Here is a 57,671-nt window from a genome sequence, read left to right as displayed (position 1 = left end):
GGTGACCTCGCTGAACCTGATCTTCTCGTCGCCCCGGGACGTGCCCTTGACGGACTTGCTCCACAGCAGCTTGCCGGCGCTGAGGTCGACGACGCCGACCTCGGTGCACGGCTGGTAGTTCTTCGGCGGGACCCGCTTGGTGGCCTCGAAGACGATCGCGGCCTTGTTGTCCTCGGACACATGGCGGGACGCCGCGCAGATCTGGCCCGGCAGCGCGAGGGTCCACAGCGGGGTGCCCTTGGCCGCGTCGTAGCCGACGAGGGAGTTCACGCCGGGCTTGACGTAGGCCTTGTCGGTGACCCAGGAGCCCTTGACGCTGGTGATGTCGGTGCGCGCGGGCTCCGGCAGCTGGAAGGCCACCTTGGAGTTGACGTTCGCGGGCGCCTTCTCCTTGCCGGGGCCGTCGGCGGCCTTGCCGCCGCTGTCGCCGCCGGTGGAGCCCGCGGGCCCGGCCGAGCTGTTCTTGCTCTCGTCCTTCTTGCCGCCGCCCCCGTCGTTGGAGGAGGCGTACCAGATGCCGCCGCCGACGATCAGCACCACGGCGAGGGACGCCGCGATGATGATCTGCATCTGCGTGCTGAGCTTCTTGCCGCCGCCGCTGCCGGGGCCGCCGGGCTGGGGCGGCATGTACTGCGGCTGCATGGGCTGGGTCGGGTAGCCGTAGCCCGGCTGGGCAGGCGGCGGACCCTGCGGGTAGCCGTAGTTGGGGGGCTGACCGGGCGCCTGGCCCGGCGGCTGAGCCGGTGCCTGACCGGGTGCCTGCGGGTAGCCGTAAGCGGGCTGTCCCGGCGGCGGGCCCTGCGGCGGCTGAGCGGGCGGCGGCGTCTGCGGATAGCCGTACGAAGGGTTCTGCGGGGGCGGAGGCGTGGGGGCTCCGAAGCCTGGCGTGGGGGCCCCCCCGGCGAAGCCAGGGGGAGGGTCCTGGGGTGACCCGAACCCTCCCTGCGGGGGCTGGTTCGGCGGCGGTGGCGGCTGCGTCATGGCGTGCTTACCTCGAAAGGATGCGTGGAGAAAGGAAGTGGGTCGGAAGGCTCAGGACGCGTCACTTGCCGAAGGCCATCATGGTCTTCGTCTCCTTCTCCTCCGCGTCGTTGCCGGCGCTGACCCGGCCGCTGGCGATGAAGAACCGGCCGTCCGAGTACACCAGCTTCGGGGAGTAGAAGGAGCTCTCGATCTGGGCGGTCGAGGCCGGGTGCTGCAACAGCACCTTCGGCGCGCCACCCGTCGGCGCGATCGTGGCGACCGCACCGCCCGCGTCGTACGACGCGTTCATGTAGACGAGAACGTTCCCGGCCTCCGTTCGCAGCGGCGTCATCTGGCGTTTGCCTTCGGCGGACGAACGCCAGGCGGCCTTGCCGGTGTTGAGGTTGAAGGCGACGACCTCGTTGGCGGTGCCGTACGCGGTCTCGGTCGCCATGTAGAAGTTCGTGGCGTCGGCGGCGACACCGGTGCAGCCCTCGAGGTTCTGGCCGAAGACCACGAACGCGCCGCCGCAGCGCGGCTGGAACTTGTCCTTGCCGCCGTCGATCTGCGAGCGCAGCGTGCCGTTGTCCTTGAGCGCGACGATCGACCACTTCTTCGGCTCACGCTGCGTCAGGGAGACGACGAGCGGGCTGGCGGAGTAGACCTTGTCGATCTCCCAGCCGACGGGGGCGTCGTACGTCCACTTGGCCTTGCCAGTGGTGGGATCGACCTCCGACAGCTGGTGCTTGGGCTTGTTGTAGTCCGACGTCGGGCAGCTGGCGGCGGCGAGCAGCTTGGGGCCGCCGGCGAAGGCGAACGGCTTGCAGCCCTCGGTGGGTCCCTTGAAGAGCTGCCGGCCGTCGGCGATCGAGAAGCCGTATGAGTTGCCGGTGCCTCCCGCAGCAAGGGTGTTGCCACTGATCGACAGGGTGAAGTCGGAGAGCGAGCTGAAGGCCCCGCTGGCCTTCGGTATCGGCTTCTTCCAGCCCGCCTTGCCGGTCTTGAGGTCGATCATCTGCAGATCGAGGCACTTGGACTTCTCGGTGAGGCCGTCCTTGATACCCACGACAATCTTGCCGTCGACCGTGGTCTGGCTCGGCGCGGAGCAGATCTCGGTGCCGAGCGGCAGGGTCCACTTCTTCTTGCCGTCGGTCGCCGAGTAGCCGACGACCTCCTTGTACATGCCCTTGACGACGGTGTCGCCGACCACCCACGGGCCGAACACCTCGGCGCCGTTGCGCGGCAGGTCGACGTCGTTCTTCGTGAGGAACATGACCTTCGCCTCGCCCGGCTTGCGCCCGGCGTTCAGGTCGTCGTTGGCCTCGCGGCCGTCGCCGCTGCCATCCCCCTGGTCGACGGACTCCGAGCCGGAGGGCTTGGGGTCGTCGCTCTTGCTGACGTTCTTGTCGTTCTTCTTGTCGTCACCGCCGCTGAGCGCGAACCAGGTGCCGCCGCCGATCACCAGCAGTCCGGCCACAGCCGCGGCGATGATGATGCCGGGCTTGCTCGTGAAGAAGTTGCCGCCGCCGCTGCCGCCGGGCGGGACGGGCGCGCCCGGGTACTGCGGCTGCGTCGGGTAGCCGGAGTAGGGACCCGGCTGCTGGTTGTACGGGCCGGGCTGCTGGTTGTACGGACCCGGCTGGCCCGGGGCCTGCTGCGGGTAGCCGTAAGCGGGCTGTCCGGGCGGCGTCTGCGGATAGCCGTAGCCGGGTGCCCCGGGGGGAGCCGCGGGCGGCGGCCCCTGCGGGGCGGGCGGCATCTGCGGCGGCTGCGCGGGCGGCTGAGGGGCTCCGTACGGCGAGTCCTGCGGAGCTCCGAAGCCTCCCTGCGGGGGCTGGTTCGGCGGCTGCGGCGGCTGGTTCGGCGGCTGGTTCGGCGGCTGTGTCATGGAGTGGTTACCTCTGGAAATGGGGAGATGAGAGAAGGAGTTGGGATGTCCGAATGACTCGGATGGCTCAGAACGCGGTCACTTGCCGAAGGCCATCAATGTTTTCGTCTCCCTCTCCTCCGCGTCGTTGAGGCCGTTGATACGGGTGGTGGCGAGGAAGAAGCGGCCGTCCGCATACACCGTCCGCGGCTCCATGAAGCCGGACTCGGTCTCGACGGCGGACAGTTGGTGCTTCAGCACGACCTTCCGCGCACCGCCCGCCGGGGCGATGGTCGCGACCGCGCCGGCCACGCTGTAGGTCGGGGCGATGTAGACCACGACGCTGCCGTCCTGAACGGTCACCGGCATCATCGTGCGGCCCGGTCCCGCCGGTGAACGCCACTTGGGCTTGCCGGTGTCCAGGTTGAACGCAACGACGTCGTTGGTGTCGGTCGGCTTCGTGGCCAGGTAGAGGGTGGACGCGTCGGCGGCGACACCGGTGCACCACCCTTGGATGTCCCCGCGGTAGGCGATGGACGAACTGCTGCAGCGCGGCTCGAACTTGTCCTTGCCGAACTGGAGCTGCGAGCGCAGCTTTCCGCTGTCCGTGAGGGCGATGATCCGCCGTTTGGTGTTCTCGTCGGAGTCATCGACCTGCAGCTTGATGGAGACGACAGCCGGGTTGACGGCGTAGACCTTGTCGACTTCCCAGTCGGCGGGGAGCGCGTACGTCCATGTGGCCTTGCCGGTGGCCGGGTCGACGTTCTGGATCTCCTGCTTGAAGTTCTCGGCCTCGCTGGTGGGACAGTTCGCGGCAGCGATCAGCCGGGTGCCGCCCGCGAAGCCGTAGGGCCGGCAGCCGGACGACGGCTTGCCGAAGAGCTGCTTGCCGTCGTTCAGGCCGAATCCGTAGGAGGTGTCCAGGCCTGCCGCGGTGACCGTGTTCCCGCTGAGGACAACGGTGAAGTCGGAGAAACCGATCAGCCCCTTGGGCTTGGGGATGGACGTCTTCCAGCCCGCTTTGCCGGTCTTCGCATCGATCATCTGGAGATCGCTGCAGTCCGACTTCCCCGTGAGACCGTTCTTGACACCGATGACGATCTTTCCCTCGGCCGAAGCCTGGGGGGCGGCCAGGCACGCATCGGCGCCAAGCTTCACGCTCCACTTCTTCCTGCCGTCGGTCACCGAGTAGCCGTCGACCTCCTTGGACATGGCCTTGACAATCGTGTCGCCCACGACCCAGGGGCCGAAGATCTCGGCGCCGTTGCCCGGCACGTCGATGTCGTTCTTCGCCAGCAACACAATCCTCGCCTCGCCCGGCCTGCGCCCGGCGTTGAGGTCGCCCTCGCCGCCGACGGTCCCTTTGCCCTGGTCGACGGAGGCCGAGTCGGACGGCTTGGGATCGTCAATGCTCTTGCTGACGCTGGGCTTGTCGTCCTTACCGTCGCCGCTGAGGGCGAACCAGGTACCGCCGCCGATCACCAACAGGCCTGCGATCGCCGCGCCGATGACGGCGCCGGGCTTGCCCTTGAGGAAGCCGCCACCGCCGGGCGGGGTTGGCGCGCCGGGGTACTGCGGCTGGGGCTGGGGCTGGTAGCCGCCGTAGGGTCCGGGCTGCTGCCCGTAGGGTCCGGGCTGCTGCCCGTAGGGCCCCGGCTGCCGGCCGTACGGCCCGGGCTGGGGGTACGGCGGCTGCGTGGGCGGCGTCTGCGGCGGCTGGGCCGGCGGCTGCGGGAACCCCTGCTGCGCACCCTGGGAAACGCCAAAGCCCCCCTGCGGCTGCTGCTGGCCGGGCGGCTGAGTCATGTGGCGCTTCCCCCTTGCTGTGGTCTCACTGCCCGAGCCGGTCTCCCCCGCTGTTCCGGCGAGCGTCTGCTCCGCAAGGGAGCGCTTCGGACACGGATTCCGCTGTCTTGAATTGGTCGAGCGGAGCTTCTTTCTATCACTCGGCGGGTGTCGAACAAGGGGCCGGTCCGCCCCTGTTCCCAAGGGAGGACCGGCCCGTGATGCCCTCGTTACTAGACCTGCACGCCGCCTCTACGCATCCTCGGCCAGCTCCAGCCAGCGCATCTCCAACTCGTCGCGCTCGCCGATGAGCTCACGCAGTTCCGTGTCGAGTTTCGCCACCTTCTCGAAGTCGGTGGCGTTGTCCGCGATCTGGGCGTGCAGGCTGGTCTCCCGGTCGGAGATCTTGTTCAACTGCCGCTCGATCCTCTGCAGTTCCTTCTTCGTGGCGCGCACGTCCGACGCGGACTTCTCGGTCGTCGGGGCGGCGGGCGCGGCGGCCGGCGCCGGGGCGGCGGCCTCGATCATCTTCTGCCTGCGCTCCAGGTACTCGTCGATGCCACGCGGCAGCATCCGCAAAGTGGCGTCGCCCAGCAGCGCGTACGTCTTGTCCGTCGTCCGCTCGATGAAGAACCGGTCGTGGGAGATGACGACCATCGAACCCGGCCAGCCGTCGAGCAGGTCCTCAAGCTGGGTGAGGGTCTCGATGTCGAGGTCGTTGGTGGGCTCGTCGAGGAAAAGGACGTTCGGCTCGTCCATCAGCAGCCGCAGGATCTGGAGCCGGCGGCGCTCACCTCCGGACAGATCGCCGACGGGCGTCCACTGCTTCTCCTTGGTGAAGCCGAACTGCTCGCACAGCTGGCCCGCGGTCATCTCCCGGCCCTTGCCGAGGTCGACGCGGTCCCGTACCTGCTGTACGGCCTCCAGCACCCGCAGGGCGGGGTTGAGTTCGCCGACCTCCTGCGAGAGGTAGGCCAGCTTCACCGTCTTGCCGACGACGATCCGCCCGGCCGCGGGCTGCACATCGCCGCCGCTGCGGGCGGCCTCGGTGAGCGCGCGCAGCAGCGAGGTCTTGCCCGCGCCGTTGACGCCGACCAGACCGATGCGGTCGCCGGGGCCGAGCTGCCAGGTCAGATGCTTCAGCAGCAGCTTCGGCCCGGCCTGGACGGTCACGTCCTCCAGGTCGAAGACGGTCTTGCCGAGGCGGGCGTTGGCGAACTTCATCAGTTCGCTGGTGTCCCGGGGCGGCGGCACATCGGCGATCAGCTCGTTGGCGGCCTCGATGCGGTAGCGCGGCTTGGACGTACGGGCCGGGGCGCCGCGCCGCAGCCAGGCCAGCTCCTTGCGCATCAGGTTCTGCCGCTTGACCTCTTCGGTGGCGGCGATGCGCTCGCGCTCGGCGCGCGCGAAGACGTAGTCGCTGTAGCCGCCCTCGTACTCGAAGACCGAGCCGCGCTGGACGTCCCACATCCGCGTGCAGACCTGGTCGAGGAACCAGCGGTCGTGGGTGACGCAGACGAGCGCCGAGCGGCGCGTCCGCAGATGCTTCGCCAGCCAGGCGATGCCCTCCACGTCGAGGTGGTTGGTGGGCTCGTCGAGGACGATCAGGTCCTGCTCGGCGATGAGGAGCTTGGCGAGCGCGATACGGCGGCGCTCGCCGCCGGAGAGCGGGCCGATGACCGTGTCGAGCCCCTGCTCGAAGCCCGGCAGGTGCAGATCGCCGAAGAGCCCGGTGAGGATGTCGCGGATCCGAGCGTTGCCGGCCCACTCGTGGTCGGCCATGTCGCCGATGACCTCGTGCCGGACGGTGGCCGCCGGGTCGAGGGAATCGTGCTGCGTGAGCACCCCGAGCCGCAGCCCGCCGCTCTGAGTGACCCGTCCGGTGTCGGGCCCCTCCAGTTTGGCAAGCAACCGGATGAGGGTGGTCTTGCCGTCGCCGTTGCGGCCGACGACGCCGATGCGGTCGCCCTCGGACACGCCGAGGGAGACCCCGTCGAGCAGGGCACGTGTTCCGTACACCTTGCTGACTGCCTCGACATTGACCAGGTTGACGGCCATTAACACTCCAGATGAGGGGATCGATCGGCCTCCCAGCGTAATCGCCGCGGGCGGGACTCAGGAGCGGCGGCCTCGCCCCGCCCGTTCGACGAGCAGCCAGCCGATCAGCGCCATGGCGACCGCGGCGGGCGCGCTGACGCGTACGGCGACGAGCATCGCGGTCTTTCCCTCCAGCATTCCGCCGAAGCCGACCATCGACAGGCCGAGCACTCCGAACAGGCAGAGAGTGATGCCGAGGGCGGCGACCGGGCCCGAACCGGTGGCCGGGGTGGTCTGCACCGGGCGTTCGAAAGCGCGGAAGGCGGCGACCAGCAGCGCGGTCAGGGCGGCGGCCACGGCGATACGGAGCGGTACCTGGGCCCACCAGGCGGCGCTCGCGGGCTCCGGCAGCGGGACGTCGAGGGCGAGCAGCGCGCCGTACACGCCGAGCATCGCGGTCAGGTGCCACAGGAACGCGGTCATCGCGATGCCATTGGCGGCGACGACGGCCCGCCAGACCCCGGCGCGCCGGACCAGGCGGGTGCCGGGCGTACGGAGCAACTCCACCGCGCCGACAAGCCACAGGCCGTGGCAGAGGAGGGCGAGGGTGGGCGGGGCCATGTTGGAGACCTTCTCGCCGGGCATCCCGACCATGCTCAGGGGGTACGGGCCGACGGCGACGAGCCCGGCGGCGGCCACCAGTCCGGTCGCAGCGAGCAGCGAAGGCATGCGGATCCGGCCGTCGGCGCGGAGGAAGCCGAGCTGGTGGACGGCGAGCCAGACGAAGGCGAAGTTCAGGAACTCCACAAAGGGCACGTGGGCGACGAACCGCAGCCCGTCGACGAGGACGGCGCCCGCGACGAGCGCGCCGAAGGCTCCCCAGCCGTATCGCTCGTGCAGCTTCAGCAGCGGCGGGGTGAAGGCGACCATCGCCAGGTAGATCCCGATGAACCAGAGCGGCTGGGCGACGAGGCGCAGGGCCACTGCGGTCAATCCGCCTTCCCCGCCGAGGAGTTGAACGATCAGCGCGATGGCGCCCCAGACGAGAATGAACACCATGGTGGGCCGCAGCAGCCGCTGGAGGCGGGCCCGCAGAAAGGCGGAGTAGACCGATCCGCCGGGCTGCCTGCGGCGCAGGGAGCGGTAGGAGAGGGCGTGCGAGAAACCGCCGACGAAGAAGAAGACGGGCATGATCTGCAGGGCCCAGGTGAGCAGCTGCAGCTCGGGCACGACGGCGAGGAGATTCCCGACGCCGTCGCCGGTGACGACGGCCATGAGCCAGTGCCCGAGCACGACGGTCCCCAGCGAGGCGACCCGCAACAGGTCGATGTACCGATCGCGCGTACCGGGCGTGGCGGCGACGAGCTCACGAACGCTTGATCCCATGGGGGTACGGTGCCGGGGGGTGGGCGGGTGAGGGAGGGCGGTTGTACTCAAGTTGGAGGTGAGTACGGGTGCGTGGGGGTGTGGCGGGGGGAAGTTCCCCTACCCTCCCCCTACGCCCTGGCGGGCGTGGGGGGACCTCCACTTCCCGAACTGGGGCGGCGTTTGAGGCGCGGGGCCCGGGGCGGAGCCCCGAAAATCAGCCCCGCCGGCGTTTGAGGCGCGGGGTCTGGGGCGGAGCCCCGGTTGCGGGAACGGGCGGGGTGGGGAAAAGCCAACCGCCCTACACCAGCACCGCACCCACCGCCGGCGCCCCCGCCACCCTCGCCGCCCGGCACGTGCCCGAGCGCAGCAACGCCTCCGCCACCGCCCCCGCCGACTCCTCGTCCTTCGTCAGGAACGCCGTCGTCGGGCCCGAGCCGGAGACCAGGGCCGCCAGCGCACCCGCCGACGTGCCCGCCGTCAGGGTGTCGGCCAGGGACGGGCGCAGGGAGAGGGCCGCGGGCTGTAGATCGTTCGCAAGGGCCGCCGCCAGGGCCGCCGCGTCGCCGGTGCGGAGGGCTTCGAGCAGGGGCCCGGACGCGGCCGGAGCGGGGACCGCGACGCCCTCGTTGAGGCGGTCGAACTCGGCGTACACCGCCGGCGTCGACAGGCCGCCGTCCGCCACCGCGAACACCCAGTGGAACTCTCCGCCGACCTCGAGCTCGGTCAGTTGCTCGCCGCGGCCCGTGCCAAGCGCCGCACCGCCCACCAGACTGAACGGCACGTCGCTGCCCAACTCGGCACAGATGGCGAGGAGTTCGGAGCGCGGCGAGTCAAGACCCCACAGCGCGTCGCACGCGAGCAGCGCGCCCGCGCCGTCCGCGCTGCCGCCCGCCATGCCGCCCGCGACCGGGATGTCCTTCGCGATGTGGATGTGGACGGAGGGATCGATGCCGTGGCGGGCGGCGAGGAGTTCCGCCGCGCGGGCCGCCAGGTTCGTACGGTCCAGCGGGACCTGCGACGCGTCCGGGCCGGAGCACGTGATCGTCAGCGACTCGGCCGGTGTCACCGTGACCTCGTCGTACAGGCCGACGGCCAGAAAGACATTGGCGAGGTCGTGGAAGCCGTCGGGGCGCGCCGCGCCGACGGCCAGCTGGACATTGACCTTCGCCGGCACTCGTACCGTCACACTCACGCCTTGGCCTCCGCGATCCGTGCGAACTCATCCACCGTCAGGGACTCGCCGCGCGCCTGCGGTGAGATCCCCGCCGCGACCAGCGCGGTCTCCGCGGCGGCGGGCGACCCCGCCCAGCCCGCAAGCGCCGCCCGCAGCGTCTTGCGCCGTTGCGCGAACGCGGCGTCGACCACCGCGAAGACCTCCGCCTTCGTGGCCGTTGTCTTCGGCGGCTCGCGGCGCACCAGCGAGACCAGACCCGAGTCGACATTGGGCGCTGGCCAGAAGACATTGCGCCCGATCGAGCCCGCGCGCTTCACGTCCGCGTACCAGTTGGCCTTGACCGACGGGACCCCGTAGACCTTGTTCCCGGGCTGCGCCGCGAGCCGGTCCGCGACCTCCGCCTGGACCATCACCAGCGTGCGCTCGATCGTCGGGAAGCGGTCCAGCATGGTGAGGAGGACCGGCACGGCGACGTTGTACGGAAGGTTGGCGACCAGTGCGGTCGGCGGCGGTCCTGGCAGCTCCTCGACGAGCATCGCGTCGGAGTGCACCAGCGAGAAGCGCGCGGCCCGCTGCGGCATACGGGCCAGGATCGTCGACGGCAGCGCGCCCGCAAGCACATCGTCGATCTCGACGGCGACGACCCGGTCAGCCGCCTCCAGCAGGGCGAGGGTCAGCGACCCGAGCCCGGGGCCGATCTCGACGACCACATCGTCCTCGCGCACCCCGGCCGTGCGGACGATCCTGCGGACCGTATTGGCGTCGATGACGAAGTTCTGGCCGCGCTGCTTGGTGGGGCGTACGCCCAGCGCTGCGGCCAGTTCACGGATGTCGGCGGGGCCGAGGAGTGCGTCGGGCTCAGTGGTGCTCACTGATACAGCCTACGGCCGCAGTGCGGCCACGGACTCGCCCCCCTTTGCACGTAGAGCTTCTTCGCCCGGTACGTCTGTTCCTCCGGGGACGCGTCCTGCGGCCGCCCGCTGCCGCCCAGCGACCGCCAGGTCCCGGTGTCGAACTGGTACAGCCCGCCGTACGTCCCCGACGGGTCGACCGCGCCCGCCCGCCCGCCGGACTCGCAGTGCGCGAGAGCGTCCCAGTTCAGCCGGTCCGCGCCCGCCACGGAGTTGGGCAGCGGTTCGGTGCCCACCTTCACCCGCTGGGCGACGGGCTCCCGCACCACCTCCTCGGCGACCTTCTGCGGCTTCTGTTTGACGCCGTTGACGGTGCGCAGCGTGTACGTGACCCGCCGCGCGCCCGGTCTGCCCTGCTGTACGACGACCTCCGTGCCGGAGAACAGCGAGGGGTCCTCCGCCTTCTCGACGTCGAAGTCGATGTGCTCCTCGCGCACCTCCCTGGTGCCGGTGATCCGCATGACGGTGACGGTCTGCCCGTCGCGCGGAAAGCTGTCGGGCGGCACGGACGTGGTGTCCTCGCCGCGCAGCGCGATCCCGGCCTGGTCCAGAGCCTCACGCACGCTCGCCGCGTTCGTACGGATGGTGTGCTCGCGCCCGTCGGCCATGAAGGTCAGGGTCCGCTCGGTCCGCACATCGAGGGCAAGACCATCGCGGGAGATCGGCATGGAGCGCGAGACGGACAGATACGCGCCCTGCGCGCGGACCCCGAGCTGGCGCAGTGCGCCGTCGACCGTGCGGGCGGTGGTCCATACGCGTTGGCGCTGCCCGTCCAGGGTGAGGGTGACGGGCCGGCCGTAGCGGACGACGATCTCGTCGCCGCTGGCAAGGGCCGCGGCGGGGGCGGGGGCCACGATGTCGTGCCCGCTGACGTCGAGCCCCTCGTCGTCGAGGAGCTCCTGCACATCGTCGGCGAAGGTGTGCATGGTGCGCGGTACGCCGTCGACGGTGAGCCGCACCGCCTTGTCGCTGGCGACGAATGCCGAGGTGCCGCCGGCCAGGAAGGCGACGACGAGGGCATGCGGGACGAGCCGGCGCAGGGTGTCGGGCGTCTCGCCCGCCTTGCGGCGGCGGGCGGCCCGGCGGGCTTCGGCGCGGCCGCCGGTCCCGGAGACTGCCGGGGCCGGGGCCGGGGCCAGGGCCGGGGCGGGGGCCAGGGCCGGGGCGGGGGCCAGGGCCGGGGCCGAGACCTGGCGCGGCAGCGTCGGCGCTGTGGGGACGTAGGGCGGCGGGTAGGTCTCGTACGACATGTCGTGCGCTTCGTACGCGTACGACGTCTCGGGCGCTTCGTACGCGTACGACGTCTCGGGCGCTTCGTACGGCTCTGCTGTCCCGGCGGCGGCGCTCAGACCGCCGCGTACGGCATGGTGACTGCCCTGCGAATTGCTCACGACGCTCCGTAAGGTCCGGTCCGCCTGATGGCGCTGCGGGCCGGGACACTAGCGGACCCCGGTCACTCTCCAAAGCAATTCGAATACGCAGCGTCGCGACGCTACCCTGTCCGCCCCTGCCCGTCAGTAACCAAACGCTTCCGCCGTATTGGCCGAGATCGCCGCGGCCAGCGTGTCCTCGTCGAGCCCCTTCACCGCCGCCATCGCGCGCAGCGTGACCGGAATGAGATACGGCGCATTGGGCCGTCCGCGGTACGGCGCCGGCGTGAGGAAGGGCGCGTCCGTTTCGACGAGTACGAGTTCGAGCGGGGCGGCGACGAGGGCGCCGCGCAACGGCTGGGCGTTCTTGAAGGTCACATTGCCGGCGAAGGACATGAAGTAGCCCGCGGCCGCGCACACTTCGGCCATTTCCGCGTCACCGGAATAGCAGTGGAAGACGGTCCGCTCGGGCGCGCCCTCCTCGGCGAGGATCCGCAGCACGTCGGCGTGCGCATCGCGGTCGTGGATGACGAGGGCCTTGTCGTGCCGTTTGGCGATCTCGATGTGCGCACGGAAGGAGCGCTCCTGGGCGGCGATGCCCTCGGGGCCCGTACGGAAGTAGTCCAGGCCCGTCTCGCCGACCGCGCGAACCTGCGGGAGGGCGGCCAGCCGGTCGATCTCGCCGAGCGCGTCGTCGAGGGCGCTGTCGCCACCGGCCTCGCGGGCCCGCGACCAGCCTCCCCCAGCCCCAGGGGGCTGGGAGGTGCCCCCATGGTCCCCCAGCACGATGCGCGGGGCCTCATTGGGGTGCAGGGGCCACCGCGGCGTGCACGCTGTCGTGGGCCGCGGCGGTCTGTGCGGCCCAGTGGGAGCCCTTGATGTCGCAGCCGACCTGGACGACGGTCGTCACCCCGACCGCGGCGGCCCGGGCGAGCGCCTCCTCGACAGTGCCCTCCTGCATGTCCAGGTGGGTGTGCGAATCGGCGACCGGCACGCTGAGCGGTTCGGGCAGCGGCGGCGGGGCGGACTTCGAACTCATGGGCGCGATCCTACGAGGCTCGCGCCCAAGGCCTCACTTGCGGTGGAAGGGGTGCAGAAGGTCGGAGAGCTGCCAGTGGTGAGGGGCTTCGGCCGACTCCGGCTGTCCGGCGGCCGGCTCCGGCTGCGCGGGCTGCTCGGGCTGCGCGGGCTGCTCGGGCTGCGCGGGCTGCTCGGGCTGCGCGGGCTGGGCGGACTTCGCGGGCTGATCGGCGCGCGCGGCGGGCCCCGGCCGGTCGGCGGCCTCCGGGGGCACCGCCCCGGCCTGCGACACGGTCTTGTTCTCAGGGCTCGGGTTGAACATGTTCATGATCGAGTCCCGGACCGAGGCGACCTGGCCCGCCCTCATGATCCGTACGACATGTCCGCCACAGGTGGGGCAGGTCGGGCTCGAAAGCGGGGACGGCACCCGCCGGCCGTCGGCCTTGTAGACAACGTATTCCTGGCCCGAGCCGTCGATGTGGTGCTCAATCTCGTAGGACTGCTCCCAGCCGTGCCCGCAGCGCATGCAGGCGAAGGCGTACGCCTCGTGGACCTTGGCGGGGCCTGTGATCTCACTCATGCCAGCTCCTCTCCACTGATTCAGTGGACGCCCATTCCGGCGGGAGCGCATCAGCGCCTGTCGATTATTGGTGTGGTCTTTGGCGTTCCCATGCCGGCAAGGCCCAGGACGCGGTCTGCGCTTTGCTTTTCACGATAGACCTTTACCGTCTGAGGGGGCCGGTCGATCCGCATTCTTTGCCGCGACGACGGCATCGAACACCTCGCGCTTGGGAAGCCCCGCTTCCGCGGCGACCGCCGCGATTGCTTCCTTGCGCCGCTCCCCCGCCTCCTCGCGCACCCGCACCCTGCGCACCAGTTCGGCCGCGTCGAGCTCGCCGGGTCCGGCCTCCGGCGCGCCCTCGACGACGACGGTGATCTCGCCGCGTACGCCGTCGGCGGCCCAGGCGGCCAGCTCACCGAGGCCGCCGCGCTTGACCTCCTCGTATGTCTTGGTCAGCTCGCGGCAGACGGCGGCCCTGCGCTCGGCGCCGAACACCTCGGCCATCGCGGCGAGCGTGTCGTCGAGCCGGTGCGGCGCCTCGAAATACACCAGGGTCCGCCGCTCCTGCGCGACCTCCCGCAGCCTCCCGAGACGCTCGCCCGCCTTGCGCGGCAGGAAGCCCTCGAAGCAGAAGCGGTCCACAGGCAGCCCGGACAGGGCGAGCGCGGTCAGTACGGCGGACGGTCCCGGCACCGCGGTGACCTTGATGTTCTTCTCGACGGCGGCGGCGACCAGCCGGTAGCCGGGGTCGGACACGGACGGCATTCCTGCGTCGGTGACAAGCACCACCCGGGCGCCGCCGGCCAGCGCCTCGACCAGCTCAGGAGTACGGGCGGACTCATTGCCCTCGAAGTACGACACGACCCGCCCCTGCGTGTGCACGCCGAGGGCCTGGGTGAGCCGGCGCAGCCGCCGGGTGTCCTCCGCGGCGACGATGTCGGCGCTCTCCAGCTCGGCGGCGAGCCGGGGCGGCGCGTCCGCGACATCGCCGATGGGGGTCCCTGCGAGTACCAGCGTTCCGTTCACGTACGCCATCCTCGCAGGACCGGACGTACGACTCGCACAGTCGCGTTCCCTACGATGGCGCGGTGACCAGTACCGCGCCACAGACCCTTCAGGGCAAGGACGCCGATCCACAGCCGCCCGGCTGGCAGCAGCGGCTGCGCAGATTCGGCTACGCGCCCCGGCCCGTGATCGGGCTGCGCGAACGCCTGGAGCCGCCGTACACGCGCCCCTCCGAGCGGGTGTGGCCGGTCTTCGGCATCCCGCCGACGGCGGTGAACCCGCTCCTTCGCATGGCGGCTTGGGGCGGGCCGCTGCTGGTCGCGCTCGTCGCGGGCGTGCTGCGGTTCTGGAATCTGGGCAAGCCCGATGCGGTGATATTCGACGAGACGTACTACGCCAAGGACGCGTGGGCGCTGATCAATCAGGGCTACGAGGCCAGCTGGCCGAAGGCCATCGACAAGGCGATCCTGGCCAACCCGGACAAGGTCACCATCCCGACCGACCCCGGCTATGTGGTGCATCCACCGGTCGGCAAATGGGTCATCGGCCTCGGCGAGCACTTCTTCGGCTTCACGCCGTTCGGCTGGCGCTTCATGGTCTTCGTGCTCGGCACGCTGTCGGTGCTGATGCTGTGCCGGATCGGCCGCCGGCTGTTCCGCTCGACGTTCCTGGGCTGCCTGGCCGGCGCGCTGCTCGCGGTGGACGGGCTGCACTTCGTGATGAGCCGCACCGCGCTGCTCGACCAGGTGCTGATGTTCTTCGTGCTGGCCGCTTTCGGCTGCCTGCTCATCGACCGGGACTGGGCGCGCAGACGCCTCGCCGCGGCGCTGCCGACGGACGAAGAGGGCGTACTGCGCCCGGACGCCACAGTCGCCGAGACCCTGCGGCTCGGCTGGCGCCCGTGGCGCCTGGCGGCGGGCGTGATGCTTGGCCTGGCCGCGGGCACCAAGTGGAACGGCCTCTATGTGATGGTGGCGTTCGGCCTGCTGACGGTGGCGTGGGACGTGGGCGCGCGCCGGACGGCGGGCGCGGTGCAGCCGTACAAGGCGGTGCTGAAGAAGGACGTCGTACCGGCCTTCGTCTCGACGGTGCCGGTCGCGATCGTCACGTACATCGCCTCCTGGACCGGCTGGATCGTCACCGACAAGGGCTATTACCGGAACTGGGCGCAGACGGACGGCAAGGGCGGCAGCTGGACCTGGCTGCCGGACTGGCTGCGAAGCCTGTGGCACTACGAGAACGAGGTCTACGAGTTCCACGTCAACCTCACCTCGGGCCACACCTACCAGTCGAACCCGTGGAGCTGGATCGTCCTGGGCCGCCCGGTCTCGTACTTCTACGAGGACCCGAAGGCGGGCGTGGACGGCTGCCCGTCGGACGCGGCGGACAAGTGCGCCCGCGAGGTCCTGGCGCTCGGCACGCCGCTGCTGTGGTGGGCGGCCTGTTTCGCGATCTGCTACATCCTGTGGCGCTGGCTGTTCCGCCGCGACTGGCGCGCGGGCGCGATCGCCTGCGCCGTCGCGGCGGGCTGGGTGCCCTGGTTCTTCTACCAGGAGCGCACGATCTTCCTGTTCTACGCGGTCGTGTTCGTGCCGTTCCTGTGCCTGGCGGTGGCGATGATGATCGGCGCGATGCTGGGCCCACCGGGCTCGGACGAACGACGGCGGGCGATCGGGGCGATCGGCGCGGGCGTGCTGGTGCTGCTGATCATCTGGAACTTCATCTACTTCTATCCGCTGTACACGGGCACGACGATCCCGCTGGAGGACTGGCGCAACCGGATGTGGCTGGACACCTGGGTCTAGCAGCAGGGACGGCGGGTGCGGCACCGGTTGGTGTCGTGCCCGCCGCAGTCGTTGTTGGCCCTTGCTGGTCGTCTGGGCCTGCGCCTCTCAGGTCAAGGAGAAGCTCAGGGAACGCTGGTTCGACCTGACGTTCAAGCCCGATCGCGCAGTGCACTTCTTCCTGGGAAACATCGCTGCTCACCCGAAGACATTCATGCTGCTGGGGGCTGCTCTACCCTCGCGCCGACGTCCTCACCGAACCGGTTCAGGAGGGCTTGTTCCTGCCCCTTCGCCAGCGGCCTCCACGGGAGCGACGAGGGAAAGCATCGACGGGTGCCCTAGGACTGTCAGTGCTGTCAGGTACGATTCGCCAGCCCGTGATCAGCTCACTCGCGGCAGTTGTGAAACTTGGGCTATGTGGACATTCCGTCACTCAAGCGCGTGTGCGACGCGTCACCGAAGGCATGTGATCCGCGACACATTCACGTGTTCACTAGCTGGGAGCGCCGCTCTGAGCAGCCGTGATGGAACCCAGCGCGTTGGGACGTGGGATTGCGCTGCGTGATCGAGAGTTCTTGCGTGTCGCGATGGACCTTGCGCTCAAGGCAAGATGGGACGGTCGCGTACGTTCAATGTGACGTGGACCACATTCTGACCGGTCGCTTTGTGAGCCCGGGCAGAAATGGAGAGAGCCCCATCTCCTGTCGCCGGGAAGCACTGAGAGATGAGGCCCTCAATCAACAACAGGTTGCAGGTAGGGGCCCCGATCTTAGGTCGGGGCCTTTCTACGTAGCCAGGAACTCCCTCACGATCTTGTAAATCGTGTAGATCGGCCCCAGCCAGCGCACCCGGTTGTATACCCGGTCCGCCTTGCCGCTCTGCTGCCCCTCTGGCTTGATCGCCATCGGGCCTGCTCCTTCCTGGAGCCCGCGGTCGCAGACCCCCGGGGGTATCCACGAAGTGCAGGCGCTCAAGGAGCAGTTGATAGCGCACCAGAGTACCGGCGTACGACGATAACCACGCCCTGTGACGGCCACCCCCTGGATTCCTCGTACGGCTGTCCGGTGGCACCCGATGTCAAATCTGACGTTGGATCAAGCCGCCCTACTGCGATCAATCCCCGACCTGCAACCTTGTCGGCGTGAAGGAGGGGACTGCGTGCCAGTTCCCTCCGGGTAAGTCGCGTAAATCACATAGCAACGGATGAACCAGGTCACATGCGGAATCCGTACATCCGAGCCGACGGGCCGATGTTGACGAGCGAACGGAAGGCGGAGCCCGTAGGCCCCCAGACGCAAAGCTGCAGTTGAACCAGCGTGCTCCGCTCGACACGAACGTTGTGGTGGGTGCAGGTCGACGGAGCTCGATGTGGCGCGACTGCGGATACCGAAGGACCCCGATACCCACGTCAGGTCGTGGTCTTGGCCCAGTAGTCCTCAAGCATTTCCGCGGGCCAACTGGGCTCCCGCACCTCGCCGCGGGGACCCATTTCCTTGAAGTACGGCGCCAGGTCGAAGACTGGCGAGCCGTCAATGGCGTCGAGGTCTGCGACGTGAAGGTCAAGGCCGTCGACCTTGAGCAGGCGGGGGAACGACTCGGCGAGCTGGTTCGGCCGGCGGTGGTTGCGGTGGACGAACGCGCCTGTGGCGGGCCACTTGGGGTTGTTCCGGGGGCTGCGCGCGTGCAGGGCAACGTCGTCGGGTGATGCCTTGTGGAAGTGCCAGACCACGAGGAGGTGCGAGAACTCCTCAAGTCCCTGGACTGCTTCGACGGGGTAGTCGGGGTTGAGGCGAATGATCGAGGTCTCGCCCCAGTGGTCATCTGTTGGCTCAACGCGCCCGCCCACCACGATGCCGATGGGCTTGATCTCCAGCGACTGCGTCATGAGCTTCCCCTCATCCCGTGGCGTGTCGCGATCAATCTACTTGGGTCAGATAGGCCGTTGCCCGGGCGTCCAATGCGGTGACGGCGGGGATGCCGCGGCGCCGGTAGGGGGAGAGCAGGTGTCGCATGTCAACGACTGCCTGGCGGGCTCGGCCGGAGTAGATCCCGTCCTCCATCGAGTCCAGAACGCTGCACCACGTTGCGCATGCCTCCTCGACGCTCCCGCCGGCGATTTGCGTCGCGCCGAGGTATCCGAGGGTTACCGCATGAGTGCGGCGGAATGCTGTGCCGCGCGTGCGGACGGAGTGCCGGAACTCGCGAATGGCCCTAGGACGGTCGCCCAAGTCCCGCAAGGTGCAGGCCGTCTCGTGTGCGAGCGATGCCTCGCCGAAGAAGAACGTGCGGTTCGGCTCGCGTATCCCTTCGCTCGCCAGCGACAGGTCGTCCTCTGCTCGCAGAGCGCCTTCGCCGCTGCCTGCTTCTTTCCGTTCGCGGCCAGTCCGCGTGCGTGGATCACGCCGAGCATGGCCCGCTCTCTGGGGGGCGGCTGCGTACCGTTCGCAGTGTACGGATGCCTCCGCGAGGTGGAGACCTTCGCGAGCGAAGCCGAGATCGATGGCCTGATGTGCCATGGCGCGCAGGATGTGCCCGGACAGAGGGGCGTCGTCGGCTCGCGCAGCGAGCTTCACGGCCAGAACGAAGTACTTCTGGGCTACGGCGTGCTCGCCGTTGTCGAATGCCATCCACCCGGACAGGTACGACAACTCGGCGGCGGCGGAGAACATCTCGCGCCTGACGCGCTCGTCGGGAAAGCGGCCGTGCAGGAAGTCTCGGACATCGGAGTGCAGGTACTGCACCAGGGCCTTGCGTCCGTGGCCGCCACCGCGGCTCTGGTCCATGCGTGAGAACGCCACGGTGAGTTCCTGCACTGTGGCCACATCGCCGCGGCCGACGCGTTGTTTCCCAACTGCCGGCTCGGCGGGTGGCTGCGCCATCGTCGCCCACCAGGCATCGTTCGGGAGCGCCAGGGCCGCGGTTGAGTACACCGCCTGAGTCAGCAGTCTGCGTCGGTCCGCGTCCAAGTCGGATCTCCCCTAGTCGGTCAGCGCGATCAGAGGATCGACGCGCCACTCCGGCGCCCCCTGCGCCGGCGAGGTGGGAACTGCGAACCCGATCTCTTGCGGTGTCACGACACGCTTCAAACGACGGGACAGCGCCTGGCTCAAGATTAGGGGTGAGGGCCCTGAGGGCTGGGTGCCGCCTACCCACATGCTGATGTGCGAGCGGCCGATCTGCGCCTGATCGCGCAGGTTGTTCTCCAACGCGACACGGTTGTACGCGCTCGCCGCCTGAGCCCGTGACCAGCCTGCTTCCCCTAACAGCGCGGCGAGACTCTCGTTTCGTTCGCGCGCCATGTTGCGCCCCCGATCGCTAAACGATCTTTGATCACTTTGACCTACCCGCGACTGTGGCATCCCCACATCCGTGCGGTGTTGACTCACGCTACGAGCAACACCGGGGGCAGATGTAAAAGTCTGACAGGGAGTCATTCGCGAGAGGAGTCTGCGAATGATCTTTGATCACTTTGACCACCCCCAGAGCCTTGACTCATACCCAGGGCATGCGTGATCGCGACCGCAACAGCGCTTCCTACCGGCTCAAACTCTTAGGTGTGCTGCTCGCTGCCGACGAGGTCGAGGAAGCGTGCGCGGAGATGGGTGCAGTCCTGGATACCTGCGGCGGCATCTCCTCCCCACGGTTGCTGGACAAAATGCGCGCCTTCCGGCAGGCAGCCGGGCGCCTCGACAGCGCAACCGCCCAGGAGTGCACAGCACGCATCCGCGAGACCGCATGAGGGAGCAGACATGACGCAGCGAGGAACGATCACCGTGGAGCGCCTGGACGGCCCCGCTGCAGCGCAGGCCGAGGACGCGTTCAGGCTGGTCTACGCCTTCGTATTCGGCGACGCGCCCTACAGCGAGACAGAGGAGGACGTCGAGGCGGCGTTCCGTCGCTTCCGCTCGCAGACCCGTAAACCGACCTTCCGTGGCGCCCTCGCCCGCGCCGAGGGCGGCGAGCCGGTCGGCATCGCCTACGGTTACCCGCTCCGGCCCAACACCGGCTGGTGGGACCAGCTCACGGCGCCCGTACCGGACGACACGCGTCGCGAGGACGGGCAACGGACGTTTGGCCTGATGGAGTTGGCCGTACGCCCGCCGTGGCGCGGACGCGGGATCGCCCGCAGCCTCCACGACGTCCTGCTCGAAGGCAGCGTTGCCGAACGCGTCATCCTCAACGTCCACCCGGACAGCAAGGCGGCACGGGCCGCGTACCGATCATGGGGATACCGCCAGGTCGCCGAGACACGGCCCGGGGAGCGGGCCGACCTCCACTACGTCATGCTGCTCGACCTCCACCACCGGACCCGGACCTGACCGTCGCGGTCCGATAACGACCACGCTCCTGTCACCCCTGTCCCGTAGAGTGCACGGGTTGCATGTCCTTGAACACGCTTTTCAATAGGCGCAGTCAAGGAGCTCCTGGGGAGGGGGACTGCACAGATGCGCAGTGGAGCGAAGGTCGCCGTCGTCGGCGGCGTATTCCTGGTGGTCGCCAGTGGCGTGGGCTACGGCGGCTACAACCTGTACAGCGGGCTGACCGGCGGGGACGGCGCGGACACCAAGTCCGCATCCGCGCCCAAGAAGACCGGGCCGCCGGACGCCGATGAGATCGACAAAACCGCGAAGGGCTTTCTGGCCGCGTGGGCGGGCGGCAACGCGGCGGACGCCGCGCAGTTGACCAACAACGCGGCGGAGGCCGAGCCGCTGATCGCCGGGTACCGCGAGCAGGCTCACGTCTCCGAGGCCGTGATCACGCCGGGGAAGGCGGTCGGCGCCAAGGTGCCGTTCACGGTCAAGGCGACAGTGACGTACGAGGGGCAGAGCAAGCCCTGGGCGTACTCCTCCGAGCTGACCGTGGTTCGCGGGCTGACCACCGGCAGGCCACTGGTCAACTGGGCGCCGACCGTCGTCCACCCGAAGCTGACGAAGGGCACCACCCTCAGGACGGACAGGGCTTCGGCCCCGCCGATCAAGGCCGTGGACCGCAAGGACCGGGAGCTGACGAAGGAGAAGTACCCGTCGCTCGGGCCGATTCTGGACTCGCTGCGCAAGAAGTACGGCGAGGACGCGGGCGGCACCGCCGGCGTCGAACTGGCCATCACGTCCACGAACGAGTCCACGCCCGACCAGACCCTGCTGACCCTGACCAAGGGCAAGGAGGGCACGCTCAAGACCACCCTGGACGCGGATGTGCAGGCGGCCGCCGAGACGGCGGTGAAGAAGTACAGCCACGCCTCGGTTGTCGCGATGAAGCCCAGCACGGGCGAGATCAGGGCCGTCGCCAACAGCCCGGCCGAGGGCTACAACACGGCCATGATGGGCGCGCAGGCGCCCGGTTCAACGATGAAGATCGTGACCGCGACGATGATGATGGACAACGGGATCGTCGGCGGCCCAGGGGCGAAGGTGGAGTGTCCGCCCACCGTCGCGTGGGAGGGGGTGACGTTCGAGAATCTCAAGAAGTTCGAGATCAAGGGCGGCACCTTCAAGGACAGCTTCCGGCGGTCGTGCAACACGGCCTTCATCAAGGCCATCAAGCCCCTCACCGAGAAGAACATCGCCGGTACGGCGCTGGGCGACACCGCCCGTAAGTACTTCGGCATCGGCCTCGACTGGCAGACGGGCATCGTCTCCGTCGACGGCACTGTGCCCGAGTCGGCCGGTGCGGAGACCGCCGCTTCGTACATCGGGCAGGGCAAGATCACGATGAACGCCCTCAACATGGCGTCCATCACCGCCACCGCGAAGAGCGGCGGCTTCTGCCAGCCGGTGATCGTCCCGCAGTCCCTCGACAACCGTGAGCTGGCCAAGGCAGAGCCGTTGCCCGGCTCCATCGCCCAGGCGCTGCGCGACATGATGCGCGCCACCGCGCAGTACGGAACAGGCCAGTCCGCGATGGCCGGCGTCGGCGGCGACAAGGGCGCGAAGACCGGCTCCGCGGAGGTCGACGGACAGGGCAAGTCCAACAGTTGGTTCACCGGGTACGCCGACGACCTGGCCGCGGCCGCGGTCGTGCAGTCCGGCGGGCATGGCGGCGACGCGGCAGGACCGGTGGTCGCCCAGGTGCTGAACGCTCGCTGACCGCCCACTGCGAATACGTTCGCCTGCTCGGCCTGCGGCGCCAAGGGCGGCCCCAAACCCCTGCACGTCCGCGTATGGACATGCAGGGCCTGCGGGACCGTTCTCGACCGGGACATCAACTGACCGCGCGGGTGCGCCGGCTCGGTTTCCCGTGAGTGGGTCAGCCGTGTGCGGCGACTGCGCAAGCGGTTCCTCGGCTGCGCGCTCCTGCGGCGGTTGCCCGTTCGTACTACGACAACTCAGCAGGTACGTGCACACGCGGCTAGGGTGACAAATGGTCCAAATCAGATCATCAGCAGCTAGTGGAGGAATCCATGCGTATCGCGCGCATATTCGGCGTCTGTGCACTGACGGCGGCGGCCCTGATGGGCACGAGCCTCACGGCCCACGCGCAGTCGGGCGGGGATGACGATCAGGGCGGCGGGTTGAAGTACGAGATCGTCCAGGAGAACTTCCCGGACTCGCCCAGCGGTGAAGAGCACACGGTCCTGTGCCCGTCCGGATCGAAGGTCTTCGGTGGTGGCGTCCGGGTGAACAGCCTCGATTCCGTCGTTGTCCGGAGCAGTTACCCCGCTGCGAGCGGTAGCGGTTGGGTGGGTGCCGCGCTTGACACCGCCGCCCCCGTCGACCTGACCGTCTACGCCATCTGCGTCAAGGTGAAGAACGGCTGACCCTGCTCCGACCGACCCACGTCGGTGCGGACGGAGAAGCAACCGGAACGCGGGCAGGTCTCCGCCGTGTTCCGGTTGTCCGCCTCTACGGCACCGTTTGCCGGCGGACAGCAACAGCACCGAAGGGCCACCAGCAGCAGCATCCTTGCCCATTGTGCGAGTTGGCCATTCAAGAACCTCAGCACGTTGTGCGGTCGTGGCGCACGCACGGGATCACTCGCGATGCACGGATCGCGGCGGCGGGGCTGATGGTGGTGGGCATCGGCCTGATGCTGCGCGCGAGCTGGCCCACCCGAACCGCAGGTCGATCCGCCGATCGAACCGCCGATCGAACCGCGGGACGTGCTCCGGGCGTCCTTCCCGCCATGGGGACGATCACGCACTGGACACGTCAGCTGCTCCGCTTCGGCCGGCTTCAGGCCCGCTGCTGCGCCTTCGCCTTCGCGCTGGTCGGCGGCATCGCGGTCTCCGGCCTGCTGCCCGAGCTGCCGATCGCGCGCTACGACCTGGTGCTGCTGTACGGAATCCTGCTCGCGGCGCTGGCAAGGAAGCTCGGCTGGGACAGCGCGCGCGACACCGCGGTGATCGCCGGATGCCATCTCATCGGGCTGCTCTTCGAGCTGGTCAAGGTGCGGATGGGGTCCTGGAGTTACCCGGAGGAGGCGCTGACGAAGGTCGCCGGCGTGCCGCTCTACGGCGGTTTTCTGTACGCGGCGGTGGGCAGTTACGTCTGCCGCGCCTGGCATCTGTTCGAGCTGCGCCTGGACGGATACCGGCCGCGGATCATGGCTGCGCTCGCCTGTGCGGTCTATCTGAACTTCTTCAGCCACCACTGGCTGCCCGACCTCCGCTGGGCGCTGGCCGCCGCGCTGCTGTGCGCGACCGCCGGGACCTGGGTGCGCTACCGCGTCGGGGCGCAGGAATACCGGATGCCGCTCGCCCTGTCGTTCGTGCTCATCGGCTTCTTCCTCTGGGTCGCGGAGAACATCGCCACGTACGCGGGCGCCTGGAGCTATCCGGACCAGCTCACCGGCTGGCAGCCGGTGTCCGTGGCGAAGTTCGGGGCGTGGGCGCTGCTGATCTCCGTCACGTTCGTGCTGGCGGCCGGGCAGCGCCGTGCAGAGGCTCGATTGTCATAGGCGGGCAGTACGGTCCAGTCATGGCAGCCAGAATCGATTTGACGCTCGACTGTACGGACGCGCAGCTGCTCGCGGAGTTCTGGAAGCTGGCGCTGGGGTATGTGGACGAGCCGCCGCCCCCGCCCTTTGCGACCCGCGAGGAGTGGCTCGCGCAGTTCGACCTGGACGACGACGAGGACGAGGACGACGGGGCGTGGCTCTGCGATCCCGACGGCGTCGGGCCCCGGCTGTGCATACTCAAGGTGCCCGAGCCGAAGACCGCGAAGAACCGGCTCCATATGGACATCCGGGTGCCTGGTCACGGCAGCCCCGAGGAACGGTGGGCGAGGATACGGGCCGAGTCCGAGCGGCTGGTGAAGGCCGGCGGGAGCGTCCTGGAGGAGTTCGACGGCCATCACATCGTGATGGCCGACCCGGAGGGCAATGAGTTCTGCGTGGCCGCCGGACCGGCGCAGTGAATGCGGTTCACTCCCCTGCCAGGGCCTGGCCGAACGCCGTGTTCACCGCGAGCAGTCCGCCGTCGACGCGCAGCGTCGTGCCCGTGATCCAGGCCGCGTCTCGCGAGGCCAGGAACGCCACCGCGGCCGCGATGTCCTCCGGCTCGCCGACCCGGCCCAGCGGATAGAGGCGGCTCACCGCGTCGAGCTGTGCCTCGCGCCCGGACCAGGAGGGCGTGCGGACCGTGCCCGGGTTGACCTGGTTGACGCGGACGCCGCGGGCTGCCGCGTCGCCCGCCAGGGTGCGGGTGAGCGAGGCGAGGCCGGCCTTGGCCGCGCTGTAGGCGTGGTTGCCGAAGTCCTGCTCGCCGTTGACGGAGCCGATGTTGACGATCGCGCCGCGGCCCGACGCGGCGAGGTGGGGCAGCGCGGCACGGGCGCACCGGAAGGCGCCGGTCAGGCTGATGTCCAGGTCCAGGTGCCAGGTGTCGTCCGGCTGGTCCTCGAACACCGGGGTGTCGAGGCTGCACGAAAAGGCGTTGTTGACCAGCACGTCCAGGGTGCCGAAGCGCTCTACGGCGTACGCGACGGCCGCTTCGACCGCCGTTCGGTCGGCGACGTCGCAGCCGAAGGACGCGGCCCCCGGGATGTCCCCGGCCGTCTTAGCTGCGCGCTCGGCGTCCACGTCGGTGACGAGGACCCGGGCTCCTTCTGAGGCGAGCCTGCGCGCGGTCGCCTCGCCGATGCCGCGCGCCGCGCCCGTGATCAGTACGCCGTGCCCCTCGAAACGTCCCATCTGGCTGCTCATCTGCTGCTCATCTGCTGCTCATCTGGCTGCTCATATCGCTGTACGTACCGCCCTGATCAGCGCCTGGGCCCGCGGATCCGCCGTAACTCCCTTGCGCATGCCGTTGGTTGCGTAGCCGAGCGCGATGCCCGACTCGGGGTCGGCGAAGCCGAGGGAGCCGCCGCGGCCGGGGTGGCCGAAGGAGCCGGGGCCGAGCAGCGGGGATGCGGGGCCGTGCAGCATGTAGCCGAGGCCGAAACGGGTGGGGACGACCAGGACGCGGTCGGGGCCCGCCGACTCCTCCGTGCGGGCGAGCGTGAGGGTGGCCGGGGCGAAGAGCCGCGGGCCGCCGTCGACCTCGCCGATGGTGGAGGCGTAGAAGCGGGCCAGCGCGCGGGCGGTGGAGACGCCGTTGGACGCGGGGAGTTCGGCGGCGCGGAACGCCTGGTCGTTCTCGTCCGGGGCCGGGTCGATCGCCCCGAAGGCGCGGCGGGTGAGGGACTCGGGGTTGCGGTAGGCCTCGGAGACGGCGGGCTTGGGGCGCAGCTTGAGGCCGCCGCCGTCGGCCGCGGCGGGCTCATCGACCGGACCGATGCGGCCCACCCGGCCCGCCTCGTCGTCGGGCAGCCCGATCCAGAAGTCGAGGCCGAGCGGGCGGGCGATCTCCTCGGCGACCCAGCGGCCGATGGTGCGGCCGGTGACGCGGCGGACCAGTTCACCGAGCAGCCAGCTGTACGTCTGCGCGTGGTATCCGTGGTCGGTGCCGGGCTCCCAGACGGGGCGCTGCGCGGCGATCCTCGCGGGGCCACTCACACCGTCCGCCGCCTCGGCGGGGGTGAGCGGGCGGTCGAGGACCGGCAGCCCGGCGCGGTGCGAGAGCAGCTGGCGTACGACGACCCGCTCCTTGCCGGCCGCCTTGAACTCCGGCCAGTAAGTGCCCACCGGGGCGTCCAGGTCGATCTGGCCGCGCTGGTGGAGCAGTAGCACGACGGCCGCGGCGAGGCCCTTGGTCGCGGAACGGACGACCTGCGCGGTGTCCACGGCCCACGGCTCGTGCCCGTCCGCATCCCGGCTGCCGGCCCACAGGTCGACGACCTTTCGCCCGTCCTGGTAGACGGCGACGGCAGCGCCGCGCTCGCCGCGCTGCCGGAAGTTGCGTACGAAGGCGTGCCGGACCGGCTCGAAGCCGGGTGCCACCGTGCCCTGGACATCCATACCGGCCACAACCTCCACGCCTGCGGTTCTCATCCCTCCATGGTGCGGGTGCGGTGCGCGGCGGGGCCGCGGGGGGGTGTGGAACTGGGGGCAAGCCCCCAGGCCCCCGTACGGCCTTCGGCCGTGTCCTCAATCTCCCCCAGACTTCGTCCGGGGGGACCCCCAACGGGCTTGAAGTTCCGCCCGTCCGGCGGAAACTCAAGGTCCGGCCGGACTTTCAAGCCCCGCCGGCGATTGAGGCGTGGGGTTCGGGGCGGAGCCCCGGTCAGACGGTTGCCCAGGGGTTGAAGCCGAACGGCAGCTCCAGGCGGTGCGCCCGCATCAGGTCCTCGTCTCCCAGCAGCTCCCGCGTAAGCCCGTCCGCCGCGATCACGCCCTCGCTGAGGACCACCGCCCTCGGGCACAGCTCCAGCGCGTACGGCAGGTCGTGCGTGACCATCAGCACGGTGACGTCCAACGACCGCAGGATCTCGGCCAGTTCGCGCCGCGACGCCGGGTCGAGGTTGGACGAGGGCTCGTCGAGTACGAGGATCTCCGGCTCCATTGCCAGAACCGTGGCGACCGCGACCCGGCGGCGCTGGCCGAAGGAGAGATGGTGCGGCGGCCGGTCCGCGTACTCCGCCATGCCCACCTGGGTCAGGGCCGATGCGACCCGCGCCTCCAGCTCCGCGCCGCGCAGGCCCGACGACGCCGGGCCGAAGGCCACGTCCTCCCGGACCGTCGGCATGAACAGCTGGTCGTCCGGGTCCTGGAAGACGATGCCGACGCGGCGGCGGATCTCGGCGAGATTCGCCTTGGCGACCGGCAGGCCCGCGACCGACACCGAGCCGACACCGCCCGCCAGGATGCCGTTGAGGTGCAGGACGAGCGTGGTCTTGCCCGCGCCGTTGGGCCCGAGCAGGGCGACCCGCTCCCCGCGCCCGACCGTCAGATCGACGCCGAAGAGCGCCTGATGGCCGTCAGGGTAGGCGTAGGCGAGGCCCCGCACTTCAAGAGACGCAGGCGACGCAAGAGACGCAGTCATAGGGTCCATCCCAGCAGACAGACGGCGAGCGCGGTCAGCGGGAGGGCCACGGCGTACGACCACTGGGCCCGGGAGGCGGTCACCTGGTCGATGACCGGCATGGTCCCCGCGTACCCCCTGCTCACCATCGCCAGATGGACGCGCTCGCCGCGCTCGTAGGAGCGGATGAAGAGCGCACCCGCGGACTTGGCGAGGACGCCCCAGTGGCGCACACCGCGCGCCTCGAAGCCGCGCGACCTGCGCGCGATCGACATCCGGCGCATCTCGTCGGTGATGACATCGCCGTAACGGATCATGAAGGACGCGATCTGGACCAGCATCGGCGGCAGTTTGAGCCGCTGCAGTCCGAGCAGCAGCGAACGCAGCTCGGTCGTCGAGGCCAGGATCACGGACGCGGCGACACCGAGCGTCCCCTTGGCGAGGATGTTCCACGCGCCCCACAGGCCGGGGACGCTCAGCGAGATGCCCAGTACGGAGACCTGCTCGCCCGGCACCACGAACGGCATCAGCAGCGCGAAGGCCACGAACGGGATCTCGATCAGCAGACGGCGCAGCAGGAATCCGGCGGGGATGCGGGCGACGGCCGCGACCGCGGCGAGCAGCGCCGCGTACAGGCCGAAAGCCCACACGGCCTCGCGCGGTGTGGAGACCACGACGAGCACGAAGCAGAAGACGGCCACGAGCTTGCAGTGCGGCGGCAGGGCGTGGACGGGCGAGTGCCCGTGCCGGAAGAGCTTGTGGGTGTGGCCGGCCCCCATGTCAGACGGTCTCGCGTACGGGGGCGGATGCGGGCTCGTCGGTACGGCGGCGGCGCACCACGTAGAAGACCCCGCTGCCCACCACGACCGTCGCGCCGACGCCGATGACGCCTGCGAGACCGCCGGAGATCCGGGCGTTCGAGACGTCCTTGACGCCGTAGTCGGCGAGCGGGGAGCCGGCGGCGGCATGCTCCTCGACGTTTCTGTCGATGCCCTGGTCGGTGGCGACCTTCTCCAGGCCGTCGGGGCTGGCGGAGGCGTAGAAGGAGCCGAAGCCCGCGAGCGCGAGGGCGGTGACCAGGCCGGCGGCCCAGACCTTCCTCGGCGAGCGCGCGGCGACCGGCGCGGGGACGGCGACCGGCGCAGGGGCGGAGGCGGGCTCGGGGGCGGCGGCGGGCTCGGGGGCGGCGGCGGGCTCGGGGGCGGCGGCGGGCTCGGGGGCGGCGGCGGGCTCGGCGTCGACCAGTTCGCCGCCGACGCGCAGCTTGAGCGGGGTGGACAGACCGCGCGCGCCGTAGACCAGGTCGGGCCGGACAGCGATGACGGCGCCGACGGTCAGCATGGTGATCACGGCCTCGCCGATGCCGATCAGGACATGGACGCCGACCATCGCGGTGAGGACCTTGCCGACGGGCACGTTCGTCGTCCCGCCGATGGCGTAGATCAGGGTGAAGGCGCCGGCCGCGGCCGGTACGGATGCGAGCGCGGCGACGAAGGACGCGACGGTGATCGAGCGGCGGGTCCGCGGCAGCACCTTGACCAGTCCGCGGAAGAGCGCGTACGCGACGACGACCGTGACAACACCCATGACGGTGATGTTCACGCCGAGCGCGGTGAGGCCGCCGTCCGCGAACAGGATGCCCTGCATCAGGAGGACGACGGCTATGCAGAGCACGCCGGTGTAAGGGCCGACGAGGATCGCGGCGAGCGCGCCGCCCAGCAGATGTCCGCTGGTGCCGGCCGCCACAGGAAAGTTCAGCATCTGTACGGCGAAGATGAACGCCGCGACCAGCCCGGCCAGCGGCGCGGTCCGCTCGGCGCCGGCGAGCGCGACCGGGGACGCACCCAGCTCACGGCGGGCGCCGCGCAGGCTGACGGCGACGGCACCGGCGGCTGCGACTCCGGCGGCCACCGATACCGGGGCGTTGATGAATCCGTCGGGGACATGCATGTCGGGCTCCGCTTCGGACAGATGAATAACTGTTCAATGATAGTGCCTTATTGCAAACAGTTCGCAAGAGCGTGTCTGCCACGAATAACGTTCGAGCCTCCGTCCCTAAATATGGGACATTAGAGGACAAGGCAGGCGAGTGTGAGGAGCGGGCAATGTCCACAGTCGTCGAAGATTACGCATTGGCCCGGATCGTCACCGACGCTCCGCAGCACCGGTCCGTCCGCGTCGCCCTCCGCTACGACCCTGGCGACAGCCCGGATTCGGTGTGCTTCGCTTTCCCCAGCGGCCGCGAGTGGACCTTCCCCCGTGAACTGCTGGAGACGGGGCTGCGCGCGCCCGCCCGCCGGGGCGATGTCGAGATCTGGCCCTGCGGCCGGGTCCAGGCGGTTGTGGAGTTCCATACCCCGGATGGCGTAGCGGTGGTGCAGTTCGACTCCAAGTCGCTGATCCGCTTCCTGCGCCACACATACGCGGTGGCCGCACCCGTCACCCATAGGTGACGAGCGCGGCCACTGTGTTCCGCGACGGCCCCCGTCCCCACGGTGCCGTCGCGCTACCGGGGGCGCGCGCTCCCCCGGTGCAAGCACCGGCTCCACTGGAGCGGCTACGCCGCGCCCCTTGGTCGCACCCCCGGGGCCTTGTGCGTCAGACGCGTGTGCGTCAGACGCGTACCAACCGCCTCTCCTCATCCGGGTCTTCGGGGCTGGCGCCCTCGGGACGGTCGGCTAGCTCCTTGTGCAGCTTCTCGCCCTCCACGTCCACATTGGGCAGCGCCCGGTCCAGCCACCGCGGCAGCCACCACGCCTTGTGGCCCAGCAGCGCCAGCACCGCCGGCACGATCGCCATCCGGACCACGAACGCGTCGAAGAAGACCGCGATCGCGAGGCCGAAGCCGATCATCTTGACCATCTGCTCGCTGGAGCCGATGAAGCCGGAGAAGACCGCCATCATGATCACTGCGGCAGCGGTGACCACGCGTGCCCCGTGCTTGAAGCCGGTGACGATCGCCTCGCCGGGCCGCTCCCCGTGGACGTACGCCTCACGCATCCGCGTGACCAGGAAGACCTCGTAGTCCATCGCGAGCCCGAAGACGACACCCACCATGAAGATCGGCATCATCGACATGATCGGGCCGGTCTGCTCCACACCGAACAGCGAGCCGAGCCAGCCCCACTGGAAGACGGCGACGACCGCGCCGAGTGCCGCGACGACGGAGAGCAGGAAGCCGAGGGCCGCCTTGAGCGGCACCAGCACCGAGCGGAAGACCACCATCAGCAGCAGGAAGGCGAGTCCGACGACGAGCGCGAGATAGGGCAGCAGCGCGTCGTTCATCTTCTGCGAGAAGTCGATGTTCATCGCCGTCGCGCCGGTGACCAGCACATCGCCCCGGCTGCCGTCCCGGATGGAGTGGACGAGCTCCTCGGTCTCGACCGAGGACGGCCGGTCCTTCGGTACGACCGTCACCATCGCGGTGTCGCCGGCCTTGTTGAGCGCCGGCGGGGTGACGGCCGCGACACCGTCGAGGCCCTTGATCTCCTTGACGGTACGGTCGGCCGCGGCCTTGTCGCCGTCGACGACCACCAGCAGCGGACCGTTGAAGCCGGGGCCGAAGCCGTCGGACAGCAGGTCGTACGCCTTGCGCTGAGTGGTGCTCACGGGCTGCGAGCCGTCGTCGGGCAGACCCATCTCCAGCGAGACGGCCGGCACGGCGATGGCGCCGAGGCCCACCACACCGGCGAGCAGCACGGTAACCGGGCGGCGCAGTACGAAGCGTGCCCAGCGGGTGCCCATGTTCGGCTTCTCGCCGGCCGGCTTGCCCTTGCGGACCTTGCGGCCGAGCACCCGGTTGCCCGCGAAGCCGAGCAGCGCGGGGATCAGGGTGAGCGCGATGAGTACCGCGATCACGACCGTGCCGGCCGCTGCGAAGCCCATCTTGGTGAGCATCGGAATGTTGACGACGGCGAGGCCGACGAGCGCGATGACCACGGTCAGGCCCGCGAAGACGACCGCGGAGCCCGCGGTGCCGACGGCCCGGCCGGCCGCCTCCTCGCGTTCACGGCCATCGGCCAGCTCGGCGCGGTAGCGGGAGACGATGAAGAGCGCGTAGTCGATGCCGACCGCGAGGCCGATCATCGTCGCCAGCGTGGAGGTGGTGGAGCCGAGGTCGAATACGTTCGCGAGCGCGGTGATCGTGGAGATCCCGATGCCCACGCCGATGATCGCGGTGAGCAGCGGAAGCCCGGCGGCGACCAGCGAGCCGAAGGTGATGACCAGGACGACCGCGGCGATGCCGACGCCGATGACCTCGCCGACCCCGGTCTCCGGGACGGTCTGCAGCGCGTCGCCGCCTATCTCCACGGTCAGCCCGGCTTCGCGCGCCTCGGTGCCGGTCTTCTCCAGCGCCTCACGGGTCTCGTCGGTCAGCTCCATCGAGCTGACCTTGTACGAGACCGATACGTACGCGGTGGAGCCGTCCTTGGAGACGGCCTTGCCGGTGTACGGGTCGGCGACGGAGGCGATCTGGTCGGAGCCGGCCTTCAGCGCGGCGACGGCCTTGTTCACCTCGGCCTTGTTGGCCGCGTCGGTCATCTTGCCGTCGGGCGTCTTGAAGACGACCCGGGCGGTCGCGCCGTCGGCGCTACCCCCGGGGAAGCGCTCTTCCAGCAGGTCGAAGGCCTTCTGCGCCTCCGTGCCCGGGACCGAGAAGGACGACGAGGTGGCGGTGGACGCGTTGGCCGCGCCGACGCCGGCGAGCGCCAGCAGCGCCACCCACAGCAGGGCGACGAGGCGGCGGCGCCGGAAGGCGGACCGCCCGAGTTTGTAGAGGAACGTGGCCACGAGGGCGTACTCCCGAGTGTGAGGTGAACAGGGCATGGGGAGCCGGCCCGACGACGAGAGCGGCGCGCGTCAGGTGCTGTGCTGGGTGGTGCGGGGAGAGGTGCTGCGGGGAAGTGCGGGGAGATCAGATGCCGAGTGCGGGGAGAACCACGGCATCGATGTAGGCGGCGAGGAAGGCCCGGTCGACCGACCGGTCATCGATCAGCGGACGAGCGATGAAAGCGCCGACCAGCATGTGCGGGACATAGCTCAGCGCGGGGGCGTCCGCGGGGAGTTCGCCCCGGTCCACGGCGCGCTGCAGCAGTGCGTCGAGCCCGGTCATCTCGGGGTCGATCAGCAGGTCCCGCAGCGCCTTGTGGAGGTCGGGGTTGTCGTGGATGGCATGGGCCAGACCCCGCATCAGCGCGGAGTCCTTCTCCATCTGGCAGTCGTCCATGCGGTCGACCATCGCGAGGAAGTCGCCGCGCAGGGAGCCGGTGTCGATCTCCGCGATGCTCACCGGCTTGTTGTGGCGCAGCGCGCGGGCAACCAGCTCCGGCTTGCTCCGCCACTGGCGGTAGAGGGTGGCCTTGCTGGAACGGGTACGGGTCGCGATGGCGTCCATGGTGAGGCCGTCGTAGCCCGCCTCACGGAGCAGGTCGAGCACGGCTTCGTACAGTTCCGCCTCGCGCTCGGGCGTGATCCTGCTGCCTGCCATGGTCGACCTCCAATCTGAACGAAACGGTTTCGTACAGTACGAAGATAGCCCGGAGCCTCTGCGAAACGAAATCGTTTCGGTCGTGTTCTGCGTCACAAGTTGCCGCACCCCCCTGACACCGAAAGCATTGGGGGGTGAGTGACGACGTCGCGTATCTCCGTTTCCCGCACCTGCACGAGGACTTGCTGTGCTTCGCCGCCGAGGACGATCTCTGGATCGCGCCCCTCGTGCCCGCCGGACACAGGCCGGGCCGCGCCTGGCGGGTGACCGTCGACCGGACCAGAATCAGCCATCCGCGCTTCTCCCCCGACGGCGCGCACATCGCGTACACGAACTGGCGCAGCCTCGACCCGGAGATACATCTGGCGCCGGTCGCCGGCGGGCCTGCCAGACGGCTGACCTACTGGGGCTCCACCGACACCCGGGTCTGCGGCTGGGACCCGGACGGCAACATCCTGGCCGTCTCCTCGCACGGCCAGCCCTTCTCGTACTTCTCCTGGGCCTACAAGGTGGCCACCGACGGCTCCCCCGGCCGGCGGCTCCCCTGGGGCCCGACGTCCGACATCCAGGTCGCGGACATCGAGGGAGAGCACCGCTCGCTGCTCCTCACCGGCAAGCCGCCGCACGAACCGGCCGCGTGGAAGCGGTACCGGGGCGGAGCGACGGGCAGGCTCTGGCTGCACGGGGAGCGGCTGCTCCCAGATCTGAACGGCCACCTGGACTGCCCGATGTTCGTCTCGGGGCGTATCGCGTTCCTCTCCGACCACGAGGGCGTCGGCAATCTCTACTCCTGCCGGCCCGACGGGACCGATCTCCGGCGCCACACCGACCATGACGCCTTCTACGCCCGGCACGCCTCTAGCGACGGTCGCAGGGTTGTGTACCAGTGCGCGGGCGAGGTGTGGATCGTCGACGATCTGACGGCGCCGGACGCGGTGCCGCGCAAGCTGGAGGTACGGCTCGGGGGCCCGCGCGCCGGACGCCGCGCCTACCATGTGCCCGCCTCCAGCCACGTGGACGCGATCACGGTCGACACGACCGGGCGGGCCAGCGCCGTCAACGTACGCGGCAGCCTGTACTGGCTCACACACCGCGACGGTCCGGCGCGCACGATCGTTGACACCCCGGGCGTACGGGTCCGGCTGCCGGAGATGCTCGGCAGCGGCGGCCAGGTCGCCTATGTCACAAGCGCCGACGGCGAGGACGCCGTCGAGATCGCGTATCTGCCGCGGGCGAGCGGCGAACGGGAGCCACGCCGGCTGGCCTCGGGGGAACTGGGACGCGTCCACGAAATGGTGTCGGACCCGGACGGGGAGCGGCTCGCGATCGCGTCGAACGACGGCCGGCTGCTGCTGCTCGACGTGACCGAGGAGGAGGAGGCAGCGGGCACCTCCCGGGCCGAAGGTCCGGGGGGCGGAGAGGTGACGGAGCTGATCCGCTCCATCAACGGGCCGGTCCGCGACCTGGCCTTCTCGCCGGACGGCGCCTGGCTCACCTGGTCGCAGCCGGGCATCGGGCGCTCGCTGCGGCAGATCAAGATGGCCCGCATCAAGGACCGTACGATCGTCGACGTCACCAACGGCCGCTTCGAGGACGAGAATCCGGTCTTCACGCGCGACGGCCGCTATCTCGCCTTCCTGTCCTGGCGGGGCTTCGACCCGGTGTACGACGTGCACACCGGGGACCTGTCCTTCCCGCTGGGCTGCCGCCCCTATCTCGTACCGCTGTCGTCCGCGACACCTTCGCCCTTCGCGCTACTGCCGGACGGGCGGCCCGCGGCGGGCGGGCTCGACCCGCTGGACGAATCCGAGGAGGGCGACGGCACGGTCATGGTCGAGGTCGAGGGGCTGGCGGACCGGGTCACCCCCTTCCCCGTCACCGCCTCCAAGTACTCGGCGCTCCATCCGGTCAGCGGCGGCGGGCTGGTCTGGCTGCGCTGGCCGATCTCCGGGGCGCTCGGCGAGACGTTCGCCAACCCCGCGGACACCTCGGGCCGCCCCACGCTGGAGCACTTCGACATCACCAAGGCCCGCAAGACCGAACTGGTCGGCCATCTCGACTGGTTCGCGGTCAGCGGCGACGGCAGCCGGCTGGTGGTCGTGGACGACGGGGAGCTGCGCGCGGTCCCGGCCACCGAGTCCGGGGACAGCGACTCGACGGTCTATCTGGACCTGCGCCGGATCCTGCACGAGGTGGACCCGCCGTCCGAATGGCGACAGGCGTACGGGGAGGCGGGCCGCATCATCCGCGCGTATTTCTGGGAGCCGGGGATGTGCGGCCTCGACTGGGACGCGGTGCTCGACCAGTACCGTCCGCTGGTCGAACGGGTCGCGTCGCCGGACGAGTTCGCGGATCTGCTGCGCGAAGTGCTGGGCGAGCTGGGCACGTCCCATGCGTTCGTCACGCCCGCGCGGCGCAATGAAGGACCGCCGCACTACCAGCGGGCGATGGGCCTGCTGGGCGCGAACCTGGTCTGCCGGGACGGGAATTGGCTGATCCAACGGATCCTGCCGGGCGAATCGTCCGACTCCAAGGCGCGTTCGCCGCTGGCCGGCACGGGCATCCGCGAGGGCGCGATCCTCACTCATGTCGACGGCCGCCCCGTGGACCCGGTGGCGGGCCCCTACCCGATGCTCTCGGCGGCGGGCGGCACGACGGTCGAGCTGACCTTCCAGCCGGCGGAGGGCGAGGGGCACGCCCGACGGGTGGCGATCGTCCCGCTGGTGGACGAGCGGCCGCTGCGGTACCAGGACTGGGTGGCCAAACGCCGCGAGGTGGTACGGGAGTTGAGCGGCGACAAGTGCGGGTATCTGCACATCCCGGACATGGGCGGGTCGGGCTGGGCACAGTTCAACCGCGATCTGCGGCTCGAAGTGTCCCGGCCTGCACTGCTCGTGGACGTACGCGGCAATGCGGGCGGCCACATCAGCGAACTGGTCGTGGAGAAGCTGACGCGGAAGATCCTCGGCTGGGACCTGACGCGGAACGCCCAGCCGGTCTCGTACGCGTCGAACGCTCCGCGCGGCCCGATTGTCGCCCTTGCCGACGAGGCGACGTCGTCGGACGGCGACATGATCACCGCGGCCTTCAAACTGCTGGGCCTGGGCCCGGTGGTGGGCAGCCGCACCTGGGGTGGCGTGGTGGGCATGACGGGCCGCCACCGCCTGGGCGACGGCACGGTGATCACGGTCCCGATGAACGCGGCATGGTTCGACGCGTACGGCTGGTCCATCGAAAACCACGGCGTGGACCCGGACCTGGACGCGCTGCGCACCCCCCTGGACTGGGCGGAGGGCCGCCACGTCCAGCTGGACGACGCGATCCAACTGGCCCTGGACCTCCTGAAGACCCACCCGGCGGCGGAGCCGCCGGACTACTCCCAGGCCCCGGACCTCCGCCGCCCGAAGCTGCCGCCGCGGAGGGCGTGAGGCCCCTCACCCGGGGCACTTCGCACCCGGGCACCCCCGCACGCAAGAGGGGCGCGGCCCGTCGGCACGGGCGCGCCCCTTCGCTGCGTGGATTCAGATGTCGTAGTCCTGCTTGAACTTGTCCTCGGCGTCCTGCATGGCCTGTTCGGTGGTCCGCTCCCGGGGCCCTTCCTCCGGCTTACCAGACCGCTTCGCCGCTTTCTTCTTCGCGCCCCCCTCGGCCTTCTGCGCCCGCTCCTCGAGCGCGTCGGCCTTGTCCTTGAACTGGTCTGCGATGCCCATGAACATTCACTCCTAGAAGGGTGTGAGGAGGGCGGGGGTCAGCACGCCCCCTGTGCCTCTACACCAGCGTGACACTCCTGGACATGCCTCGCATTTCGATCACTGACGCTGCGTACTCGCATTCCGCGCCGCCTCGTCCGCCGCCCCGCCCGCCCCCACGAGCCCCTTTCCGACCCCAGGCAGCCGCGGTTCGAAACGCCGCATCTCCCGCTGGCCGACCACCCCGATGAGCCCCGGCAGACAGCCCCGCACCGACTGCATCCCGCGCAGCCACCACTGCGCGTACACATGCGCGGACCGTCGCTCGATCCCGGCCACGATCCGGTCCACCGCCGGGCCCAGCGGATACGTACGGTTCGACGGCCAGGGCAGCCGCTGCCGCAGCTCCCGCATCACCTCGTCCTGGTCGGCCCCGCGCACCATGTCCGTATCCGTCCAGGACAGATAGCCGACACCCACTCGCACGCCCTTGTACCCGACCTCCGCCCGCAGGCTGTGGGCGAAGGCCTCGACGCCCGACTTGGACGCGCAGTACGCCGTCATCATCGGTGCCGGCGTGATCGCGGCCAGTGACGCGATCTGCAGGAAGTACCCCCGGCTCTCGATCAGCACCGGCAGGAACGCCCGGCCCGTGACCGCGCTCCCGATCAGATTCACCTCGATCACCCGCCGCCACGCGGCCGGATCCGAGTCCACGAAGGGACCGCCCGACGCCACGCCCGCGTTCGCGACGACGATGTCGACCTTGCCGAAGCGCTCCTTGACCTCCCGCGCGACCTGCGCCATCGCCTCGTGGTCGGTCACATCCGCATGCCACCAGTCGCTCTCGGTGTGCAGTCTGCCCGAGACCTGCTTCAGCTCGTCCGGCTCGAGGCCCACCAGCGCCACCTTCGCGCCGCGCGCCGAGAGCTTGCGGGCGAGCAGCTCGCCCACGCCCCGCGCCGCGCCGGTGACGACCGCGACCTGCCCCTCCAGGCTCGTCCTGCTCATGCGGCCTCCTCCTTCGCCTTCACGTTCGCGCTCGACGTCGCGTTCGCGCTCGCCGTCGCATCCGCGTTCACAAACGTAGCTACCAGCTCGCGGATCTTCGCGGTGACGACCTCCGGGGCCTCCACCGGCGTCATATGGCCCATCCCGGCGAGCTCCACCAGCTCGCGGCAGTCGGGCAGCTCCGCGGCCAGCCGCCGCGCATGCACCATCGGGGTGAGCCGGTCCCCCGTGCCCGCCACCACGACCGAGGGCACCCGCAACTCCCGTACGCCCGCCTCGAGATCGACCTCCGCGAGCACATGCGCCCAGGCCACCCGGGACGGCCGCGGGCAGGCGTGCACGATACGGGCGCACTCCGCCACCCGTTCCGGCGCCGAACCTGGGCCCATCGTCGCGTACTTGAGGATCCGCTTGGAGACCGGCGTCACGGGTCCGAGCGGGGCTCGCGCCCCGAGAACCATCCGAGTGATCCGGGTCCGCAGCCGCCCGGCGCGCATCGGCAGCACCAGCGACTCCTCGACCAGCCGCGAACTGCCCGTACTGCACAGCAGCACCGCGGCCGCGTGCTCCGCGAAGGCAGCCCGCCCCGACGCGGCCATCAGGGTCATCCCGCCCATGGAGTGCCCGGCGAGCAGGGCCTTCTCGCCGGGAGCCAGTACGGCACCGAGCACCGCTTCCAGGTCGTCGGCGAGGAGGTCCGTACCGACCGCGGCGAACGGGGTACGGCCGTGGCCGCGCTGGTCGTAGACGACCACTCGGTGGTCGCCCGCCAACTCCCTTATCTGCGCGGCCCAGAAGAGGGTGGAACAGGTCCAGCCGTGGGCGAGGACGACGGCGGGCGCGCCGTCCGGGCCGTACACCTCGACATGGATCGTCGACCCGTCGGCGGACACGGCGGTCAGAGTCCGGCTGGTCCGGCTGGTCCGGCTGGTCCGGCTGGTCCGGCTGGTCCGGCTGGTCCGGCTCGGCTGGCTCGGCTGGCTCATCGCACGGCCTCCGCGGTCGCCTCGACAGCCGGCGCGGACGTCGCACGCATCCGTACGACCTCGTACTCCGCGAGATCCACCTCACGCGTCGCCTTCCGGAACTCACCCGTCGTCCCCGGCCACAGCGTGGTGTTGCGCCCATTCGCGTCCAGGTACCAGCTGTTGCAGCCGCCGGACTTCCACACCGTCCGCTCCATCCGCTCCTGCACCCGCCGGTTCCACGCACTCACCGCGGACGGCCGGACCGCCAGCGCCGCGCGCCCGCCCAGCACATTCAACTGCCGCATGTAGTCGGCCATGTAGTTCAGCTGCGACTCGATCATCAGGATCATCGAGGAGTTCCCGAGGCCCGTGTTGGGGCCGATGATCGACATCCAGTTGGGGAAGCCGGCCGCGGTGGCGCCCCGCAGCGACTCCATCCCGTCCTTCCATGCCTCCGCGAGCGTGATGCCGTCGGCTCCGACCACCCGCTCCGCGATCGGCAGGTCGGTCACATGGAAGCCGGTGCCGAAGATGATCGCGTCGACCTCGGCTTCCGTACCGTCGGCAGCGACGACCGTCGATCCGCGCACCTCCACCAGCCCCGAAGCCACCACATCCACGTTGGGCTTCACCAGCGCCGGGTAGTAATCGCTCGACAGCAGGATCCGCTTGCAGCCGATGCGGTACGAGGGCGTCAACTTGGCCCGCAGGGCCGGGTCCTTGATGGCCTTGGCCATATTGGCCTTGGCGAGCGACTCGACGAGCCCAAGTTCCTTGGGCCGCTTGGTGAACGCGCTGACCTGCAACTCCCTGATCCCCCACAGCAGTCCGCGCCGCGCCGAACCGGTGAACGGAAGCTGCCGGTGCAGCCAGCGCTCGGCCCCGCTGATCGCCCGGTCCATCCGCGGCATCACCCACGGCGGGGTCCGCTGGAAGAGCGTCAGCTTCCCTACTTCCGGCTGGATCGACGGCACGATCTGGATCGCCGAAGCGCCGGTCCCGATCATCGCGACGCGCTTGCCTCGCAGGTCGTAGTCGTGGTCCCAGCGGGAGGAGTGGAAGACCTTGCCCGGGAAGCCGGCAAGACCGTCGATCTCCGGCATCTTCGGGTCGGACAGCGGACCTGTCGCCGAGACGACGACATCGGCGGTGAGCGTGCCCTGCGAGGTCTCGATCTCCCAGCGCAGTTCGTCGTTGTCCCAGCGCATCATCAGCACTTCATGGTTGAAGCGGATGTGGGAACGGAGCCGGAAGGTTTCCGCGACATGCTCCAGATACGCGCGGATGTGTTCCTGCCCGGAGAAGGTGCGCGGCCAGTCGGGGTTGGGCGCGAAGGAGAACGAGTAGAGGTGCGAGGGCACGTCGCACGCGCACCCCGGATAGCTGTTGTCCCGCCAGGTTCCGCCGACCGAATCCGCCCGTTCCAGGACGACGAAGTCGGTGATCCCCTCGCGGCGCAGCCGGACCGCGGCCCCCAGGCCGCCGAATCCGGATCCGATCACCGCCACTCGTACGTGCTCGTGCTGCTGGCCCATGCCGCCGCCTCCCGCTGGAACGTCATAATCCTGCCAGACCACGCCAGCAATCACTGGCATGATGGGGAGAGTAGAGCAGTGTCATACCGAGCGGTAGGGGCAGGACCCGACAAGTTACCGGTGGTACAACATAGGCTTCCCCTGTGGCAGACGGACGCGAGTACCGCATGGAGGAGCTGGCCAAGGAGGCCGGCATCACGGTGCGCACCTTGCGCTTCTACCGCGAGCGCGGGCTGATCCCGCCGCCGCGCCGCGAGGGCCGTATCGCCTGGTACGACGAGCACCACCTGGCCCGGCTGCGCACGATCGCCGCCCTGCTGGAACGCGGCCACACCCTCAACGGCATCGCCGATCTCGCCACCGCCTTCGAGAGCGGCCGCGACGTCGGTGACGTACTGGGCCTCGGTGCCCCCACAGAGGAGGAGCCGGTCCGCCTCACCCCCCAGGAACTCGCCGACTACTTCGAGGGCGAGGTCACCGCGGAGAACCTGGCGGCCGCGCTGGACCTCGGCTATCTGGCGACGGACGGCGACGAGATCGTCCACATCAGCCGCCGCCTGCTGGACGTCTCATCCGCCCTGGTCCGCGCGGGCATCCCACTGGCGACGGTCCTGGAAGCGGGCCAACGGGTCCGCGCCCACGCGGACGAACTGGCGGAACTCTTCGTCGAGATGCTGCGCGCCCACACCCCTCAGGACCAGGTGGACAGGCTGCGGCCGCTGGCGAAGAGCGTGGTGGACGCGGAACTTTCCATGGCGCTGGACCGGCGCCTGCGCAAACTGCCCGAGTCCGGCCCGACCGAGCTGCGCCCCCACTGATCACTTTGATCACTTCTGATCAAAGTGCAGTGCCACAGCGGGAGTTCATGACCGGCGCGGGTATCCATGGCTATGGTGCGATGGACCACGACCACAGTCAGGATGCGGAGGAAGCCGCGTGCCACAGGGGGAACCGGTGTCGCGGGAGGAAGCGGTCAGGACCGCGTGGCAGATCCACACCACGCTCGGCGAATGGACCCGCAGCGTCGATGCCAAGGCGTCCTTCGCCCTCGCCATGGAGTCGGCCGCGCTGGCAGGTGTGGCCGCCCTGTCGGGGTCCGGCCGCAGGCTGAGCGCGCTGTCCGGGCTCGCTGCCGAAATCGGACTGTGGCTCGGCGTTCTCCTGCTGGGGCTCTCCGCCGCGCTCGCGGTTCTCGTCGTGCTCCCGCGCCATGCCCACCAGGGCCGGTCGGCGCCCGCGCAGGGTCAGTTCATCTTCTACGGACACCTGCGTCACTGGACTCCCGAGCAGCTCGCCGAACAGCTCGGCCGGCACGATCCCCTCCCGGCCCTGACCCGTCAGCTGGTGACCATGAGCGAAATCCTGTGGACCAAGCACCGCAGGGTCCGGCAGTCGCTCGGCTGCGCGATGGCGGGCGGTGTCCTGATCGCCGTGGTCGGCGCGTTCGGCTGATACCTCGAGGAGCGTCCATGACCGCGCGGCACACCGACCGGTACCGGTCGAACCGGGTTCCGTTCTGGAGCTTGCTCGACGACGACGCCCGGCTCGCCCTGCGCCGCATCGGTCATCTCGAAACGTTCGCGGCCAAGGACCACCTCCTTCAGGAGAACGAGCTCACCGACCATCTGCTCGTCGTCAGACGGGGATGCGTGAAGGTCACCGCGCTCTCCATCGACGGCTATCAAGCCGTACTCGCCATACGTAACGCGGGTGATCTGCTCGGCGAACAGGCCGGGTTGGACGGCGGACCGCGCTCCGCCACCCTCACCGCCCTGACCACTGTGGAAGCGCTGATCATCCCGGCAAGCGCCTTCAGGGGCGCGGCGCGTGACCACTCGGCCATTGCCGCGGCGATGCAGCAGGTGCTCTCCGCGCGGTTGCGGGACGCCGACAGCCAGCGCACCTCGACCGGGGGCGAGGCGATCCAGGCCCGCCTCGCCGCACTCTTGCTGGAGCTCGGCGAGAGATACGGCAGACGCAGCGACTCCGGCGCTCTGCTGATCGCCCTGCCGCTCTCCCAGGACGACATCGCCGGGCTTGTGCTCGGCTCCCGCCGTATGGTCAGCCGCATCCTCGAGCAGTGGCGCGGGAACGGATGGGTGACGACCGGGCGCAACCGGCTGGTCGTCGAGAACCCGGACGCGCTGAAGCGAGAGTGCGGCGAAGGGCCGCCCTGAGCCCGGCACGGTCACACCTCGTCCCAGGACAGGGTCCGCAGGCCGTACTCCTCGGCCAGCGGGTTCCACGCCTCGACGAAGTCCTTCTTCGCGCGCGTCGCTTGTACGTTGGCGCGGTCGGCGTCCGCCCAGGCGTCGGAGGACGTCACCCGGCTCGTCGTGCATCCGTCGGCCATGTCGGTGGCGAGCCTGGAGTAGGCCCTGTCCGCGTCGGCCGAACTCTTCCAGCCGGCCAGCAGATCCGCGGTCAGCCCGTCGGGCAGTTGGTCGAGACCGGCTCCTTCCACGGCGTCGACCAGCCGGTCGCGGTTCGCGGCCGCCTCGTCGAACACCCCTTTCGCCTCCTGTAGTTCACTGTGCCCCGGACAGCCCATCACGCTCTCGACGGACTTCGAGACGCTGCCCCGAGTGCCGTCGTTCTCCCACAGCAGGCTCTCCAGATTCTTCGCCTGTCCCTCACGCGTGTCCGGGGCCTCGGACGACGATCCGCCGGCGCCGTCGTCCCAGGGCGCGCCGTTCGCCAGCAGGGCGCCGACACCGATCCCTGCGGCGATCAGCAGCAGGAGGAAGAAGATCCAGCCGCCGCTCAACCCGCGCGGCGCGGGGGCCGGAGTCCTGGTCAGCGTCCGAGCCGGGGTCGGTACGGTCCGGGCCGGGGCCGGCGTCCGGCTCGGGGCCGGGGCCGGGGCCGGTACGGTCCGCCTGCGCGGAGGCGTCCATGCCGGGCTGTTCACCACCGTGGGCGTGGGCGTGGGGCTGTTCACCACCGTTGGCGTGGGCGCGGTGGGCCGAGTGGCCGACGGCGACAACCTGGCGGGCGCCGTGACGACAGCGCTGCGCAGCGGACCGAGCCAGTCGGCGAGCGCGGGGCGCCGCGCGGGCTGATCGGCCAGACTGCGCTCCGCCAGCTGCGCCACCGCACGGTCGGCCGACCGCAGGATGTCCACGTCCGAGCCAACCTGATCGCCGATGAACAGCCGGGCGGCGAGCAGACCGAACTTGTAGACATCGCCCGCCCGGGTCGTCGGCTCCTCCGCCCCGGGCAGGCTCCAGCCCGGGGTCTGCACCGGCTTGAGCGCCCACTGGCCACTCAGGACCATCGCGTCGCAGTCGATCAGGAAGCAGCTGGGCGAGCCCTGCAACGAGAACAGCAGGTTCTTCGGCGACAGGTCTCCGACGACCACGCCGAGCCCGTGCAGCCGGTCCAGCTTCTCCGCCAGATCCAGCAGCAGCTGGAAGCGCTGCCGCGGCGTGAACGAGATCCCGACGACGTTTTGCAAGTAGGCGTCTTTGTTCAGCAGAAACTCGAAGCCCGAAGTCCTCTTCTCCGGCGAGGTCGTCAGCACCCGGAAGTACTCCTCCGGGATCTGCCTCATCAGGAAACCGTGGACGTCGTTCCCCTGGTTCACCAACGCGGCCGGCCACGCCGTGTGCTCACCCAGCCAGCGTGCCGTCCCGTCCGCCTGGCGCGGCAGAAAGGCGACCATCCGCTCCAGTACGTCTGCCCTCAGCTCGCTCCTGCTCTTGCCGTCGTACTCCTTGTACACGACCGGCCATTCACCGTTGATCAGCCGCTTCTGAACGGCCCAGACGGTGCCCTGGCCGCCCTTGCCCAGCTGCGCCCCCCTGACGAGGGCCGCCAGCTGGACCCGTGCCGCGCCGGGGGCGCTCATGGCGTCCCTTCCGCGAGGCGATGACGCGGCCAGACCGCCAGCAGGGTGCGGTCGTCGTCGAACGTCTCCCGGGAGAAGTCCAGCAGATGGGCGAGCGTGCGGGGCTCCCGCGGCGGATGCGACAGCCCGGTGGCCATCAGTTCGCCGACCAGGCCCGTGCCGTCGCCGAGCGGCACGCCGAATCCGTCGGTGCCCACCAGGAGCACCCCGTCCGCGGGCAGCTGGTACGACCTCGGACGGAGCGCCGGCGGCAGCCGCGGCAGCGCCAGCACCGCGGAAGACGAAATCTCGTCGTCGCTCTCCACGCCCAGCAAGGGGTAGTAGAGCCCCTCGACCAGCTGCCAGGCCGCCGTGTCCCCGACATGGACCAGGTCGACCCGGAGAGTCCCGTCGGGCAGTGGGAGGACCCTGCCTGCCACCAGGGTGGTCGCCAGCTGGGCCATGGCCTCCTTGCGATGCTCCTCGGAGGGCTCTCCGACCCGGGCCACGCGCATCAGCAGCTGATAGGCGGCGGCCTGCACCACGCGCGTCCAGTCGGGCTCCGCCCGTTCCTCTTCGAGCTGGCCGAGCAGGTCGTTGACGGCGGTACGGCAGGCGAGAGCGGCGCCGATGTGCGACTGCGGGGCGGCGGACACTCCGTCCGCCACCGCGAAGACGACCGCCTCCGTGCTCTCGTGCCAGGCGACCGTGATGTCGTCCTGCCGCGGGCGTCCGCTGCACCGGTGCTCGTCACCCCGTACGGAGGCTAGCCGGACCGTGATGTAGCGCGTGGACCACCCGTCGAAGACGGTGTCCGGGCGGTACGGGTCCGCGGGCGGCGGCTTCGGCTCCGGCACGGCGGCGGCCCGCCCGAGGACGATCCGGTCCCATCGGCCGGGCAGCGGTTGCCGCGGTGGAGCCTGGGCGTAACCCGGCGCCGGAGGGTGCGTCCGCGGCGGGGGCTGCTGCGGTGGTTGAGCGTGCTGCGGTCGTAGCTGCTGCGGTGGTTGCGGGTGCTGCTGCTGCGCGTGCTGCGGAGGCTGCTGAGGCTGCGGCCGCGGCGGGGCCTCCTGCGGGTGCTGCTGCGAGGGCTGATGCGGGTGCTGCGGCGGTGGCGGTTGCGGAGGCCGCGCGTAACCCGGCTCCAGATACTGCTGCTGCACGTACCCACCCCCCGCCTGCCGAGGGGGCTGCTGATGCTGCCCGTCAGCATCCCGGGCAGGTGGCGCCGGCGGAGGAGGCCCGGGGGGCGGCACCGGCGCGGACGGCTCACCGGACGCGGCGGGCTCCTCCGGGTCCTTGGACCGCCCCTTCCTCCCGAAGAGCTCCACCGTCACACCTCGTCGATCGCGAGCCGGAAGCCCTCGGGCTTCTCCACGACCAGCTCCGCCTGGCCCGAGGCCATCGCGTTGCCCGACTCCACGACGCTCTTGGTGAGCGCGGTGAAGAACTTGGCGATGGAATCACCGAGTTGCGACCCGGGCAGGGAGATGAAGGCGAACTCCGACTGCGTGGCGACGTTGAGGATGGTCTCGGCCTCGGCGTCTCCGATGCCGAAGGCGATGACGTTGGGCGCCGCGCTGGTGACGTTGCGGTCGGTGAGTCTGCGGTGCACCTCCGTCCAGTTCTCATTCGGATTGGGCTGTCCGTCGCTGAGGAAGAACACCGCGGGACGGTGCACCCGGTAACCCTGGCTCTTGAGGCTGCGCACATCGTTGGGCACGCGCTGGAGCAGCGCGCTGAAGGCCGCCTCGTAGCTGGTCCCGCCGCCGGCCGAGAGCCGGGGCAGCTCGCTCTCGCCTCTCAGGTCCGCGAGGATCAGGTGTTCCGTGACGGTGTTGGAGAAGCCCAGTACGGAGAACCGCACCTTGGCCGCTGCCATCGGCTCACCGAGCAGGGCCATGTGCAGCGATTTCATCCCGGCGTTGAGGTCAGTGACTTGAGAGGCCATCGAATAGGACTCGTCCGCCAGTACGTACACCGGCAGCAGCTGCCCGAGTGTCTCGGCCATGCGTGTTTCCTTTCTACTGAACGTTCTTGACGGGCGTCAGGCCCTGCGGGCAGTCCAGGCGGAGCTCCATTCCGCCCGCCAGGGCACTCCGCCCGAGATGCAGCACGGTGTTCTGCAGGAGTACGGAGAACTGCACCGCCGACTGCGCGAGATCGGCCCCGGGAACCGCCACGACGCCGAGTTCGGGCCGGCTGGCGAGGCGTTCGACGGTGCGTCCCCCGACCTCCCCGATACCGCAGGCCACCAGGTGCGGGTGGTACTTGTGCTGCATCAGCTCCGCGCGCGCATCGCCCCATTGGGGCGTGTCTTCGGCCTCTCCCACGGCGAGGAGGAAGACCACGGGCCTGAGCACCCGGGCCACCTGCTGCTTGAGCCGTTCCGTCTCCAGCGGCACCAGGTCCAGCAGTCGCCGGAAGGCCGGCGCGTACCGGCAGCCCGGCCCGCCGCGCAGGTCGGGGATGCCCGTCTGCCAGGTCACCTCGGTGAGCGGCAGCAGCACTTCGGCCGTGTCCGCGAACGAGAGCACGGAGAGCCGTACCGCGGCCGCCACGTCCGGGCTGTTGGCCAGCAGGGTCTGCAACGACCGCAGGGCGTTGGCCAGTTCCGTCGCGCAGCCGGCCGCGGCCACCGAGGCGTCGAGGACCACATAGACCGGCACCAGACCGGTGACCGGCGCTCCGGCGGCGGGCTGTGCACCGGCGTCGCCCCACGTACGTACGGGAGCGGACCGGGACTGCGGGATCGCCGACGGCGCGCCGCCGCCCTGCGCAGCGGCCGGATGGCCGTGCGCCGGAGCCGCATGGCCCGGCCCGATGGCCGGCGCGGGACCGGACGAGGGCGCCTGTCCCGACAGCGGCAGGACACCCGCAACCCCCGCTCCCGGGCCGCCCGCTCCCAGCACGCCGTTGCGCACCCCCGGCAGATCGACGTCCCTGACCACGCCCTTGTCGATCAGGTACTTGACCATCTCCACATGGCGCTGCTCCTGGATCTCCACCTGGCCGAGCCGGGACTCCTCGAGCCGCATCAGCAGGCCCATGGCCTCGTGGGTGTCATTGGGGTGCTTGGTCAGGTGTTCCCGGACCAGACCCGCGAAGTCGAGCCGGACGCCCGCCATCACCTTGCGCTCCTGCTCCTCCCGGGCGATCCGCGCCTGATGCTCGATGTCCTTGATCGACTCGGTGTGCCAGGCCTGTCCCACGGCCGCCTTGTTCGAATGCAGCCCCAGCGCGTCGTCCCGCTCCGCCTGCCTGAGCCGGCGGATGAATTCGCGCGAGGCGGCGTCCGGTTCCAGCTGGATGGTGCAGTGGTAGATGGTGATGCCTTCGGCGAGCAGGAGGTCCTGGGCGAAGGCCCGGTTCATGCGCGTCTGGGCGGCCATCGCCTCGGTGATGGGGAACTCGGCCGCGTAGAGGCGCATTTGATGCGTCAGATAGCCGTAGATCACGGAAAGGGCGTCCTGGACGTTGCCGCGCACCAGCCGCACCGGGTCATGGACCCGGAATCCGACATCGATCTTCGCCTCGAAGCGATGTCCGCCGTCCTCGCAAGTCAGCGGGGTTTCGGTGAGCTTGGCGGAACGCCTGTGGTCACTGAGGTCGACGGCGTAGCAGGCCCGGTTCTTGCCGAACCACCGCTGGCTGCGCGTACGGACGGTCTCGACCTCCCACGGAGCACCTTCGACCGGATAGACGATCGCCACGCTCGGGGGAAGGTTCGGGAGCGCGCCAACCTGGCTGCGCGGGATCGGGCGGTCATTGAGAATCAGCGAGACGGTCACGGCACCTTCTCCAGGTCGAGCTGGGCATGAACGGTGGCGGCGGCCAGCGGCAGCGGCGCCAGGTTGTCCGGGTGCGTCCAGTCGTCGGCGCACCGCCGCAGGATCCGGCCCGAGCGCTCGTCCCCGTAGGCGATCGCGCCGATCATCAAGCGGAACATCTCGCGCAGCTGCGGGTCGCGCTCGGCCAGCGCCGCCCAGTTCCGGATCACCTGCTCCGCCTCGTCGTCGAAGAAGGCCTGGTTCAGCGCCGCACGCCAGAGCCTGATGAACGGCTCCTGCAACTCCGGCTTCCGGTGCGCCAGGTAGAGAAGCGCGGGCCGGCCGGGCACGTGCCCGCCCATGCCCCGCTCCTCGGTCTCGATGACGAGCTGGGCCGCGAGGATCAGGAAGGACAGCAGAGCCGTGGGGCGCGCCCGGTAGTCCGCAGCCTGCTCATGGAGCATGTTCAGTACGGCTGCCGCCAGCTCGAAGTCGTCCGCCAGCAGGTCGGCCAGGCTGCATCCGACCGCCACCGCCACGGTCACATTGCCGACCACGGCCAGCCGCCCGATCTCCTCCACCGCACGGTCCGTCACCGCGCCGAGACCATGAACGCGGGCAGCCGTCGCCTGTCCCAGCGGGCGGCTGCGGTCGGCAAGCCATGTCTCCACCATGGCGGCGGCCTGGTCCCGGACCCAGGCGTCACGACAGCCGACGGACAGGGCATAGGCCACGGCAGCACGGCGGTACGCGCTGTCGCTGTACGCCCATCGCTGCAGGGTCCGGCCGGACACATAGCCGAAGGAGTCGGCGGCGAGCACGCCCAGACCGGCAGCCGCGTACACACGGACCTCTTCCGATGGATCCATGACCAACTCGCCCAGCCAGTCGAGCAGTTCTTCCTGGATCTCGTACTGGGTCCAGGCGTGCCGGATGACCAGGCGCGGATAGTCCGGATCCTTGTACTCCAGCACCTCGCCGGGCTCACCCTGGGACTTGGGCACCGCACGGGCCCGCAGCAGGGTCAGCTGTCTGCGCCGCGGCACCGCGAACAGGTCCCTGGGCTGCGGCAGACGACCGTCGGGCCCTGCGGCCCTGATATACGGCGCGTCGTCCTCCAGCCGGTCCCGCAGGGCGCGTGCCGCCCGCGCGACGTACTCCTGGGGCAGCCCGTTCAGCACCGCGAGCGCCAGCGCCAGGCTGCGGGCGGTCGTGTCGGGCAGGTTCTCGGCCCAGATCTCGAAATCCTCGGACTCCATGCGCGCCCGGCGCTCCCTGAGGCGCTCCGGGCTCAGCTCCCCCGACTCGTACTCCTCGCAGAGCGCGGCGGCGAGTTCACCCGCCTGCCGGCAGGCGGGGTCGCCCGCGAGCAGCTCCGCGAGGAGGTCGTACACATCGGGCCTGGCCAGCAGCCGTCCGGCGGCGCGTTCCCCCAGCCGCCAGCGGACATGGGCGCGGACAACGGCTTGCTGGTCCGGTTCCTCACTCACATCCAGTACGCCGCTGAGCAGTTCGCTGTCGGACACCTCGGTACTGGGCACGGTCAGCACCATCCGGGCACCGGCCCGGGACAGCGCCCCCTGGACCTTCTCGAAGACCTCCCGGTCCAGATTGCCGATGTCGGCCGGCTGGTCGAGCAGGAAGCCCACGCCCGGCTCGATCCCGCCGCTGCCGCTCTCCAACTGCTCGGCGAGCGAGGCGAAGTCCACATTGCTGTCCAGGTGGTACACGGGCCCGCCCTGGCAGGCTCCCATCAGCAGGCGCACGGCCAGGGCCGACTTTCCGTACCCCGGCGCGCCACGCAGGATCAGGAGGTTCTGCTTGCGCAGGGCCTCGCTCGCGGCGGTGAAGCAGGGCGGCTGGTGGTACGCGAAGCGCACCCGCTCCTCGATCAGCGGCGACAGGGTGCGCAGCCGCTTCTTTGTGCCGCCCAGGAGCAGCACGTACTTGTCGCCGCCCACGATGTCGCCCTCGACGTTCGCCACTGCGTTCTGCAGATGGCCGTGGCGCAGCGAACCCTGTCCCATCTGACCGGTGGCCTCGAAGGACTCGGCTCCGGGGCCCGACTGCGGCGCCTCCTGCTGGGCCGCCGCACCGTCAGGTTGTTCGCCCGACGGTGCGGCGGATCCTTCGGCCCCGTGGACCGGGGCGGGCGGAGCGCTGTCCGGTGCCCCGCCCGCCGCCGGCCCCCCCGTTCCGGCCGTCGGCGGGCTTCCCCCTACGCCGCCGGCGGCCGGGGTTCCTGACGCGGGTGCGATCACGGCCGCACCGGCCCCGTGGTGTTCACGTTGACGGTCTTGTCACCTGCGAACTGGTCTCCCTGGACCGTTCCGGTGTGGAAGGTCACCGGGCGGTACGCGCCGCCGGGCGCCTGCTGCCCGCCGGGGGCCGCCGGGCCGCCCCCTTCGCCGCCCTCGCCGCCGCCGCCTCCATTGCCTCCGTCGCCGTCCTCGCCGACCGGCGGGAGGCCGGGCGGCGCGGGATACCCGGGCACGGTGATCCAGCTGTGGACGACCTCGCCGTGCTTGGTGGCGAACCGCATCGGCAGATACGCAGCCGGGTCGATACCGCGATGACCGTGCCTGATCACCCCGCGGTAGGTCTCCTCCGAGACGATGAACACCATGCGGGCGGAGGGCGCGGCGACCAGAACATCGCGCAGTGGCTGGGCATCCACCAGTCGGCAGGCGGTGTTGACCGCGTCGCCCGACCAGCCCTCCGCGTCCTGTACGGCGAGCCCCTGATGCAGCGACACCCGGAACCGGAGGGCGTGCGCCTTGCTGAACATCGCGCTCTTCTGGGCGAGTTCGTCGTCGAGCTCACGGATGAAAGGCCCCGCGAGCAGGAGCGGCGAGACCGTTCCGGGCGCGAGCATCAGAACGCCGTCGCCCCGGTCCTCGTACACAATGTCCTCGACCGGCAGCCCGGACCGCTCCATCGCGCTCTTGAGCGTCTCGTACATCGCGGCGCGCACTGATCGCTGAACCGGATCGGTGCGCACACTGAAGTTCTCAATGTCCAGGACCACGATCCAGCGGTGTGTGGCGTGACCAGCCATTTGGCGTACCTCCCGAGGCTGCTGTCGATCAGCTGCCCCAGTAGTACGACATCGCCACGGCACGGGTATACGCCAGTTGACTCATAGCTGAAATTGACCGAAGTGGATCAAAAATCCAGCGCGGCCGGACGCATTCCGACCGTTCAAGTCCGTTGTCTCTTCAGTTGAGTTGAATGGGTGTACGGCAGTCGGCCGCGAAGGCGAATCCGGCTACAGCTCGTAAACTGCCGTCACCGGCGCATGGTCGCTCCACCGCTCCCCGTGCGTCGCCGCACGCTCCACCCACGCCTTCACCGCGCGCCCCGCCAGGCCCGCCGTCGCCACCTGGTAGTCGATCCGCCAGCCCGTGTCGTTGTCGAAGGCCCGCCCGCGGTACGACCACCACGAGTACGGCCCCTCCTGGTCCGGGTGCAGCGCCCGCACCACGTCCACGTACTCGGCCTCGTCGAAGACCCGGGACAGCCACTCCCGCTCCTCGGGCAGGAAGCCGGAGTTCTTCTTGTTGCCCTTCCAGTTCTTGAGGTCCGCCTCCCGGTGCGCGATGTTCCAGTCGCCGCACACCACCACCTCGCGCCCGTCCGCCGCCGCGCGGGCCTTCAGTTCGCGCAGATAGGGCAGGAACTCGCCCATGAACCGGATCTTCTCGTCCTGGCGGTCCGTCCCCACCTCGCCCGACGGCAGATACAGGCTCGCCACCGTGACACCCGGCAGCTCCGCCTCGACGTACCGCCCGCTTCCGTCGAACTCGGTCGACCCGAAGCCGATCCGTACCGCGTCCGGCTCCCGCCGCGTGTAGAGGGAGACACCCGCGCGCCCCTTCGCCCCGGCCGGGGCGTGCACCGTGTGCCAGCCGTCCGGTTCGCGCACCTCGTCCGGGAGCTGGTGGGCCTCGGCCCGGACCTCCTGGAGACAGACCGCGTCGGCGGCGGTACCGGCCAGCCAGTCGACGAAGCCCTTCTTGGCCGCGGCGCGGAGTCCATTCACATTCACGGTTGTCACAGTGAGCATTCCGGCACCCTACCGAGCACCGCACCGGCAGCCCGCATTCGCATACCCGTACGATCTGCCCATGAATTTCCGCGCCACGCCGTTCGACCACCCCGACGCCGTCAAACTCAACGACCAGGTCCAGCTCGAATACGCCGAGCGGTACCAGGACGAGGGCGATGTCACACCGCTCGACCCCTCGATGTTCCAGCCGCCCCGCGGCCTCTACCTCCTCGCGTACGACGATCAGGGCCGGCCCGTCGCGACCGGCGGCTGGCGCTCGCAGGACGCGAACCACGAGGGCTACTCCGACGGAGACGCCGAGCTCAAGCGCATGTACGTGGTTCCAGAGGCGCGCGGCCTCGGTCTCGCACGTCGCATCCTGGCCGCCCTGGAGGACGACGCCCGCGCCGCCGGCCGTACCCGGATGGTGCTGGAGACCGGCATCATGCAGCCCGAGGCGATCGGGCTCTACACCTCGGCCGGCTATCTGCCGTGCTCGAAATTCGGCCACTACCGGGAGTACGAGAGCAGCCGCTGCTTCGCGAAGCTCTTGTCGCGCCCCTGACATAAACGCGCTTCCCGTGGCACTCTGCCTCACGCACGCCGATCCGCACCGGCTCATCCCCCACCCTGCCCGCGCGACACCACGCGCGGACACGGCAGAAGGAGACATGCGTGAGACGCCATCGTACCCCCGCCGGGATCCTGTTGACCGTCGCCACCCTGCTCGCCGGCGCACTGTCGGCCACCGCCGCCGACGCCGCCCCCGCTCCCTCCCCCGCCCCCACCGTCTTCAAGCAGCAGCAGACGCAGGGCTTCTGGACCGCTGAGCGGATGCGCAACGCCACCCCGCTCGATCTGCTGCCACTGACTCGCGACGGTCTCAAGGCGCTGGGGACCCCCAAGCGCGGCGGCAAGGAAACCGCCATACCCCCCACCGCCGTCTCGCCCACCGCCTTCCCGCAGGCCGGCGGCCCGTGGACGGGTGGCGGCGCCGTGGTCAAGACGTCCGGGCGGGTGTTCTTCAGCTTCCAGGGCCGTACGGCCTCCTGCTCCGGCAACTCCGTCACCAGCCAGAACGGCAGCACCGTGATCACCGCGGGCCACTGCGTGAAGTACCAGGGCAGCTGGCACACCAACTGGGTCTTCGTGCCCGCGTACAACAACGGCCAGGCACCGTACGGTCAGTGGTCCGCCACCAAGACCTTCTCCACCGACCAGTGGGTGGCGAGCGAGGACATCAACTACGACGTCGGCGCGGCCGTCGTCGCCCCGCTGGGCGGCAAGAAGCTCGCCGAGACGGTCGGCGCGCAGGGCCTGAGCTTCAACGGCGGCTACAACAAGGCGATGTACGCCTTCGGCTTCCCCGCGGCCTCTCCGTACGACGGCACGAAGCTCATCTACTGCAGCGGGAACTCCTCGAAGGACTTCCTGTTCTCGAAGGACCACAGCCTGGGCTGCAACATGACGGGCGGCTCCAGCGGCGGCCCCTGGTTCACCTCGTTCAGCGAGGCCACCGGCACCGGCCTGCAGGCCTCGGTGAACAGCTTCGGCTACACCTTCCTGCCGAACCGGATGTTCGGGCCGTACTTCGGCAATGAGGCCAAGGCCGTCTACGACAAGGCCCAGGTCTCCTGAGCCACTTGGAGCCACTCGGGCCGGCGGGGGCCGCTCAGCCCCCGCCGCCCCGGGGTGCGGCCGCAGTCTCGTGCACGCCCTCGGTGTCCACATGCGGCAGGATCCGGTCCAGCCACCGCGGCGTCCACCAGGCGGCCCGCCCGAGCAGCGTCATCACCGCCGGCACCAGCAGCAGCCGCACCACGGTCGCGTCGATCAGCACGCTCACGGCAAGGCCGAGCCCCAGCATCTTCACCACGATGCTGTCGCTGATGATGAAGGCGGCGAAGACGCTGACCATGATCAGCGCAGCACAGGTGATCACCAGCGCGGTGATCTCCAGCGCGTGCGCGACGCTCGCCTTCGGGTCGCCGGTGCGCAGCCACGCCTCATGGACGCGGGAGAGCAGGAAGATCTCGTAGTCCATGCTCAGACCGAAGACGATCGCGAACATCATCATCGGCACATAGCTCTCCACGGGCACCTTGCCCGACACCCCCAGCGCCGGGCCGCCCCAGCCCCACTGGAAGACGGCCACCACGACTCCGTACGAGGCCGCGATGGAAAGGACGTTGAGCACCGCCGCCTTGACCGCGACCAGCACTCCGCGGAAGACGATCAGGATGATGACGAAGGCGAGAGCGACCACCACGGCGATGATCAGGGGCAGCCGGCTGGAGACGATGTCCAGGAAGTCGACCTGGGCGGCGGTCGTGCCGGTCACATAGCCGTGGGCGGAGGTGCCGGAGACGGCCTGCGGCAGGATGTCGTCCACCAGCCGGTTGACAAGCTTTGTGGTGTCCTCGTCCTGCGGCGCCTGCTGCGAATAGGCGGTCGCGACCAGTACGTCCCCGTCCTGAGTCGGCTTCAGCGGCGTGATCGTGGCGGCCCCCGGCACATTGGTGAGCGCCTTCTGCGCCTGCGAGGAGAGCGCCGCCCGGTCGGCCGCCGCCACCGACGTCTGGTCGATGACGAGCGTCATCGGCCCGTTGGAGCCCGGCCCGAAGGCCTCGGACATCAGGTCGAACGCCCGCCGGTCGGTGAAGGACTTCGGGTCGGCGCCGTCCCCGATATGGCCGAGCTGGATGGAGAACAGCGGGATGGCGAGCACCGCGATGGCGGCCACCCCACTGGCCAGGAACTGCCACGGCCGGCGCTGGACGCGCCGCGCGTACCGGTGCCAGGTTCCGTGCGCCTCCTCACCCGGCTGGGCGTCCGTCTCCGCGATCGGCTTGCGCACCCGGTACTTGTCGATCCGCCGGCCGATCAGCCCCAGCAGGGCGGGCACCAGCGTGAGCGCTCCGATGACCGCCGTGACCACGGTGACGGCGGCGGCCACCCCGAGTTTGGAGATGAAGCTGACCCCGGAGACGGACAGTCCGGCCAGGGCGATGATGACCGTGCATCCGGAGACGAGCACCGCCCGTCCGCTGGTGGCGACCGCCTGGCCGGCCGCGTTCACCGGGTCCGCGCCGTCCATGAGGTTCTGCCGGTGCCGGGTGATCAGGAACAGCGCGTAGTCGATACCCACACCGAGGCCGATCATGGTGGCCAGCGTGGGTGAGACCGTCGCGAAAGTGAACGCGGCGGCGATCATCCCGAGCAGCGCAAGCCCGCAGATCACACTGATCAGCGCCGTCAGCAGCGGCACACCGGCGGCGAGCACACTGCCGAAGCCGACCAGCAGGACCACGATCGCCACGGCGAAGCCGATCACCTCACTGGTCCGGTCGTCGGCCGGGGGCCGGGCGAGCTCACCCAGCGGACCCCCGTACTCCACATCCACTCCGGCTGCCCGCAGCGGCTGGACCGCCTTGCCCACCCCGTCGAGATACGACTCCTCGAAGGTGGAGGGCTGCTTGTCGAAGCGGACCGTGATGTACGCGGTCGAACCGTCCGAGGACAGCGGACCGACGTTGTGGCCGGACGGCTGCGGCGGCGGAGTGGACCCGGCGGGAGGCAGCGGATTCTGCGCCGAGATCACATGCGGCAGCTTCTGCAGACCGCCGATCGCGGTGGACATCTGCGAGCCGTAGGCGATGAGCGGGTTCGAGGTGTCGTGCAGAACGATCTGGCTGCTGTAGCCCCCGGCGGAGGGCTGGTGCTTCTCGAGCACGTCCAGCCCCTCCGTCGACTGGACGCCGGGCAGCGAGAAGTCGTCGGAATACTCGCCGCCGTACGCGTGATGCAGGACCTGAAGGCCGGCGAGGGCGACCAGCCAGGCGACGAGGACGAACACACAACGGCGGGCGCACCATTCACCGAGCCTGCGCAGGAGCCCCCTGCGGGGCGCGGGTTCGGACAGACGGGAGGTCTGCGGGGGCAGCTCAGCCTTCGTCATGCGTCTCTCCCGGCAGGGAACCCGATGCGGACATTCCGCATTAAAAGCCCGATTCACCAGGACGGCATGCGCAACGGTCACGCACCACCACGATGCGCAAACGACGAAGTCCCGCCCGATCGTGATGATCGGACGGGACTTCGTCAGTTGTTGTGGGCTGTTCACAAGTGCAGCCGACGTGCAGCGAAGCGAGCCCTTAAAGATCGTTTCCCGATTGGCCGAAGATCGCTTCCCGTCGCCCCTTTGTTCACCCCGCCCTCAGATGCCTGACTACTCGCGCGTCCGTTCGACGGCCGCCTGGGGCAATCGTCCAAGTGGTCCAGCGGCCAGGCCGCAGGGGGCGATCAACAGCATCCCGGACGTGTGACAGAGCCGTTTACCGGACAGGCCCGGTCAGCTCAGCCTCCAGCCGTCGCCGAGCTTCGTGGGCAGGGTGTCGGCGAGGTAGTGCTGGACGGTGGGGGCAAGGAGGTCGGTGACGGTGTCGGCGGGGAGGGTGGCGATGTCGCCGACCTGCCAGATGTAGCGGTTCATGACCATGCCGACGATCTGGGTGGCGATGAGGCTGGCGCGCAGGGTGCGTTCGGTGTCGGGCAGGCTGTGGGAGACGACGGCCAGGACGAGTTCGGAGAACAACTGCCGCAGGCGGTGCATGGCGGCGGGTTCCTGGGCGGCGGTGAGGATGATGGAACGCAGGATCTCGGCGGAGGCGGGGTCTTCCCACAGGCGCAGGGTGGCCTGCACGAACGCGCGTCCGCGCTGGTGTATGGGCTGCTCGGCGGCGGCGGCCACGGCTGCGCCGAACGCCTCGGGGGGTTGCATGACCGCTTCCAGCAGCCCGGCCTTGGTGCGGAAGTAGTAGTGCACCAGGCCGGGGTCGACGCCGGCGTCCTGGGCGACCGACCGCAGTGAGGTCGCGGCGTAGCCACGTGTGGCGAAGGATCTGCGGGCGGCGGCGATGATCTTGTCCGCCTGCTCTCCGCGCTCTCCCCGGGGACCTCGCCCAGTCACACCGCATCACCTTCCGTAACAGGTCAGAGAAGGGACTTCCGTCCGCGACAGTTTCATCATACGCTGAAATTAGTTTCCACATGTGAGGAAATTAGGAGTCGGTCATGCACGCGTTCAAGGATGAGTGGATCACGGCGTCCGACGGCGTCCGGATCTGCGTCGATGTGTATCTGCCCGACGGGGACGGCCCGTTCCCGGCGTTGTACGCGGTAGCGCCCTACCAGAAGGACCTGCTGTACCTGCCGGCGGTGTCGATGTTCCGGTACATCGAGACCGGCCCGATCGACTACTGGACCGGCCGCGGCTACGCGGTCGTGATCGGCGACCAGCGCGGCACCGGCAGGTCCGAGGGGGAGTTCGAGCTGTTCGGGCCCGCCGAGCAGCGCGACTTCTACGACACCATCGAGTGGATCGCCTCCCGGCCCTGGTCGACCGGGAAGGTGTCGATGATCGGGGAGAGCGCCTACAGCGTGAACCAGTGGCTGGCCGCCGCGCAGCGCCCGCCGCACCTGACCTGCGCGCTGGTCTACAGCGGGTTCACGAACCTCTACCACGACGCGGTCTACCACGGCGGGGTCTACTCCATGGGGTTCCTCAACTTCTGGTCGACCGACCACCTCCGCGCCAGCGCCACCATCGGCGGCGGCACCCCGCCCCGGCCCGGCGGCATCAGCGCCGACATCATCGGCATGACCCTGGACCGGCCCGTCATCGACGACTGGTGGGACCAACGAGCGGTGAAGGTGGAGGACATCGATGTCCCGGTGCTCAACATCGCCTGGTGGTACGGCGTCGGCCTGCACCTGCGCGGTCAGCTCGACGGCTACGAACGGCTCAAGAGCACCGACAAGCGCCTCGTCGTGCTCGCCGGCACCGACAGCCACGAGCGCTACTACCAAACCGAGTTCCTCGACACCTACATCCGGCCCTGGTACGACCACTGGCTCAAGGGCATCGACAACGGTGTCATGGACGGCCCGCCGGTCCGTATCCAGGTCGGCAACACCGGGAGCCAGCCGCGGGCGGAATCCGAATGGCCACCCCAGCGCGCCGTGCCGACCACGTTCTACCTGCACCCCGAACCCGCACACGCCGTCCGCTCACTCAACGACGGCAGCCTCACCACCACCCCGCCCACCCAGCCGGCCGGCGAGCCAACCGTCTACGACTACCCCAACCC

General features: G+C 69.9%; 48 protein-coding genes and 2 pseudogenes (2 of these 50 running past the window's edge). 16 read left to right on the top strand and 34 right to left on the bottom strand.

Annotated elements, in window-relative coordinates; genetic code table 11:
- The 11 genes and pseudogenes from QFZ67_RS22790 to rsmI form a co-directional block, all read right to left on the bottom strand.
- Positions 1-981, bottom strand: the 5' portion of a protein-coding gene (locus QFZ67_RS22790; RefSeq protein WP_307662931.1) for a PQQ-binding-like beta-propeller repeat protein. The gene continues 879 nt to the left of window position 1, outside the view; the window shows 981 of its 1,860 coding nt (coding positions 1-981); it begins with the start codon at positions 979-981; its stop codon lies off the left edge, out of view.
- A gap of 61 nt (positions 982-1,042) precedes the next feature.
- The gene (locus tag QFZ67_RS22785) at positions 1,043-2,851 is read right to left on the bottom strand and encodes a PQQ-binding-like beta-propeller repeat protein (RefSeq protein WP_307662930.1); all 1,809 of its coding nucleotides are present in this window, start codon (positions 2,849-2,851) and stop codon (positions 1,043-1,045) included.
- Positions 2,852-2,929: 78 nt separating this feature from the next.
- Positions 2,930-4,636: a PQQ-binding-like beta-propeller repeat protein gene (locus QFZ67_RS22780; protein WP_307662929.1), complete on the bottom strand. Its 1,707-nt coding sequence runs from the start codon at positions 4,634-4,636 to the stop codon at positions 2,930-2,932.
- A 231-nt stretch (positions 4,637-4,867) separates the two neighbouring features.
- Complete coding sequence (locus QFZ67_RS22775) at positions 4,868-6,673, bottom strand: ABC-F family ATP-binding cassette domain-containing protein (protein ID WP_307662928.1); 1,806 nt, start codon at positions 6,671-6,673, stop codon at positions 4,868-4,870.
- Positions 6,674-6,730: 57 nt separating this feature from the next.
- Positions 6,731-8,038, bottom strand: a complete 1,308-nt coding sequence (locus QFZ67_RS22770; RefSeq protein WP_307662927.1) for an acyltransferase — start codon at positions 8,036-8,038, stop codon at positions 6,731-6,733.
- Positions 8,039-8,318: 280 nt separating this feature from the next.
- Entirely contained in the window at positions 8,319-9,212 is an 894-nt protein-coding gene (locus tag QFZ67_RS22765) for a 4-(cytidine 5'-diphospho)-2-C-methyl-D-erythritol kinase (RefSeq protein ID WP_307662926.1), read from the bottom strand.
- On the bottom strand, positions 9,209-10,066 hold the full coding sequence (rsmA, locus tag QFZ67_RS22760; RefSeq protein WP_307662925.1) for a 16S rRNA (adenine(1518)-N(6)/adenine(1519)-N(6))-dimethyltransferase RsmA: 858 nt from the start codon (positions 10,064-10,066) through the stop codon (positions 9,209-9,211). Before rsmA ends, QFZ67_RS22765 begins: the two co-directional genes overlap by 4 nt.
- Entirely contained in the window at positions 10,063-11,496 is a 1,434-nt protein-coding gene (locus QFZ67_RS22755; protein ID WP_373430094.1) for a ubiquitin-like domain-containing protein, read from the bottom strand. Before QFZ67_RS22755 ends, rsmA begins: the two co-directional genes overlap by 4 nt.
- Positions 11,497-11,619: 123 nt before the next feature.
- A pseudogene (locus QFZ67_RS22750) lies at positions 11,620-12,514 on the bottom strand (TatD family hydrolase).
- A 33-nt stretch (positions 12,515-12,547) separates the two neighbouring features.
- The gene (locus QFZ67_RS22745) at positions 12,548-13,075 is read right to left on the bottom strand and encodes a hypothetical protein (protein WP_307662924.1); all 528 of its coding nucleotides are present in this window, start codon (positions 13,073-13,075) and stop codon (positions 12,548-12,550) included.
- Positions 13,076-13,204: 129 nt separating this feature from the next.
- A complete protein-coding gene (gene rsmI, locus QFZ67_RS22740) occupies positions 13,205-14,092 on the bottom strand; it encodes a 16S rRNA (cytidine(1402)-2'-O)-methyltransferase (protein WP_373430092.1) in 888 nt (295 codons plus the stop codon).
- A 53-nt stretch (positions 14,093-14,145) separates the two neighbouring features.
- Here rsmI and QFZ67_RS22735 point away from each other — a divergent pair, with 53 nt between their 5' ends.
- Positions 14,146-15,867, top strand: coding sequence for a dolichyl-phosphate-mannose--protein mannosyltransferase (locus QFZ67_RS22735; RefSeq protein WP_307662922.1), 1,722 nt, complete (start codon positions 14,146-14,148; stop codon positions 15,865-15,867).
- Positions 15,868-17,254: 1,387 nt separating this feature from the next.
- On the opposite strand, the gene QFZ67_RS22730 is transcribed toward QFZ67_RS22735, so the two are convergent.
- From QFZ67_RS22730 to QFZ67_RS22720, 3 genes are all read right to left on the bottom strand, one after another.
- A complete protein-coding gene (locus QFZ67_RS22730) occupies positions 17,255-17,731 on the bottom strand; it encodes an SAM-dependent methyltransferase (RefSeq protein ID WP_307662921.1) in 477 nt (158 codons plus the stop codon).
- A gap of 31 nt (positions 17,732-17,762) precedes the next feature.
- Positions 17,763-18,725: a Tat pathway signal protein gene (locus QFZ67_RS22725; protein ID WP_307662920.1), complete on the bottom strand. Its 963-nt coding sequence runs from the start codon at positions 18,723-18,725 to the stop codon at positions 17,763-17,765.
- A 99-nt stretch (positions 18,726-18,824) separates the two neighbouring features.
- Entirely contained in the window at positions 18,825-19,145 is a 321-nt protein-coding gene (locus QFZ67_RS22720; RefSeq protein ID WP_307662919.1) for a hypothetical protein, read from the bottom strand.
- Positions 19,146-19,351: 206 nt separating this feature from the next.
- Between QFZ67_RS22720 and QFZ67_RS22715 the strand changes: the two genes are divergently transcribed.
- The 7 genes and pseudogenes from QFZ67_RS22715 (at position 19,352) to QFZ67_RS22685 (ending at position 24,200) form a co-directional block, all read left to right on the top strand.
- Positions 19,352-19,585, top strand: coding sequence for a hypothetical protein (locus QFZ67_RS22715; RefSeq protein ID WP_307662918.1), 234 nt, complete (start codon positions 19,352-19,354; stop codon positions 19,583-19,585).
- Between the two features lie 10 nt (positions 19,586-19,595).
- Positions 19,596-20,165, top strand: a complete 570-nt coding sequence (locus QFZ67_RS22710; RefSeq protein WP_307662917.1) for a GNAT family N-acetyltransferase — start codon at positions 19,596-19,598, stop codon at positions 20,163-20,165.
- A gap of 126 nt (positions 20,166-20,291) precedes the next feature.
- The gene (locus QFZ67_RS22705; RefSeq protein WP_307662916.1) at positions 20,292-21,932 is read left to right on the top strand and encodes a penicillin-binding transpeptidase domain-containing protein; all 1,641 of its coding nucleotides are present in this window, start codon (positions 20,292-20,294) and stop codon (positions 21,930-21,932) included.
- A 33-nt stretch (positions 21,933-21,965) separates the two neighbouring features.
- Positions 21,966-22,055 (top strand): annotated as a pseudogene (locus QFZ67_RS22700) (zinc ribbon domain-containing protein); the annotation flags it as partial.
- Positions 22,056-22,246: 191 nt separating this feature from the next.
- Entirely contained in the window at positions 22,247-22,603 is a 357-nt protein-coding gene (locus tag QFZ67_RS22695) for a hypothetical protein (protein ID WP_307662915.1), read from the top strand.
- A gap of 365 nt (positions 22,604-22,968) precedes the next feature.
- Positions 22,969-23,742 (top strand): DUF817 domain-containing protein, encoded by a 774-nt coding sequence (locus tag QFZ67_RS22690; protein WP_307662914.1) that lies wholly within the window; start codon positions 22,969-22,971, stop codon positions 23,740-23,742.
- Positions 23,743-23,762: 20 nt separating this feature from the next.
- Complete coding sequence (locus tag QFZ67_RS22685; protein ID WP_307662913.1) at positions 23,763-24,200, top strand: VOC family protein; 438 nt, start codon at positions 23,763-23,765, stop codon at positions 24,198-24,200.
- A 7-nt stretch (positions 24,201-24,207) separates the two neighbouring features.
- On the opposite strand, the gene QFZ67_RS22680 is transcribed toward QFZ67_RS22685, so the two are convergent.
- The 5 genes from QFZ67_RS22680 to QFZ67_RS22660 all read right to left on the bottom strand — a co-directional run bounded on the left by QFZ67_RS22680 (position 24,208) and on the right by QFZ67_RS22660 (position 29,134).
- Positions 24,208-24,975 carry an SDR family NAD(P)-dependent oxidoreductase gene (locus QFZ67_RS22680; protein ID WP_307665926.1) on the bottom strand — a complete coding sequence of 256 codons (768 nt, stop codon included), beginning with the start codon at positions 24,973-24,975 and terminating at the stop codon, positions 24,208-24,210.
- Positions 24,976-25,017: 42 nt separating this feature from the next.
- Entirely contained in the window at positions 25,018-26,181 is a 1,164-nt protein-coding gene (locus QFZ67_RS22675; protein ID WP_307665925.1) for a serine hydrolase domain-containing protein, read from the bottom strand.
- A gap of 265 nt (positions 26,182-26,446) precedes the next feature.
- On the bottom strand, positions 26,447-27,214 hold the full coding sequence (locus tag QFZ67_RS22670; protein ID WP_307662912.1) for an energy-coupling factor ABC transporter ATP-binding protein: 768 nt from the start codon (positions 27,212-27,214) through the stop codon (positions 26,447-26,449).
- Entirely contained in the window at positions 27,202-27,963 is a 762-nt protein-coding gene (gene cbiQ, locus QFZ67_RS22665; RefSeq protein WP_307662911.1) for a cobalt ECF transporter T component CbiQ, read from the bottom strand. The genes QFZ67_RS22670 and cbiQ overlap by 13 nt, the downstream gene beginning before the upstream one ends.
- A 1-nt stretch (position 27,964) precedes the next feature.
- Positions 27,965-29,134 carry an energy-coupling factor ABC transporter permease gene (locus tag QFZ67_RS22660; protein ID WP_307662910.1) on the bottom strand — a complete coding sequence of 390 codons (1,170 nt, stop codon included), beginning with the start codon at positions 29,132-29,134 and terminating at the stop codon, positions 27,965-27,967.
- A 155-nt stretch (positions 29,135-29,289) separates the two neighbouring features.
- Between QFZ67_RS22660 and QFZ67_RS22655 the strand changes: the two genes are divergently transcribed.
- Positions 29,290-29,637, top strand: coding sequence for an SsgA family sporulation/cell division regulator (locus tag QFZ67_RS22655; protein WP_307662909.1), 348 nt, complete (start codon positions 29,290-29,292; stop codon positions 29,635-29,637).
- Positions 29,638-29,797: 160 nt separating this feature from the next.
- Here the strand turns inward: QFZ67_RS22655 and QFZ67_RS22650 are convergent, their stop codons facing one another.
- Together QFZ67_RS22650 and QFZ67_RS22645 are read right to left on the bottom strand one after the other, a co-directional pair.
- Entirely contained in the window at positions 29,798-31,975 is a 2,178-nt protein-coding gene (locus tag QFZ67_RS22650; RefSeq protein ID WP_307662908.1) for an MMPL family transporter, read from the bottom strand.
- A gap of 124 nt (positions 31,976-32,099) precedes the next feature.
- Positions 32,100-32,672 carry a TetR/AcrR family transcriptional regulator gene (locus QFZ67_RS22645; protein ID WP_307662907.1) on the bottom strand — a complete coding sequence of 191 codons (573 nt, stop codon included), beginning with the start codon at positions 32,670-32,672 and terminating at the stop codon, positions 32,100-32,102.
- A 134-nt stretch (positions 32,673-32,806) separates the two neighbouring features.
- Between QFZ67_RS22645 and QFZ67_RS22640 the strand changes: the two genes are divergently transcribed.
- A complete protein-coding gene (locus QFZ67_RS22640) occupies positions 32,807-36,100 on the top strand; it encodes a S41 family peptidase (RefSeq protein WP_307662906.1) in 3,294 nt (1,097 codons plus the stop codon).
- Positions 36,101-36,193: 93 nt separating this feature from the next.
- Here QFZ67_RS22640 and QFZ67_RS22635 read toward each other — a convergent pair whose 3' ends face one another.
- The 4 genes from QFZ67_RS22635 to QFZ67_RS22620 form a co-directional block, all read right to left on the bottom strand.
- Positions 36,194-36,382, bottom strand: a complete 189-nt coding sequence (locus QFZ67_RS22635) for a hypothetical protein (protein ID WP_307662905.1) — start codon at positions 36,380-36,382, stop codon at positions 36,194-36,196.
- A 99-nt stretch (positions 36,383-36,481) separates the two neighbouring features.
- Positions 36,482-37,372, bottom strand: coding sequence for an SDR family oxidoreductase (locus tag QFZ67_RS22630; protein WP_307662904.1), 891 nt, complete (start codon positions 37,370-37,372; stop codon positions 36,482-36,484).
- Positions 37,369-38,358 (bottom strand): alpha/beta fold hydrolase, encoded by a 990-nt coding sequence (locus QFZ67_RS22625; RefSeq protein ID WP_307662903.1) that lies wholly within the window; start codon positions 38,356-38,358, stop codon positions 37,369-37,371. The genes QFZ67_RS22630 and QFZ67_RS22625 overlap by 4 nt, the downstream gene beginning before the upstream one ends.
- A complete protein-coding gene (locus QFZ67_RS22620) occupies positions 38,355-39,875 on the bottom strand; it encodes an NAD(P)/FAD-dependent oxidoreductase (RefSeq protein WP_307665924.1) in 1,521 nt (506 codons plus the stop codon). The genes QFZ67_RS22625 and QFZ67_RS22620 overlap by 4 nt, the downstream gene beginning before the upstream one ends.
- Before the next feature lie 143 nt (positions 39,876-40,018).
- Here QFZ67_RS22620 and QFZ67_RS22615 point away from each other — a divergent pair, with 143 nt between their 5' ends.
- The 3 genes from QFZ67_RS22615 to QFZ67_RS22605 all read left to right on the top strand — a co-directional run bounded on the left by QFZ67_RS22615 (position 40,019) and on the right by QFZ67_RS22605 (position 42,052).
- Positions 40,019-40,693, top strand: coding sequence for a MerR family transcriptional regulator (locus QFZ67_RS22615; protein WP_307662902.1), 675 nt, complete (start codon positions 40,019-40,021; stop codon positions 40,691-40,693).
- 118 nt (positions 40,694-40,811) lie between these two features.
- Positions 40,812-41,327 carry a Pycsar system effector family protein gene (locus QFZ67_RS22610; RefSeq protein ID WP_307662901.1) on the top strand — a complete coding sequence of 172 codons (516 nt, stop codon included), beginning with the start codon at positions 40,812-40,814 and terminating at the stop codon, positions 41,325-41,327.
- A gap of 17 nt (positions 41,328-41,344) precedes the next feature.
- Positions 41,345-42,052 carry a Crp/Fnr family transcriptional regulator gene (locus QFZ67_RS22605; protein ID WP_307662900.1) on the top strand — a complete coding sequence of 236 codons (708 nt, stop codon included), beginning with the start codon at positions 41,345-41,347 and terminating at the stop codon, positions 42,050-42,052.
- A gap of 11 nt (positions 42,053-42,063) precedes the next feature.
- On the opposite strand, the gene QFZ67_RS22600 is transcribed toward QFZ67_RS22605, so the two are convergent.
- The 7 genes from QFZ67_RS22600 to QFZ67_RS22570 all read right to left on the bottom strand — a co-directional run bounded on the left by QFZ67_RS22600 (position 42,064) and on the right by QFZ67_RS22570 (position 51,540).
- Positions 42,064-43,725, bottom strand: coding sequence for a hypothetical protein (locus QFZ67_RS22600; RefSeq protein WP_307662899.1), 1,662 nt, complete (start codon positions 43,723-43,725; stop codon positions 42,064-42,066).
- A complete protein-coding gene (locus QFZ67_RS22595; RefSeq protein WP_307662898.1) occupies positions 43,722-44,867 on the bottom strand; it encodes a protein phosphatase 2C domain-containing protein in 1,146 nt (381 codons plus the stop codon). Before QFZ67_RS22595 ends, QFZ67_RS22600 begins: the two co-directional genes overlap by 4 nt.
- 170 nt (positions 44,868-45,037) lie before the next feature.
- The gene (locus QFZ67_RS22590) at positions 45,038-45,715 is read right to left on the bottom strand and encodes a VWA domain-containing protein (RefSeq protein WP_307662897.1); all 678 of its coding nucleotides are present in this window, start codon (positions 45,713-45,715) and stop codon (positions 45,038-45,040) included.
- A gap of 13 nt (positions 45,716-45,728) precedes the next feature.
- A complete protein-coding gene (locus tag QFZ67_RS22585) occupies positions 45,729-47,495 on the bottom strand; it encodes a hypothetical protein (RefSeq protein ID WP_307662896.1) in 1,767 nt (588 codons plus the stop codon).
- Complete coding sequence (locus QFZ67_RS22580) at positions 47,492-49,735, bottom strand: hypothetical protein (protein ID WP_307662895.1); 2,244 nt, start codon at positions 49,733-49,735, stop codon at positions 47,492-47,494. Before QFZ67_RS22580 ends, QFZ67_RS22585 begins: the two co-directional genes overlap by 4 nt.
- A complete protein-coding gene (locus QFZ67_RS22575) occupies positions 49,732-50,532 on the bottom strand; it encodes a hypothetical protein (protein ID WP_307662894.1) in 801 nt (266 codons plus the stop codon). The genes QFZ67_RS22580 and QFZ67_RS22575 overlap by 4 nt, the downstream gene beginning before the upstream one ends.
- Before the next feature lie 210 nt (positions 50,533-50,742).
- Positions 50,743-51,540 (bottom strand): exodeoxyribonuclease III, encoded by a 798-nt coding sequence (locus QFZ67_RS22570; protein ID WP_307662893.1) that lies wholly within the window; start codon positions 51,538-51,540, stop codon positions 50,743-50,745.
- 61 nt (positions 51,541-51,601) lie between these two features.
- On the opposite strand from QFZ67_RS22570, the gene QFZ67_RS22565 reads away from it, so the two are divergent.
- Positions 51,602-52,087 carry a GNAT family N-acetyltransferase gene (locus QFZ67_RS22565; protein ID WP_307662892.1) on the top strand — a complete coding sequence of 162 codons (486 nt, stop codon included), beginning with the start codon at positions 51,602-51,604 and terminating at the stop codon, positions 52,085-52,087.
- A 110-nt stretch (positions 52,088-52,197) separates the two neighbouring features.
- On the top strand, positions 52,198-53,160 hold the full coding sequence (locus QFZ67_RS22560) for a serine protease (RefSeq protein WP_307662891.1): 963 nt from the start codon (positions 52,198-52,200) through the stop codon (positions 53,158-53,160).
- A 34-nt stretch (positions 53,161-53,194) separates the two neighbouring features.
- On the opposite strand, the gene QFZ67_RS22555 is transcribed toward QFZ67_RS22560, so the two are convergent.
- The gene (locus QFZ67_RS22555) at positions 53,195-55,480 is read right to left on the bottom strand and encodes an MMPL family transporter (RefSeq protein ID WP_307662890.1); all 2,286 of its coding nucleotides are present in this window, start codon (positions 55,478-55,480) and stop codon (positions 53,195-53,197) included.
- A 393-nt stretch (positions 55,481-55,873) separates the two neighbouring features.
- Positions 55,874-56,491, bottom strand: a complete 618-nt coding sequence (locus QFZ67_RS22550) for a TetR family transcriptional regulator (RefSeq protein WP_307662889.1) — start codon at positions 56,489-56,491, stop codon at positions 55,874-55,876.
- A 104-nt stretch (positions 56,492-56,595) separates the two neighbouring features.
- Between QFZ67_RS22550 and QFZ67_RS22545 the strand changes: the two genes are divergently transcribed.
- Positions 56,596-57,671, top strand: the 5' portion of a protein-coding gene (locus QFZ67_RS22545) for a CocE/NonD family hydrolase (RefSeq protein ID WP_307662888.1). The gene runs 520 nt beyond the window's last position; only the first 1,076 of its 1,596 coding nucleotides appear in the window; it begins with the start codon at positions 56,596-56,598; the stop codon falls past the right edge of the window.

Origin of the sequence: Streptomyces sp. V1I1, from assembly GCF_030817355.1 — a bacterium.
Classification (GTDB): domain Bacteria; phylum Actinomycetota; class Actinomycetes; order Streptomycetales; family Streptomycetaceae; genus Streptomyces.
This window is presented reverse-complemented; position numbering and strand designations above follow the sequence as displayed.

Excerpts from the sequence above, each read along its gene's own strand:
- QFZ67_RS22785 (WP_307662930.1), bottom strand. The coding sequence starts at position 2,851 with ATGACACAGCCGCCGAACCAGCCGCCGAACCAGCCGCCGCAGCCGCCG.
- QFZ67_RS22780 (WP_307662929.1), bottom strand. The coding sequence starts at position 4,636 with ATGACTCAGCCGCCCGGCCAGCAGCAGCCGCAGGGGGGCTTTGGCGTT.
- QFZ67_RS22775 (WP_307662928.1), bottom strand. The coding sequence starts at position 6,673 with ATGGCCGTCAACCTGGTCAATGTCGAGGCAGTCAGCAAGGTGTACGGA.
- QFZ67_RS22770 (WP_307662927.1), bottom strand. The coding sequence starts at position 8,038 with ATGGGATCAAGCGTTCGTGAGCTCGTCGCCGCCACGCCCGGTACGCGC.
- QFZ67_RS22745 (WP_307662924.1), bottom strand. The coding sequence starts at position 13,075 with ATGAGTGAGATCACAGGCCCCGCCAAGGTCCACGAGGCGTACGCCTTC.
- rsmI (WP_373430092.1), bottom strand. The coding sequence starts at position 14,092 with ATGGCGTACGTGAACGGAACGCTGGTACTCGCAGGGACCCCCATCGGC.
- QFZ67_RS22730 (WP_307662921.1), bottom strand. The coding sequence starts at position 17,731 with ATGACGCAGTCGCTGGAGATCAAGCCCATCGGCATCGTGGTGGGCGGG.
- QFZ67_RS22725 (WP_307662920.1), bottom strand. The coding sequence starts at position 18,725 with ATGGCGCAGCCACCCGCCGAGCCGGCAGTTGGGAAACAACGCGTCGGC.
- QFZ67_RS22720 (WP_307662919.1), bottom strand. The coding sequence starts at position 19,145 with ATGGCGCGCGAACGAAACGAGAGTCTCGCCGCGCTGTTAGGGGAAGCA.
- QFZ67_RS22715 (WP_307662918.1), top strand. The coding sequence starts at position 19,352 with ATGCGTGATCGCGACCGCAACAGCGCTTCCTACCGGCTCAAACTCTTA.
- QFZ67_RS22710 (WP_307662917.1), top strand. The coding sequence starts at position 19,596 with ATGACGCAGCGAGGAACGATCACCGTGGAGCGCCTGGACGGCCCCGCT.
- QFZ67_RS22705 (WP_307662916.1), top strand. The coding sequence starts at position 20,292 with ATGCGCAGTGGAGCGAAGGTCGCCGTCGTCGGCGGCGTATTCCTGGTG.
- QFZ67_RS22695 (WP_307662915.1), top strand. The coding sequence starts at position 22,247 with ATGCGTATCGCGCGCATATTCGGCGTCTGTGCACTGACGGCGGCGGCC.
- QFZ67_RS22690 (WP_307662914.1), top strand. The coding sequence starts at position 22,969 with ATGGGGACGATCACGCACTGGACACGTCAGCTGCTCCGCTTCGGCCGG.
- QFZ67_RS22685 (WP_307662913.1), top strand. The coding sequence starts at position 23,763 with ATGGCAGCCAGAATCGATTTGACGCTCGACTGTACGGACGCGCAGCTG.
- QFZ67_RS22680 (WP_307665926.1), bottom strand. The coding sequence starts at position 24,975 with ATGGGACGTTTCGAGGGGCACGGCGTACTGATCACGGGCGCGGCGCGC.
- QFZ67_RS22675 (WP_307665925.1), bottom strand. The coding sequence starts at position 26,181 with ATGGATGTCCAGGGCACGGTGGCACCCGGCTTCGAGCCGGTCCGGCAC.
- QFZ67_RS22670 (WP_307662912.1), bottom strand. The coding sequence starts at position 27,214 with ATGGACCCTATGACTGCGTCTCTTGCGTCGCCTGCGTCTCTTGAAGTG.
- cbiQ (WP_307662911.1), bottom strand. The coding sequence starts at position 27,963 with ATGGGGGCCGGCCACACCCACAAGCTCTTCCGGCACGGGCACTCGCCC.
- QFZ67_RS22660 (WP_307662910.1), bottom strand. The coding sequence starts at position 29,134 with ATGCATGTCCCCGACGGATTCATCAACGCCCCGGTATCGGTGGCCGCC.
- QFZ67_RS22655 (WP_307662909.1), top strand. The coding sequence starts at position 29,290 with ATGTCCACAGTCGTCGAAGATTACGCATTGGCCCGGATCGTCACCGAC.
- QFZ67_RS22645 (WP_307662907.1), bottom strand. The coding sequence starts at position 32,672 with ATGGCAGGCAGCAGGATCACGCCCGAGCGCGAGGCGGAACTGTACGAA.
- QFZ67_RS22635 (WP_307662905.1), bottom strand. The coding sequence starts at position 36,382 with ATGGGCATCGCAGACCAGTTCAAGGACAAGGCCGACGCGCTCGAGGAG.
- QFZ67_RS22630 (WP_307662904.1), bottom strand. The coding sequence starts at position 37,372 with ATGAGCAGGACGAGCCTGGAGGGGCAGGTCGCGGTCGTCACCGGCGCG.
- QFZ67_RS22625 (WP_307662903.1), bottom strand. The coding sequence starts at position 38,358 with ATGAGCCAGCCGAGCCAGCCGAGCCGGACCAGCCGGACCAGCCGGACC.
- QFZ67_RS22620 (WP_307665924.1), bottom strand. The coding sequence starts at position 39,875 with ATGGGCCAGCAGCACGAGCACGTACGAGTGGCGGTGATCGGATCCGGA.
- QFZ67_RS22605 (WP_307662900.1), top strand. The coding sequence starts at position 41,345 with ATGACCGCGCGGCACACCGACCGGTACCGGTCGAACCGGGTTCCGTTC.
- QFZ67_RS22600 (WP_307662899.1), bottom strand. The coding sequence starts at position 43,725 with ATGAGCGCCCCCGGCGCGGCACGGGTCCAGCTGGCGGCCCTCGTCAGG.
- QFZ67_RS22590 (WP_307662897.1), bottom strand. The coding sequence starts at position 45,715 with ATGGCCGAGACACTCGGGCAGCTGCTGCCGGTGTACGTACTGGCGGAC.
- QFZ67_RS22575 (WP_307662894.1), bottom strand. The coding sequence starts at position 50,532 with ATGGCTGGTCACGCCACACACCGCTGGATCGTGGTCCTGGACATTGAG.
- QFZ67_RS22570 (WP_307662893.1), bottom strand. The coding sequence starts at position 51,540 with ATGCTCACTGTGACAACCGTGAATGTGAATGGACTCCGCGCCGCGGCC.
- QFZ67_RS22565 (WP_307662892.1), top strand. The coding sequence starts at position 51,602 with ATGAATTTCCGCGCCACGCCGTTCGACCACCCCGACGCCGTCAAACTC.
- QFZ67_RS22555 (WP_307662890.1), bottom strand. The coding sequence starts at position 55,480 with ATGACGAAGGCTGAGCTGCCCCCGCAGACCTCCCGTCTGTCCGAACCC.